Genomic DNA, 57,671 nt, shown 5'->3' with positions numbered 1-57,671 from the left:
CGGCAGGGCAATCAGGGCTACGAGCGAAATCCAGAATGCACCATAGGAGACAAAGGCGGTGAGCCCGAAGGTATTGCCTGAAGGGTATTCAAGCAGGCCTGCCAGAATCTGTGCCGCACCGCCCACCACCAGCCCCATGGCCAGAATGGCCGACCCCATGGGCAGAAGGCCGGAATTATGCAGGTTGAGCAGGATGGTGGTCAGGCCGAACCCGACAAGTCCGAGCGGGGCGGGGTTGGCTTTTTTGGGAGCAGAGTCACCTGAATGCGCCATGATATGTCTTCTTGATAATTGTTTCTATGACATATCTATAAAAGCTGAATGGCGTTCCAGTTCTTTAAAAACGGCTTTAAGCTGATAAAATTAAATTCATTGATACAGTTTTGTTGTTGAGGAACTTTCCCGCAATTGTATAGCCCCATGTAAAACTTAACGGAAAAATAAGGTCGTTTCGTTTTCGTATTTTTAACGGGGCATTAGGGTTACCGGAATGGCCGGGGGGGCGGGCTGGGTCATGGTGGGGTCCGCCGCGGCATGGATCGGGCCACGATGATGGAAAAAGCCCGGCACCGCCAGAATGATGCTGGCCGCCTGTTCTAAGCAGGACACAACGCGGTCGCGGTTGATGACCAGACCTTTTTCCTCGGTGGTTATGCTCTCGATCTGGTGGGCCGCATGCTGGAGTGCCTGTGCTGTGGCCGCCGGATTTTTGCGTAATGTGGAAAAAGCCTGCATGGCGGTTTCCAGTGCCTTGCGTGCCTGTGGGTTCAGCCCGGCATGGGTCACATTCCAGCGCAACCGCACGATAAGCCGCCCGAGCGAGAGCACGGTAAACGCTGCATCCGTGTAGCCCTGACGGTCCAGCCCGGTGGGGACAAAGGAAAGGCGCATCATCAGCCGTGAGATTTTCTGAAGCTGCATACCTTCCCATGCAACCCACTGCATGCCGCCGCGCGTGGGGGCATTGGCCAGATGCTGCACCGCGCGCACAAGGGACGAAACCAGCCGCGCCGCATCCAGCCGGTGGTCGGCAGGCAGGATAACCCGGAAAACAACCGCCAGCAGGGCGCAGGCGGCACACATGGTCATCCAGTTATTGGTCAGGTTCAGGTCATCATACACGATGGGATTATTGACCGAGAGCATCATGGTAAAGAACACCGCGTAGCCAAAAGCCGCCAGACTGTAACGGGGGTGGAACTGGAACCACACGCCCGGCAGCAGGAACAGGCAGAGCGCCAGCCAAAGCAGGGGGTATCCGTCTATGCGCGGCAGGGCCAGTGTGTGGCACAGGAAACCCATCGGCACGGCCAGCGCTGTGCCAGCCGCCATCATCGGGCTGGCCTTGGCGGCGGAAGGCGCTGTGGAGAGCAGGCTGGAGGCCGCCACAACATAAACAATCAGAAGCGGGCCGGTGCTCCAGTGGAAAACATACCATAACAGTCCGGCCAGCATGGCAATAAGCGTGCCGCGTGCGCCGTTGCGCAGGGCGGTAAACCAGTCGAGATAGGGCAGGATAACGGCCCCGGATTTAACGGGGGCGCGGCTTGTCAGGTTGTGCAGCGCCAGATCCATCTGAACCAGCGTATCGCGCGTGTTGTCGAGTGCGGCCAGCACGGCGGGGGGCTGGGGCTCATGGGAAAGCCGTTCAAGGGCATGCAGGGCTTCGCGCAGGCAGGCCGTGAGCGGGGCGGGGTCTTCCAGCCATGCCGGGTTTTCTGTCAGTTCCAGCAGCCTGCCCAGTGTATCGGCCATCTGGGCGTGAATATCGTGGGTTTCCTGCCCGGCTTCCTCAAGGGTTAACCAGTAGGGGTGGTAACTGACGATCAGACCCGTCAGGCGGCTGAGTGCCAGCCGCAGGTTGCGCACGCGGGCGAGCATATCGGGGTCGTCTGTTGCGGCGTATTCAATGGCGGGGGCCAGCCCGGCCATGTGTGCCAGCAGTTTGCTGCGGCTGTCATAAACGGGCTGCGGCAGGGCGCGGAAGCTTGTCAGGCTGGCGGTGCGTTCGGCGTTTTCAAGCTTATCAAGCGCATCGGCCGGAACAGTTGCTGTGCGGCTGCTTTCGGCTGAGTGGAACAGCCACGCATGGCGCACCGTATCGCGAAAAGCCCCGCCCAGCCCGGCCATGATACTGCCCGGTTTACGTGGCGAGGTAATCATGAACACGCAGGCCGTAACCACCACACCCACTGTCACTGCGGAAAGACGGCTCATGGCGGACAGGAAAATGCCCTCAGGCTCCGCAAAGGCGGGAGAGGCGATAATGACGATGGTATAACCCGTCAGTACTGCGGCATAGGCCCGGAAATAGCGCAGGAAGGTTGCAACCGCGCAGGCAATGCCCACAAACACCGCCAGCGCCATGAAGTAGAGCACGGGAGACTGCACAAAGGCGGCCATGATACCGACACTGATGGTCGCGCCAATCAGTGTGCCAATGATACGCCACAGACTTTTGGAAACCATGGCCCCCACGGTGGGGTTGGCCACGATCATGACCGTTGTCGCCGCACTGATGGGGGACTGAAGCTGGAACAGGAAGGCCAGAAACACCGCAATGCCAATGGATAGAAAAACCCGTCCTGCATAAGCGCTGGTGGCGACAAAGGTTTTCCAGCGGGTTTCGTTACCAAAGGGGGTCAGGCCCAGCAGGTGTAAAAGACCGGCGGACAGACTGGGCCAGTGGGCAGGCGCGGGCAGGCCGTGCGGGGTGGCCTGAGGGTCAGGGCGCATGGGGTGGCTCCTGCTCGGGGTGCTGGGCCTCGGCTTGCACGTTGGTGCCGGAGGGGGCGGTGGCCAATGTGTCCGGGTTGGCCAGCAGGGTGCTCAGGCCGGTTATCAGGGCGGCAATGCTTTCGGGTGGCAGGGCGGCACGGTTTTCATGTTCCAGCCCGGTTGCGATCTGGTGAAACAGGGCGCACTGGGCCTGCCCGGCCTGTGTCAGCACAAGACGTTTGGCCCGGCGGTCGTGCCTGTCCGGCTGGCGTGAAACCAGTCCTTGTTTTTCAAGCATGTCCAGCACGCGCACCAGTGCCGAGCAGTCTACATTCATGGCGCAGGCCAGATCGCTCTGGGTTGCGCCATCGGGCAGCATGGTCAGGTAAGCCAGCGGGCGCATCAGGGCCATGGTCATGCCGTGTGGTCGCAAGGCTCTGTCCAGCCGGGTGCGCCACAGGGTTGCCAGCCGCATGATACGCAGGGTCAGTTCCATGTCTGGAAAACGGGTCTCGTCCAGCGCGATACCGCCGCGCGTGTCAGTCATGTTGGCCCCAGAGTGTTAGCGTGGATATATTTGATATGGAAAATATTTAGTTATAATATATAGCCTGTGCAGGGCTCAGGTCAATCGGCCGCCCTTCATGGCCGTGTCCGCCGGTGGGGCAGGGCTCTGGCTGGGGTATTTTGTGGTGTTGGGCAGCCCTTGACCCGGGTAAAAACATCCGGGTCACGGGGCTGAGGCCGATGTATAAAAACGGCTGTAGTTGTTTCTCGCGGTCTGTTCCGTTCAAAGGCGGAAGCGGTTACGAATGATGGCCCCCGCTGTTTGAATGGACTTATAGCTGTTCAGGCCGTGGGAGCCGCCAGTTAGATGTGGAATAACGGCGAGTGGTGTTGGGCCATCGGCCAGCAGGATTTTTTTTCTGTGTCCGTTGATTTCAAAAGTCGTCTGCTCCAGTCTGACATACTGGCCGAAAACTACCTTTGCGAAGTCATCGGCATGGGTCAGGCCCACCCCGATAAATAGTCTGGGTGCACGGGCGACAACAATGCGGTGAAGGTTTCCAAAATAATCACGAAAAAAATCGTAAAAATCAGATTTGCTCTGAAAGCCCGTTTCTTCTATGGCCCTGTCGCTCCATGAGCCGGTATTATTGCTCTGCTGTGGAAAAAGATTACCCTTGAAGTAACCTTTACCATTGCGTTCGAATATTTTGTGCTCTCCGGCATAGCGCCGGGCATCCTGTGTGAAATTCGGCGTGACCGGCATTCCTTCGATAACGGCTATGAGCATCAGCGCTTTACGGTTGAATGGCCATTTTCTGATATCCCACTGGTAATGAACCGTGTTGTTGTGCCTGTCAGGGGTTATGGGTTCATCGTAGGTGTTGATCGCGTCGATTTTTTTATGAAAACCCGGCTCGATTCCGTACAACCATATGGAACGTTGTTCTGGCGAACCGGGGTCTCCAGAATCCCATCCGGGGAAAATAACATCGTGTCTGTCTGAAAAAAGCAAAGCTGTCGCTCCAAACAAAAACCGGGTTCAAAATGCGGATAGGCGGGCTTTTATGACATCTGTTGTGGTTCGTGAATTGTCAGATGCGGTCGCCAGTATCGTACGGCAAAATCACGATCCTGTTCATGCTCTGGAAAGTGTTTGCGACACTATAGTGAGCGACAGACAGGTGTGAATGGAGGGGCAGGGTTGTAATGCAGGGCTATCCTGTCAGCACGTTTTGAATCCCCATCCCGTGCGGGACGTGCTTTGTTTGGAGCAGGTTGTCAGGAAGGATGAAACATGCGGTCTTTTTCCCTGTTGCTGGTCAGGCATGCCCGCGTTCAGGTGCCTCAGGGGGTCTGTTACGGTCGCACGGATGTGGCGTTGCATCCCGGTTGGGAAAAAATTGTTTCCGGCCTGTCGGTACTGGCGCGTGGCGTCGGTGGGCGGGTTGTCCATACCTCGCCCGCACAGCGTTGCCTGAACATGGCCCGGCGGCTTGCCTCAGCCACGGGTATGGAACTGCGGGTTGATGACCGTCTGGCCGAGCTGGATTTTGGCCAGTGGGAGGGCAAATCATGGCAGGAGATAGGCCGCGCCGCATTGGATGAATGGGCCGCAAATCCTGAGCATTTTACGCCCCCCGGAGGGGAAAGCGGGCAGGTTTTGCGCCAGCGGGTGCGGGCGTTCTGGCGGGATCTGCGCGAGGTTGGCACAGCGGCCTGTGTTGTTTCTCATGGTGGCCCGCTGCGGGTGATGAGCGCACTGGCCGAAGGGCACGGCCCTGACCTGCTGCGCCCCTCCATGCCGCAGGGTTCGGCCCGGCTGTGGCAGGTGGAACGGGTGCTGGACACCCCTTACGCACACAGGCAGGCAGATACCACCGGTTGTGGCGAACCCGTGAGCGGCGTGTAAGCGAACGTAGGTATAAGCCGGTTAGCGGTCGATCCAGCGGCGGCGGGCAGCGTTGCGGCGCTCCCAGCCCCGGCGCTCCAGTTCGGGGGTGGAGGCTGGTTCACGCGCATAACCAACGCAGAGATAGGCCAGAAACTGCCAGTTCGGGTTGATGCTGAGGGTTGTGGTGGCTTCAGCCGGGTTCAGAATGGACACCCAGCCAACTCCCACGCCGTGGGCTGTGGCTGTCAGCCAGAATGTATGAATGGCCATGACAGCTGACCATGTGGTGGTTTCCGGCATGGTGGCGCGGCCAAGCCCACGCCCCTGTAACGGGGCTGTATCACAGAAAACAGCGATATGATGCGGCGCCTCATCCAACCCTGAGAGCTTGAGTGTGGCGTAGCGGTGTGCCTCCTCTCCGCTGCGGCCTTCAAGATCGTGGCTGTTGCAGCGGATGAAGTTCTGCCGGATGGCGGCGCGGCGTTCGGGTGTGTTCACGCGTACGAAGCGCCACGGCTCGCTCAGCCCAACCGAGGGGGCCAGACAGGTGGCGTGCAGCAGGGTTTCAAGCAGGCCTTCGGGGAGAGGCTGCGTGAGAAAATGCCTGACATCGCGCCGCCATGTCAGGAGAGTTTCCCAATCACGCTGCGCCGAGGCGGAAAAGACAGGTGCGGTCATGCCCTATCATGCGAGGTGGCGCGGCTTCCCGCAAGCCGGGGCTACGCAGAGTGTGCGTGCGGCGGGATGGAATGCGGGGCATGGCGTCAGAAAAAACCGGGTATCTGCGCCAGTGTGGCAAGGGTTGTCAGCACGACCGTGTCTGTCAGCACGGCGCATGCGCCCAGCACATCACCCGTATAGCCGCCCAGCATCCGCAGGGCGGTTCTGGCCACCAGCGCGGCGGTAAGGGCTGCGACAAGGAGTGCTCCCACCGTTTGCGCCAGACAGGCAGCAGGGTTTGGATGCAGGGCATAGCCCAGTAACATTGCCGCCAGCACACAGAGTGCGGCTCCCATCATGGCCAGCGCAAAAGGGCGGCGGGGCAGAGGGTGCAGCATGCGGGCCAGTCCATCGGGGCGGGCCGGGGGCAGGATCGCGGGTGGCACCAGCAGGGCTGCGCGCGCCAGACACGCCGCCATTAGGCAGCCGGGCAGGATCGCGGGTAGCGGCAGGCTGGCAAGGCTTGCTGCCCGTAGGCCAAAGGACAGGCACAGCGCCATGACACCATAGCTGCCAACGCGGCTGTCGCGCATGATTTCCAGCCTGCGGGCGGGGGTTGTGCCACCGCAGCCATCGGCCATGTCGGCCAGCCCGTCTTCATGCAGGCCGCCGCCCAGTATGGTTTGTGCTGTCAGGGCCAGACAGGCCGCAACCAGTGGGGGCATATGCGCCAGTTGCGCCAGAAGCAGAAGACCACCGCACAGCAGCCCCATGACCGCGCCGATCAGTGGCCAGCACCAGAGCGAGCGGGCCATGGGCCAGACAGAGGCGCTATGCCGGTATGCTGCGGGTAGCAGCCAGTTGATGGGCAGGCGGGTTAGCAGGCCAAGGCCGCAGGCAAGGTGCAGGCGCACCGTATCCAGCGGGGAGGGGGGACGGCTCAAAGCGTATCCGAGCGGGAAACGGCGGCCTCGGCAAAGGTGGCCATGCCGGTGTGGCAGGCCACGGCCCCCCGCAGGATGGCGACAGCCAGTGCCGCCCCTGAGCCTTCTCCCAGCCGCATGCCCAGACCGAGCAGGGGCTCCATATTCAGGAAGCTGGCCAGCCGGTGTGTCTGGCCATGCAGGGTGGCGCAGTGCGAAAGGCAGGTATGGGCCAGCCCTTCGGGGTGGAGCTGTGCCAGTGGGGCAACGGCCGCCAGACAGACAAAGCCATCAAGCAGCACGGGTATGCCCATGTGCCGCGCGGCCAGCGTGGCCCCGAACATGGCCGCCAGCTCAAACCCGCCCACACGGCGCGCTATTTCCAGCGGGCTGGACAGGGCCGCCCCATGATAGCGTAGCGCCTCCTGCACCACGGCGGCTTTCTGTGCCGTGCCATATTTATCCAGCCCTGTGCCAGCGCCTGCCCAATCGGTGCCGCTCCCCCCCGCTACGGCGGCGGCTATGGTGGAGGCAGCCGTGGTGTTGCCGATTCCCATTTCGCCAAGGCAGAGCAGGTCGCAGTCAGCGGGGACAGCGTTGTAGCCTGTGGCGACAGCCTGCACGAAGGCGTGCTCGCTCATGGCGGGCTGGGTGGTAAAATCCGCCGTGGAGCGCAGGCCGTTCACACACACGACTTCCAGCGCGGCATCCACCGTGCGCGCAAGCTGGTTAATGGCGGCCCCCCCACGCTCGAAGTTGCTGACCATCTGTGCCGTAACTTCCTGTGGCCATGGCGAGACACCCTGTGCCGTTACACCATGATTCCCCGCAAAGATAATGACTTGCACCCGCTCAAGCCGGGGGGTGCTCAGCCCCTGCCAGCCACCCAGCCAGCGTGTCAGCTCTTCAAGGCGGCCAAGGCTGCCGGGGGGTTTTGTCAGTTGGGCTTCGCGCAGGGCAATCCGTTCCTGCGCTGTGGAGTCGGGGCCGGGCAGGGTGGCGCACAGCCGGGCAATGGCGTGGAGCGATTCCGGCGCGGGCGGCCGTATGGGCAGGGCGCGCGGGCTTGACGGCGCAGGAGCGCTGGACAACGGATGGGAGGCTGGCAGCGGCGCGGACGGCATGGCGGAATGTCCTGTGCGGTGGCAAAAAGCGGCAGGGTGGCCTGTACCAATGTGGTGCGGGCTACCCTAAAACTGGGTGGGGGCTATACCCCCTGACAAGGCGGATTATCGCATGAGTGGCGTTGTGCTCAACCTTTCCGATACGGGGCTGGCCGGAACCTTGCTGGTTCTGGGGGGCGCGCGTTCAGGTAAAAGCCGCTTTGCAGAGGGGCAAGTGACCGCTTTGCCCGGCCCCCGGCTTTATATAGCAACGGGCCGCGCATGGGATGAAGAAATGCAGGCCCGCATTGCGCAGCACAAGGCGGAACGTGCCCATGCAGGCTGGCAGACGGTAGAGGAACCGCTTGATGTGCCGGGCGTTCTGGAGCGCCATACCCATATTCCTGTTCTGCTGGACTGCCTGACCCTGTGGCTGACCAATCTTTTGCTGGAAGAACAGGATGTGGAGGCTCAGAGTACGCGCCTGCTGCACAGCCTGTCCACGCGGGCGGCGCCCACGGTGCTGGTAGGTAACGAGGTGGGGTTGGGTATTGTCCCGGATAATGTGCTGGCCCGGCGCTTTCGTGATGAGGCGGGACGCCTGCACCAGCGGCTGGCGGCACAGGCCGGGCAGGTGGTGTTTGTGGCTGCGGGGCTGCCTATGGTGCTCAAGGGCCAAAAACCAGCCTGACAGCCCGCCCTCGTGGTGGAGCGGGGGTTTGAGGCGGCCCGGCCTGCTGTTACACTGAACGACAAAAGGCGGGCCTGTTCCCGCCCTATCTGCTTGAGAGGGCTTTATGGCTGAAACACTGGTAAACACACAGCTTCTGATCGGTGGGCAATGGCGTGACGCAACGGGTGGGCGCACGATTGCCGTGCTCAACCCCGCCACGACGGAAGTGATCGGTCATGTCGCCCATGCGGACAAGTCTGATCTGGAGCAGGCCGCCCTTGGCGCCGCCGCCGGTTTTGAGGCATGGCGCAGCATGAGTGCCTGGGAGCGCTTCGGGATCATGCGCAAGGCTGCGGGCCTGCTGCGTGAACGCGCGCAGGATATTGGCCGGATCATGACCCGTGAGCAGGGCAAGCCTCTGGCGCAGGCGGTTATCGAAATCATGGTCGCCGCTGATGTGATCGAATATTTCGGTGAGGAAGGCCGCCGTCTGAATGACGAGCTGGTGCCTGCCCGCGTGCCGAATGTGGAACAGCGCGTGCTCCGCCGCCCCGTGGGTGTGGTGGCAGCGTTTACGCCGTGGAACTTCCCCATTAATCAGATTGCCCGCAAGCTGGGTGCGGCTCTTGGGGCCGGGTGTGCGGTGATCGTCAAGGCGCCGGAAGATACCCCGGCATCTCCCGCCGAGCTGATCCGCTGTTTCTGCGATGCGGGCATTCCCGCTGGTGCGGTGTCGCTCGTTTATGGCGATCCGGCCGAGATTTCGGAATATCTGATCGCCCATCCGGTTGTGCGCAAGATTTCGTTCACGGGTTCCACGCCGGTTGGCAAGCATCTGGCTTCACTGGCAGGGGCGCAGATGAAGCCTGTCACCATGGAACTGGGCGGACATGGCCCTGTCATCATCTGCCCCGATGCGGATCTGGATCTGGCGGCCGAGCGTCTGGCGGGGGCGAAGTTCCGTAATGCCGGTCAGGTGTGCATTGCCCCGACCCGTTTCCTGCTGCACCGCGATATTGCCCCGGCGTTTCTTGAAAAGTTCAAGGCGCAGGTGAGTGCGCTCAAGATCGGCAGCGGTCTGCAGGAGGGTGTAACCATGGGGCCGCTCGTTAGCGAACGGCGTGTGAAAGCCCTGACCGAACTGGTGGAAGACGCCCGCCAGAAAGGCGCCGAGCTGTGGCAGCCTGATACCCCTCTGCCCAATACCGGCTTTTTCTTCCCGCCCACGCTGGTCTGCAAGCCCACTCTGGCCATGCGTCTGATGAACGAGGAGCCGTTCGGCCCCATCGTGATTGTGGATGAATATACCGAACTGGCGGATGCGGTGCGCGAGGCCAATCGCCTGCCGTATGGTCTGGCGGCTTATGTTTATACCCGCAACGAGCGTACTGAACGCCTGCTGGGCGAGGCGCTGGAAGCCGGTATGGTGGCGGTTAACCACCACGGTATTGGCGCTCCCGAAACCCCGTTCGGTGGCGTGAAGGATTCCGGCTACGGCACGGAAGGCGGGCCGGATGCCCTGAAGGCTCATACCATCATTAAACTGGTCAGCAGCCAGCACGTCGCACCGGCGTTCTGAGCCTGCTTAACCCCTTCGCCCAACGGGCGGAGGGGTTTTTTAGACCCAAGACTGTTAGCCCTGCCCGTTTGAGCAGGCAGGACAGTGTGGCAGAGCGGTGTTCAGCCCTGCGGGCGCTCTGCCCAGTGATGCGGTGTTTCAAGCAGCACGCGCGGGTTGGGCTGGGCATTGATGATCTGCTCGCTTTCCTGACCATCGGTGCTGACGGGGGTATCCCCTACCAGCGTAACGCGCTGGAGCAGGCGCGGGAAATCACCAAAATCCGCCACAGCCCGGTGCAGGGTCGCCCGGTTGTCCCACATGGCGACATCGCCGGTCTGCCAGTGCCATGTCAGCGTGTTTTCAGGCCGGGTGGCGTGGGACAGAAACAGCTCCAGCAGCGCACGGGAATCGGGCAGGTTGAAATCCGCCAGCCGCTTGATGAAATTACCCAGAATGAGGCTTTTTTCGCCTGTTTCAGGGTGTACACGCACCAGCGGATGCCGTGATTCGAACACGCGGGCGGCGAACACGTTGGCTGACCACTGAACAAACTCCCAATCGCGCTCGGCAACCAGATCCGTATGGTCATACCCATCGTTGGTATGGATAGCCCAGAGCCTGTCTGCCAGTTCCTGCAGGGGTTTGGGCAGGCCCTGATATGCGGTCACGGTGTTGGCCCACAGGGTTGCGCCGCCATACGGTGCGGGCTGGATGCAGCGCAGGATGGACGCCTTGGGATAGGACGACATGAACGTCATATCGGCGTGCCATGTATTGGCGGCCCGGCCCTTTCGCGCTTTCAGCTCGAAAATATGGTTGGTGCCTTTGGCGCTGGCAACGGTGGGGTGCGAGACCAGCGTGCCAAAACGCGCGCCAAGCTGTTCCTGTGCGGCGCTGTCGAGTGTTTGACGGCGGAAGAAGATAACCTTGTGCTCAAGCATCGCCCGGTAAATGAAGTCAATATCCTGCTCGGGCAGGTCGGGTGAGAGGGTGATGCCGTGAATTTCGGCACCGATATTCCCGCCCAGTCTGGTCAGGGTAGGCTGGGCGGGCGCTGCAAGCGGGCTGAGAGACATCAGAACGAATCCCTAAATAACGAATAAAAAGCGTTAATTTTGCCCGCATGGGGATACTGCATAAAAAATCAATAAAACTGTTTTTAAACAGGTAGTTATTGAACTTTTTGCGGCACCCGCAAGGCAGGTCAGGAGATCTGGTTCCGTATGGCGCTAAACCGTGCGGAGCGATTCACCCCTCTTAAATGTGAATATAATCAGGAATGAGAAAATAACAACATTGACTTTTAGTTATTTTATGACCGATAAAACGATTCGTTATCGGACTTATGGAAAAACACTTTTTTGTGGTGAAATTAGCGATGTCAGTCATGTCAGCAGGTATGCGACGAATTGTTTGGACCATGTCAGCGACATCGCTTGGTTGTGGTTTGGGGGGTGGGCTGAGCACCAGCCCGGCGCATGCGGCGGGCGCATCGCAACCAGCAGCCAGTGCGGAAGAAGTAACGGTAAGCGTGCGCCGCCGGAGTGAGCCATTGCAGAAAGTGCCTGTGGCAACCTCGGTTTATACCGCCAGTCAGGCTCGGCGGGATAACGTGCATGACCTGCAGGGAATTTTTGAGTTCATTCCCTCGGCCAATTTCCGTGCCAATGCGTCTTCCAAAGACCGTGCCGTGTTCATCCGTGGTATTGGCACCATTTCCACATCACCGGGCGTGGAACCATCGGTTTCCACCGTGATTGACGGCGTGGTAATGGCCCGGCCCGGCATGGCCACGACCGATATTGTGGGCTTGAGTCAGGTGGAAGTCATGCGCGGCCCACAAGGGACGCTGTTTGGCAAGAACGCCTCGGCTGGTGCCGTGAATATCACCACCAACAAGCCTACGAAGGATTTTCATGCCTATGCGGAGGGCGGATATTTCTCGGGTAACGAATACCGCCTGACAGGCGGTGTGTCTGGAACACTCGTGCCATCCAAGCTTGTGGCCAATGCCGATTTTCTGGTGGGTGGGTTTGATGGCAACGTTACCAATATTGCCAACAACACGATGGTTAACGGCTATGAACACCGTGGCGTGCGCTCGAAGTTTCTCTGGACCCCGGATGACGAAACCAGTGTAGCGCTTGCTCTGGATTATATGTACCAGAACGACCTTGTGCCGACAGGGGTTTATTCTTCCACCTCGCAGGTGGCGTTTCCTACGAATATCGTCTCCACTAATCCCGGTCTGGCGGCTACTCTGGGGGCGCAGGGCATTACGCCTTCGCGCAATAACACGCAGGTCAATAACAATGTGCAGAGCCGCTCGGTGGATCATACCGGCGGGGCAGCAGTTACGGTCGATCGGGATCTGGGGCGCGGTTACAAGCTGACTTCCATTTCCGCTTACCGGCGCTGGCAGAACATTCAGGATCAGGATTATGACGGTCTGGGTTCTACCCCTGCAGGTGTGACCGATGTGCGCGACCACGGGCAGCTTAACTTCTGGCAGGCTTCGGAAGAACTGCGCATTGCTTCGCCACGCGGGCATTTTTTCGATTATGTGGCGGGATTCTACTACCTTCACAGCGTAGATTCGGAAGTTTATAGCCGTAACGTGGTGACAGGGAGTGCTGCTAACCCTACTCCGGGACGGGGTGTATCCAATTACGGAATTTCCAACAACAACTACGCTATTTTTGCTGAAGGCAACCTAAACTTTACAAAGCGGTTCCGCGCTATTCTTGGTTTGCGCCTGCTGCGTGATGACCTGTCTTACAACATGGCGCGTAATTCCAGCGCTACGGCTGCTAATCCGGTTCTGGGCATTCGTCCGTCCTATGCCTCGAATGGTTCCACTTCGCAGAATGGCTATGTGGATCGCATCGGGCTTCAGTACGATATTACACCTGACATGCACGCCTATTTTACCTATTCGCATGGGTATAAGGGGCCTGCGTACAACACCTTCTTCAATATGCAGGGAACGGATTCCCAGGTGCTCAAGCCCGAGCAGAATAATACCTATGAAATCGGGCTGAAATCCCAGTTCTGGCACCGTCGGGTTACGGCCAACCTTGCTGCGTTCATTGAAGATTTTTCAAACTTTCAGGCCAATTTTCTCGATCAGGTCAGCGGTGGCGCCGTCTACCGCATGATCAATGCCGGGTCGGTTTCTTCCAAGGGCGTGGAAGGGGATATCTCGGCCCATGTGCTGCGCGACCTCACGCTGGGTGGCAACTTTACCTATAACTATGCCGTGGTGGATCAGTTCAACTGCCCTGCTAATGCGCCAGCTTCGTGCAATGTCAACGGCCAGCAACTGCCTTTTGCGCCGCGTTGGAAGTTTGTGCTCAATGCTGATTACACCCACGCGCTGAACGAACGTTACTCGTTCTCGGTCGATAGTGATTATACTTGGCAGAGCCGCACGCAGTTCGCGCTGACAGAAACCCCCGACACGGTGCAGAAAGCCTACGGGATCTGGAATATGAGCACGACCCTGCGGGATACCAAGCTCAAGCTGCAGCTCTCTCTGGTCATGCGCAACGCGATCAATACCCATTATGCCTCTTATATCAGCTATGGTGCGGTAGGCGGCACGGTGGACTCCATCCCGCGTGATTACGGGCGGTATGGTGGCTTTATCCTGCGTAAGGATTTCTGAGCCATGCTGCGCGCGCCACAAAAGGAAAGGGCTTTTCCCTGGGCGGCCATGCTGCTGCTGTGTCTGATTATCGTGGTTTCCACGGCGGATCGGCAGATCATCGCCCTGATCAAGCCCGTTCTGGACAAGACCTTTGGCTGGAGCGCGCAGGATTACGCCCGGATTTCCTTCTGGACGCAGGTAGCCTCGGCGTGCAGCCTGCTGGTATCGGGCTGGCTGGTGGACAGGCTGGGGTCGCGTAGGGTGCTGGGTGTCGCCCTTGCGGGCTGGAGCCTGATGACGATCCTGCATGCTGTCATCACATCGGTGCAGGAGTTTGTTCTGGTGCGCGCGACATTGGGCGCACTGGAAGGGGCCGGTATGCCCAGCCTGATGAAACTGATAGCCACCGGTGTGCCGCGTGCCGAACGGGCGCGCGTTATCGGGCTGGTGAATGCCGTGCCGAATGTGGCGGCTGTCATTACGCCGGTGCTGGTGGGGCTGTTGCTGCCCGTGATCGGCTGGAAAGTGATGGTGGTGGTGCTGGGTCTGACCGGTGTGGTGCTGGCGGGTTTCTGGTGGCGTGATCAGGCCGGGCCGTGGGGGGCTACTTCTTCCGATGCGCCGGATGAACTGGCGCAAAAAGTGGTGGAAAAAACACCCGCCAGCACAGCCAGCTTTACACAGGCTGGTGTGCGGCGTTTTGCCCTCGTGTTTTCGCTGTGCAAGGTGCTGTCGGATGCAACATGGTGGGTTTTGCTGTACTGGCTGCCCGATATCCTGCACACTCATCTGGGTCTGAGCCTGCGGGGCGTCGGAATTGCTTCTGGCGCGGTGTATCTTGGCGCGGGTCTGGGGGCGTTTGCGGGTGGGCTACTGCCCGGCCTGTTCCAGACAGCCCGGCGTTCGCGGGAGCGGGCGCGGCGTCTGGTTATGGGGCTGGCCGCACTCTGTGTTGTACCTATGCTGTTTGTTTATGATACAAAAACAGTTTTTGTCAGTCTGGGTATTTTTTCGCTCACCCTTATGGCGCATCAGGTTTTTGCAACCAATCTTTTTGCACTCATGACGGAATGGGTGCCCGGCCCGCTGGTTGGGCGGATTATGGGTATTGGCGCGTTCTGCGGCAATCTGGGGGGCGCGGGGCTGTTGTGGCTGACAGGCTGGCTGCCTATGCCGGTTGTGCTGGGGCTGTGCAGTCTGTCCTATCTGGTGGCGTGGGGGCTGTTGCGGGTATGGGCAAACCCTGATTGGCTTGAGCGTGTTTTTGGCCCCTCTGGCACGCACGGTAAGGATAGGCAGGGTGTGGCTGTTCATGGCCGGAGCGCTACGCATGCGCCGGTGGAAGGACTGCTTCAGGCAGCGGCTCATGGCGGCTGAAATAACGTGTTGTGTCGTCGTATTTTTTGTTTTCTGACAGGATTGTTTTATGGACTGGTTTCCTTCTCCCTCACGGTATGATGCAGCACCCTTCCGGCGCTGTGGCCTTTCCGGTCTCGACCTGCCCCCCATTTCTCTGGGGCTTTGGCATAATTTTGGCGAGACGGACGTGTTTGCCACCGCCCGTGCGGTTGTACGGCGGGCGTTTGACCGGGGTGTGACGCATTTTGATCTGGCCAATAACTACGGCACACCTTATGGCTCCGCCGAGCGGAATTTTGGCGAGATTCTGAGGCGCGATTTTCAATCCCATCGTGATGAACTGGTGATTACCACCAAGGCAGGGTGGGATATGTGGCCCGGCCCCTATGGTCAGGGGGGATCGCGTAAATATCTGCTGGCGTCACTGGATCAGAGCCTCAGACGTATGGGGCTTGATTATGTGGATATTTTCTATTCGCATCGTCCGACCCCCGATGTGCCGCTGGAAGAAACCATTGGCGCGCTGGTGCATGCTTACCGACAGGGCAAAGCGCTGTATGTGGGCATTTCGTCCTATGATGTAGCTGGCACACTGAAAGCGGCAGAAATTTTGCAGCGCGAAGGCGTGCCGCTGCTGGTGCATCAGCCGGTCTATTCGCTGCTTAACCGTGAGATCGAAAACGGCCTGCTGGATGCGCTGGAGAAAATCGGTGCAGGCTGCGTGGTGTTTTCACCGCTGGCGCAGGGTCTGCTGACGGATAAATACCTCAGTGGTGTACCCGATGAATCCCGTGCCGCCAAAAGCCGCTATCTGGATAAGTCCGTCATTACGCCCACACTCCTGACCGTGGTGCGCGAACTGAATGAGATTGCCCGCACCCGCGGTCAGAGCCTTGCCCAGATGGCCATTGCCTGGACTCTGCGCGATAGCCGGGTAACATCGTCCATTGCCGGTGCGCGTACCGTGGCCCAGCTTGATGAGACTCTCGATGCGCTCAAAAACGCGACGTTCAGCCCGGAAGAGCTGGCACGGATTGAGCAGAGCCTGTCCGCCCTGAAAGGGTGAGGTCATAACCGATTGGCCCCGGAATCAACCGGGGCCAATCGGTTATTCAGAACGAAGCCGCAAGGCTGACATTGAACGAGCGCCCCATGCCGGGCACCCCGATATGCTGGCCGGTGCTTTTCTCGGTTTCTACCAGAATACCGCCCAGAGGCGTGTAGTAACGCTGGTTGAAAATATTATCGATACCAGCACTCAGTGTCATCATACGCCATGTGTAGCTGCCGCTCAGATTGAGCAGGGCGTAACCCGGCGTGCGGGGTTCCAGCCGGATCTGATCCACTGTGGTTTTGGATTTGACCAGCTCAAGCTCCACCCGGCCTGTCCACGGGCCTATGGTTTCGTTCAGGGCGAGCGTGCCATGAAGCGGCATTTGCTGGTACAGGCCCGAATGGCTGACCATATCCTGCCCCCGCACCCAGCTTAGCGTACCTGTCAGTTCGCCCTTGCCGTAGGCAGGTGTATTCCACACCGTGTAATGGCCTGATGAGTTGATGCCATACATCTGGGCGTCATGGTTGACGAACTGCAGTACCGAGCCGTTCAGTTTGTTGCTGGAGTTACTCAAAGAGCGTTGCACCTGCACGTTTATGTAGTTGTGGGCGTAGGTGTAATAGGGCTGTATTTTCAGCTCCCACCGGTTTTCAGCCGATGGATCATGCCAGCGGAAAGTCATGCTGGCGGTGTGCCCCACCTCGGATTTGAGGTCGAGATTGCCGACATAGCCGTTGCCATCGCCAAACCAGCCGATCATGGTGGTGGCCATGCTGCCCATTCCCCACGCATAGCGTTCGTACAGGTTGGGTGCGCGGGATTTGCGGGCGTAGCCTGCCTCGATATCCAGGCTGTCGAGTGCGCGGTAACGCGCCATGGCCGTGACATCGAAATTGACATCCGTACGGCCGTGGTTACGGGCGTTGAAGGCGTTTGCTGCGTTAAGATCAAGATTGGGCATACCCATCATGCCCGCCATGCTGGAATATGGGGCGACATTCCCTGTATCCATCATCACCAGATCATTGCGCAGGCCGAGCAGGGTGGACAGGCGCTCTGTCCAGTGCGCTTCCCATTCAGCAAAATGCCCGAGCCTGTCACGGTGTCCGTGATTAATGGTGTGGAATGTGTCCGGCCCCATCATTATGCTGCCGGGTACGGGAGGCCACCAGTCGTTCAACCCTTCATGGTCGAAAGAACTGCCAAGGCGCAGCGTATGGGCCAGCCCGAGCGGGAGAGTGGCCTTGAGCGCATAGCCTGCCGTGCGGGAGTCATCATTCATGGGCATGTCGCCGGTTTTGTCAGGCAGCATGTTCATGGCATGGGTGACGCGCCGCCAGTAACCGCGTGCTTCAAGTGTGCCCCAGTTGAACGTGCCGACATATTTACCGTTTACCGCAGTAGAGCGGTTATTGGTCATGTCCATGAACTGGTTTGGAAACCCTTCGCGTGGGGCGTCCTGCTGGCTGAAGGTCAGAACAAACAGGTGGTTGCGCTTGTGTATGCCCAAGGTGACATCGTGCGTGTAGCGCAGATATTCCGTGGACAGGACACGGCCCAGACCGCCCCCGGCATCATAATCACCCGATTCATCGTAAGAGGCATTGTAGCGCAGGCTGAGTATGTCATTGGCAACCGTCAGGCTACCAGCGGCGGAATAGGCGCCGCCATTGCTGCGATAAGTGCCGCGTGCGCGCCCTGTCACCAGAATTTTTCCGTGGCGGGCAAAGCGAGGATCGGCCCGCTCCACGTTGATGGTGCCACCAAGGCTGTCACCCCCGTTGCTGACGGGGGTCAGACCGGCCGTGGCCGTGGCGGTCTGTACGCTGTCCGGGTCTATATAAGATAGAGCTGGGTTCATGTGGTTTGGGCATGCGGGGGCGATACGCACGCCATCTACTACGGTGGCTACGCGGTCATCCGCCATGCCGTTCAGAACCGGCAGGTTGGCCAGACGTCCCCCTCCATAGCTGGAAACGCCGGGCAGGTTGGCCAGCAGAGATGCGGCATCCGGGCTGGAAAGGCGTGACATCCGCTGGCTTGCCTGATCAGGGCTGGAGGCGGAAAGCGGGGCATCGGCCAGAGAGGGTTGATCCTGCGCACCCTCAGCCTGTGTGGTGGAAATATCCACGCGCGGCAGGGTTACGATGGTTCCGGCAAAAGCGGGCTGGATCATGCCTAAAAACGCAAAAACCCATGGGCCACCATAAACGATATGGCCGTAATGAAAGCGGGACATATGAAAAAGTCCTGAAACTGAAATCCTCGGAAGGCCACGCTCCGGCTTTCTGTCCGACAGAACAGGCACGGCATCTGTGCTTGTGTGGCGCTGTATGGCGCGCGGCACAGGGCGTGTTCTGGCTGTCGTGCAGGGTGGCCGGTGTTATCCCGTCCTTGCGGTCTGCCTGTTTCAGGGTGCGCGTAAGGGGGGCGTGGCCGGGTTACAGAAGCTCTGTAAGGATATCAGGAGGGCCGCAGGCTGGCGGCAGGCCAAGGCGGATAGCCGGGCAGTGCTGCGCACGGGGAGCCGGGAGGGCTGTGCGGTACCAGCCCAGCAGCAGAGTTGGCAGTGCGGTGGCGAAAGAGGGCACCGCTGCGGTAAGGGTCAGGAAAGAGCAGAGTGGGCAGCTACCGTTATCGTGGCTGTGCTCCGGGCAGTCTGAAGGCGGTGCCTGACCCGGTGGGGCCATACCCGCCTTATGGTAAAGGGCGGTTTGAGTATCAGCCGGTGCCGGGTGGGCATGATCTGCAACACCCATGTCCATGCCAGCCATGTTCGATGGCATTGCATGCTGGACTGTGGCGGCGCTCTGATGGGGCGCAATGTCGATCCCGACAACGCGCATCAGGGTTGCGCGAGGGAGTTCGTCAGGGAGCGAGAGCGTCTGTATGGCCTGCAGGCCCATAAAGCCACTGAGCGTCAGCAGCAGGAGCGGCCAAAGCAACAGCTTTCTGAGCATGGGGTGGCGGACAGACATTGGAAAATCCGGTTGCTACAACTGGGCCACAAACCTTGGGGCTGCAGCGCTCTGGTTGTGCGCCAGTTAGCAGGTCTCTGTCAAATAACCGTGTCTTATGGCATTCTTGCTACGGAAGGCAGGGTGAAACGGGATGGATAACGCAAGAACGATCCCCAGCGCAGATCTGTGGCTCTCCAGCACTGCACGACAACGCCTGATCCCGTCGGATGATTTAGCCGAAGGGCGTCAGGTTTCTTTTCGGGCTTATTGGCGGCCGGCCTGTGTTCTGGCGCTGGTGCTGGCGGTGCATGTGTTTGTTGCGGGGGGGCTGCTGCTCTGGCCGCATCAACATCTGGCAGGCGGCGTACACGCAACGGTTGCGATGGTTTTCGAGCCTCCCGCTCCCCCCACGCCGCTGCCGGATCAAACCACACCCCTTGAGGATGTTCCGCCGCATAGCATAGCCCCCCCATCCGTGCCGCAGGCGGAGAGCGATCTTCCTTCTATTTCTCTGCCGCGTAAGCTTTCTACACCTCAGTCGTCGGTGGCTGCGCCATCCATAGCGCCCGCCACGGCGCGAAGCATGGCGGCTGCGGCACCGGTTCTTGCAAAGCCGCCCGCTGTGGCGCAGCCCGAGGGGGCTGAAAAACTGTCCTGCTCGCCAGTACATGCCCGGTACCCGGCTATGGCCCGCCAGCTACAGGAAGAGGGTGAGGCATTGGTGCAGGTGGTTCTGGATGCAGCCGGTCAGGTTGTGGAGGCGCATTTGATCCGCAGCACGGGCTATGATGATCTGGATGAGCAGGCGGTTCTTACCGCGCGTTCCATGCGATGCACGCCTCCTGCCCATTCCCCCCTGACCGGGCGGATACCCGTGGGGTTTCATATCCAATAAAAAACTTGTGCACGGTGTGTTTTTCCCCTAGGAAGCGCCATGCCTCAGCTTGTCCCGTTCGTCTAGAGGCCTAGGACATCGCCCTCTCACGGCGACAACACGGGTTCGAATCCCGTACGGGACGCCATGGTTTTCAAAAGCTTTTGCTAAGCATTATCCCCCAAATATAACGCACACACGCGCAGAGTTTCTGTTTATGTTCCCTGCAGGCTGTGAAACAAAGTTGCTCAGGGCTATGACTGGTGCCTGAGTGTTGTTGATTGCCCCGCGCTTGCAGAAATACAGAAAAAATATCTAGATAATATTTATAAAAACAATAAAATTATTTATTAAAAATTGTATTTTTTTTGGTTTGTATATTTTTATAGTATTTTGATTTTTTCTGAAGAGAGTATTGAGGGTGTGTTTTTATAGATATAGAAATCGCACATCTTTTCTGGCTTCTGATTATTCTGTTTTGTATGGGTTAAAAAACGAAACTTAATAATTTTCATTGTCTTTTAAAAAATAACATTTTTTTATAATATTGCTTTTTACGGAGCATGAAAATTTCATTTTTTAACATAAAAATGGAATGCTAATTCATATTTTGGATAATTTGTAAAATATAATAAAAATTATGGTTATTACTTTGAAAATACACATCATATAATTTCTGTTAGTGTTGATATTGTAACGAATACGCCCTCTGGCGCACGGTACATGCAACATGGAGAAGAAAAATTGAGCTTCTTTAAGGAACCAGTGCAGAAATACCCAGTGCATAAGAGTGCGGAAGGGTATCATCTGGCGTTGGACAGACGGCAGATTCAAATGATTTCAATCGGCGGTGCAATTGGTACCGGGTTGTTTCTAGGGGCAGGTAGCCGCTTGCAGGCGGTCGGGCCTGCTTTGGCCGTGGTGTACCTTGTTTGTGGCGTGTTCGCATTTCTTATGCTGCGGGCGTTGGGCGAACTGGTTATGTACCGCCCGACCAGCGGCAGTTTTGTATCTTACGCACAGGAGTTTCTGGGGCCGCGCGCTTCTTATGTGGCCGGAGCATTGTCGTTTTTTAGCTGGGCCATGACAGGCATTGTCGATATTACCGCTGTGGCTCTGTACATGCATTACTGGGGTGTTTTTGCCGCCGTGCCACAATGGGTTATGGCGCTGATGGCCCTTGTGGTCATTACCACCATGAATCTTGTGGGGGTTAAGTGGTTCGGCGAGATGGAGTTCTGGTTCTCGCTTATCAAGGTTGCTGCGCTCATCGTGTTTTTTGCGGTGGGGTCGATTGTTCTGGGTATGCATACGCCTGTGGCGGGTGTAACGCCGGGTTTTTCTTTGGTTACTGAACATGGCGGGCTTTTTCCGCATGGGGTCATGCCAGCGCTCACGCTAATGCAGGGCGTGGTGTTTGCCTATTTTGGTATAGAGATGATCGGCACGGCGGCGGGGGAATGTCAGAACCCGCGTGATGTTGTGCCTGCAGCTATTAATAACGTGATCTGGCGTATCGCAATTTTTTATGTCGGCACGGTTACGCTGCTGGTGTTGCTGCTGCCGTGGTCTGCTTATCAGGCTGGTGTCAGCCCGTTTGTGACCTTCTTTTCCCGTCTGGGTGTGCCGGGCATGGGCGGAGTCATGAATCTTGTGGTGCTGACGGCGGCCCTGTCCAGTTTGAACTCGGGCCTGTATTCCACAGGGCGGGTGCTGCGGACTATGGCGCTCGATGGTGCGGCACCGCGTTACCTCGCCCGTATGAATGGGCAATCCGTGCCTTCGGCGGCCATTCTGACAACGGTTGCTATTTATCTGATGGGGGTGGGGCTGAACTACCTTCTACCGTCGCAGATTTTTGAAATCGTACTCAATATGGCATCGCTGGGTATTATCAGCACATGGTGCTTTATTCTGGTGTGTCAGATGAAGCTGCGGCAGGCCATTGCCGCCGGGCGGATTGCCCCGACCACCTTTGCTATGCCGGGCGCACCCTATACCACATGGGCCACGTTGGTTTTCTTTCTGGGTATCCTTGCCCTGATGGCGTTTGACTATCCGACAGGCACCTATTCCATCGCAGCCGTTCCTGTACTGGCTCTGCTGCTGGTGATGGGGTGGAAAATGATGGGGGGACGTTCCCTGCCGGTGGAACCTCAAACCGAGTTTTCAGCCATCCTGACAGATGCAGCGCCTACCCGATCAGAAGACGGTGCGGGTGGGGAGGGCACGCCATGAGCATGATTTCTGATAAGCCGCGTCGTGCAAAAATACTGTGTATGACAGGACTGATGGCGCTGTTCTGTGGCATTATGGGGGGCGGGCAGCAGGCCCGGGCAGAGCAGTGGTACACGGGCTCGCTTGTTTCTCCTTCAGGGCCGCTGTCAAAAAAAGGCATGTTCTTGCTGGAACCTTATATGTATTACGCGGTGCCATCGGGCATGATCGGCCCGCATAATGATGCCGTGCCTATGACGTCACCCCGCCAGCAGTCGGTTACCAGCCTGACCATTTACCGATACGCCATTACGGACACACTGAGTATCCAGACTGAGCCAACCATAAGCTATCGCTGGAAGCACGATGGGGGTACCAGTAGTGGATTGAAGCTGGGCGATGTGCCAGTGGATCTGATGTGGCGTTACCTGACAGCCGATCCTGCGCGCTATATCCCCACCCTGAACCTGATTACGGGTGTTTCCTTTCCCACGGGCGATTATTCCAGTCTGGGGCGTGCGCAGGATGGTGTGGGCAGCGGGGTTTATACCTATCGTGTGGCCTTGACCGAGCAGTCCACTTACACGCTGCCCAATAATCATGAACTGCGCCTGCGTGTGTGGGCAACATTCCGGCGGGCGCTGACAACAGCACATCTGCATGATGTGACCAGCTACGGCACAACGCAGGGTTTTCAGGGGCGGGCGCAGCCCGGCATGTATGGCGGGGCCGGTTTTTCGCTTGAATACGGGCTGAACCAGCGTTGGGTTCTGGCGCTGGATGTGGCGCGGGACTGGTCAAACGGCACAAAGCTGCGCGGCACTTACACCAATACGGGGCAAACTCTCTCGCAGACAGGCGCACCTTCGGGTGACTGGCAGATTGCTCCAGCCGTCGAATATAACTGGAGCCCCCGCTACGGTATTATTGCTGGCGTGTCCGTTTATTACGCCGGGCATAATACGGAGCGGGTTGTATCGCCCCAGTTTGCGTTTAATGCGCTTTACTAAAAGATTTTTCTCCTTCTAGTGCGGAGTGGGGGTGTTATCGCCCCCGCTATCCTGTTCGATCTCCTGTGCGGCAGTTTCCTCGCTCAGGGCAAAGCCGGCCAGCCCGCCCATGACAGCCGCCAACCCGGCATAGTCTGCAAGGCCGAGAGAGAGGTGTCCGGTCAGCAGGCTTTCTCCCAGCAGGGTAAAAGCGACTTCTCCAGCCTGCGTCGCATCAACAGCAGCGATCAGGTAGGGGTTTGAGGATGTATTGCGTGCATGAATAAACAGCGGTGTGGCGAGGCAGCCTGCCACCAGAGCGATCATGCCGGTGGTGGCAATCTGCTCCATGTCGGGTGCAGGGGGGTGCATGATCAGTGTCAGACCAATGAGAAATGGCAGAGCACCCAGTGTCATCAGTAGCACGGCGGCCAGTGGGTCTTGCAGGGGGCTGTAGAGTGGCGCCGTGTTATGGCGCAGGCGGTTGAGCAACTGATTGCCTACGGGATAGCAGAACGCTGCAACACTCAGTGGAATGACCCCGGCCAGCACCTGCTCCAGCGGCACGCCGCCCATCAGGCGGTTGATGTTCAGGCCGATGATTCCGGTAAAGATCAGCCCCAGAAAAACAAGGCCGCGCAGGGGCACTTTCTCTCCAAAGGCCCGCAGCACAAGCGGGGTGGCGATAATGGTACCCTGCCATGTAGCCGCCACAATCCAGCCCGGTGCGTGGTTCGCGGCAAAACAACAGCACGCATAGAACACGCCATAGCCAACGCCACCGGCCCCCAGCCAGAACCCAATCCGGCGCAGAAACAGCCTGCCCAGCTTGCCCAGATAGGTTGGGCCTTTTGTCAGCAGCAGCCAGAGCGTTAGCAGCAGGGCGGTTTCAATATAACGCAGGGTGGCGCTCCACACCCATGGCCCGCCGTGCAGGCTCATGGCGCGGTTCAGCACAAAGGTTGTGGAAAACAGCGCCGATGCCACCAACCCCTGGCAGATCAGATGGGGCGCACGCGCAGTGCCGTGTGTGGTGGTCTGTGCGGCATTGCTGCCTGTCGGTCTTGTAACGGACTGTCTTGTGTGAGAGGGAGAAACCGGATGACCGGAAGCAGGGAAATCTGGCATGTTTATACAGGTGGCTTCTGTAGTGGAAAACAGATAGAACTATACTGATAATGTATTGGAACGTGCTTTCGTTTTTTGTTGAAGTTTAAGTGTATTCATCGAAAGTTTTAAAAAAGTTCGGAATGATCGTGCGGATTTATATGGAAATGCGGAAGATTTGATCATGGCGGATGTGCTGGACAGAACCGACCGGAAGATTCTTCGCCTTTTGCAGGGCAACGGGCGTATTTCCAATGCGGACCTGGCTGAGGAGGTCAATATCAGCCCGGCTACGTGCCATCGCCGTCTGCAGCGTCTGTTTGACGAAGGCTACGTCACGAACGTGCGTGGCATGATCAATGCTGAAAAAATTGATCTAGGTACGCTGGTGCTGGTGGGAGTCGTGCTCGACCGTTCAACACCGGACAGCTTTGCGGAGTTCGAGGCTGCGGTCAGCCAGATTTCTTCCATTCTGGACTGCTATCTGGTGGCGGGGGATTTTGATTATTTCCTCAAGATTCGGGTGCGTGACATGGCGGATTTCAACCGCCTGCATGCGACCAAGCTCATTACCCTGCCGTCTGTCCGGCAAACACGCACCTTTTTCACCTTGAAAACCGTGGCGGACACGCGCGTCCTCGATTTTTAACGTTTCAACCCTAGCCTTCGCCTGTTGATGTGGGGGCCGGATCAGGGTTTATGGCCCACGGGATAATGTTTCTGGCGGGCAGTCTTGCGCAGATTTCAATCGGCCTTGCCGTTTGGTTTCTGCGTTTTTTATCATCCTATTAGGCTTATTATATGGGTATGGCAGCGTGCAGGCGCATGCTGTGCATGCGGCTGTTGTGCGGGCTGGCCTGAGCGGGTGCGGCACAGGCACTATGCGCCAAATAATATTGACAATCATTCTTAACTAATAGAAGGGTCACAAAATTTTTCATCGTGAGTCTGCATCATGAGCTTCCGTGCCCTTTGCCTGAACACGCTCTGTGTCTCTGCTTTACTGTCCGGGGTTGCGCCTACCCGGCTTCTTGCCCTTTCTGCTGCTCATGCGCAGGATCGTGCATCGTCGCCTGCTGTGGCGGCGCCGGATGCGGCCAAGTCCAAACAGGCGAAGGGGCAGGCTGCGCAGGCCTCTTCACCGGCTCAGGCTGTTAGCCAACCAAAGCAAGAGGATCTGGTGGTTACGGCTTCGCGCAATAACCGCATGTATGTTTCCAGTGGTGGCGATCTTGGTGCGCTGGGGCATAAGAAAGGGCTGGACGTGCCCTTTAATATCCGCAGCTATAATGAAAGCATGATTCTCAATCAGCAGTCCCAGACGCTGGGAGATGTGCTGCTGAATGACCCGACTGTCAGAACAACCACGGGTTACGGTAATTATGCCCAGCTTTTCCAAATTCGTGGCTTTACCCTGTATGGGGATGATATCGCCATTGATGGCCTGTACGGCGTAACGCCCCGCCAGCTTGTTTCGCCCCAGCTTTATGAATCAGTGCAGGTGCTCAACGGAGCCAGCGCGTTTCTGAACGGGGCGGCGCCCGGTGGCTCTGCTATTGGTGGTAATGTTAATCTTGTGCCCAAGCGGGCCGGGGCAAAGGACATAACCCGTGTTACGGGCGATTATACCAGTAGTGCCCAGGGTGGTGGCGCGGTTGACATCAGCCGCAGGTTCGGGCGCGATCGGGCTTATGGCTTTCGCTTCAATGCGGCGGGTATGGATGGCTCAACCCCGATTGATGGCGAACGCCGTGCCGATATCGCGCTGGGTGGTGCGTTTGACTGGCATAATGACGATACCCGTATCAACATGAACATGAACTACCAGAAACAGCAGGTTTTTGGTGGGCGCAGTGCCATTGTCGTATCTGGCCTGACAGCTGACATGCCGGCACCTTCGCTCATGTCACCTTCAAAAAACTGGGGACAGCGCTGGGCCTATTCGGATCTTTCCTACCTGTTCGGCACGATGGGTATCGAGCATGATTTTGGAAAGCATGTGACGGTTTATGGAAAATTCGGTGCCCAGAGCGGTAACGAAATGGGTAATTATGCCACAACCCTTCTCTCCAATTCACGCACAGGTGCGGGGGATGTCGGAGCGATGGCCACCGCTTATAACGTCATGAACGAATCCACTCAGGCGGGTGTGCGAGCCCACGTGACCACGGGTTTCATCAAGCATGAAATCAATGCCGGGGGTTCGGCCATCTGGGAAGAATCTGACAGCGCTTTTGCAATGAGTACACGAAGTGCATCCGGTAATCTGTATAATCCAATCCAGTTTAGCCCCAATGAAGACTATGCCCTTGGTAATATGAATGATCCGGGCCGGGTTTCATGGAACAAGCTGTACAGTCTGTTCCTGTCAGATACGATGACCTTCTGGCATGATCGCATTTCTTTGACCGGCGGTTTCCGGTATCAGAACATTCTCTCCAATTCTTATGGGTATGGTAGTGGAGAGCTGCAATCTACTTACAATTCAGACGCATTTTCTCCAGTTATTGGTCTGGTTATCCATCCGGTCAAACATGTTGCCCTGTATTTCAATCGTATTCAGGGGCTCTCTGCGGGGACAGTCGTTGGCGCGAGCTATGTGAATGCCGGGCAGGTGTTTGCGCCGTATCAGAGCACGCAGTACGAGGTAGGGGCCAAATACGATATTGGCCGTTTCTCTGCCGGGGTTGCGTTCTATCAGACCGCCATGCCCTCGGGCATGGTTGAGGCTTACGGTAATACCGGCCAAACGATCTATACCCAGAACGGACAGCAGAGAAACCGGGGTATGGAACTGACGTTTAATGGCGAAATCATACACGGTCTGCGCTTTAACGGTGGCTTGACCCTGATTGATGCCAAGCAGGTCAGTGGTGATACGAATGCGCATAACGGCAAAACCATTGTAGGGGTGCCTAACTATACCATTAACGGTAATCTTGAATACGACATGCCGTTTCTTAAGGGGCTGACTTTGATAGGGCGTGTCATCAGCACGGGCAAGCAGCAGTTTAACGTCTCTAACAGCGCGCACCTGCCTGCATGGTCACGGTTTGATCTGGGTGCGCGGTATACATTTCTTGTGCATGGCAAGGCGCTTACTACGCGCTTCGAGGTGGATAACGTTGGCAACCAGCGTTACTGGGCTTCCGTTTATCAGAGCAACTTGACCATGGGTGATCCCGAAACCTTTAAATTTTCGGTCACCGCTGATCTTTAAGGCCCATGGCCCGGCATGCTGTTTATTGCCGGGCCTGTTTCAGAACCCGCCTGAGCCATGCAGGAATTCGCGCAGGGCATGCAGGAATGTACGCACATTGGCGCTGGCATTGTGGCGGGGCGGCATGACAGCGTAAAGATCTGTTTTTTCTCCGTATAAATCGGGGAATATACGGATAAGCTTGCCACTTTCTATATCCTGAGACACATCGCATAGCAGTTTGTAGGCAATGCCCTGACCGGCCAGCGCCCAGTCATGAATGATTTCGCAACTGGTGGTGGACAGGCGGGACGGCACGGTGATGACATCGCGTTTCTCGTCATCGCCGATAGCCCAGCGGTTCAGCACGGTCATGGTTTTGTGGCGGCGCAGGCACAGACAGTCATGCTTGACCAGCTCCTGCGGCGTGCGCGGGAGTGTCGCGCGGGCAATATAGGCGGGCGATGCACAGAGCACGCGCCGGGTGGTGGCCAGCAGGGTTACGGTGGCCCCTTGTGTATCGGGCATGCCCAACCGCAGGATAACATCCAGGCAGTCGCTGAAATCGTGCAGGCCTTCGCCTGCCAGCGCCAGACTGATTTTGAGTTTGGGATAGCGTTCACTAAAGCGGGCGATAAAAGGGGCAATCTGCCTGCGGCCAAGCTCGACCGGGGCGCCAATACTGAGTGTTCCCTGCGGAACAGTATTTGCGATGGACAGATCGTTCTGAAGCTGATCAATATCAGCAATGATCTGCACGCCGCGTTCATACAGGACCCGGCCTGTCTCGCTGGGGCGGAAATGGCGTGTGGTGCGTACGATCAGGCTGGCGCCCAGACGTTCTTCCATGCGGGAGAGACGGCGCGAGACTACGGCTGGTGATGTGCCCATGCTTCGGGCCGTGGCGGAAATACTGCCTGCCTCGACCAGCACCGTAAAAAAGCGCAGGTCACTGATCTCGTCGTAAGCCATGAAATGCTCCATCTTTGCATCTTACGCAAAAGCGTTTTTCCGGTTTTGTGGCTACCGGTGCCATGCGTGTTCAAGACATAGTGAGCCAGCGCAAAGGCCATTCTGTGGCGCGCCCGTGTTCTGATGTTTCAACAACGATAGCGATGAAACACAGGCAAGGGAACGCGGCGGATAGCTGAACGCTAAGGCGAATAGAGCAGATAAGAACGATGCCGCCACATGTATGTCGGCACAGCACGTCCGCGGAGAGATCATGTCAAACCATAGTCAGACCATTACGCCCTCGACCAGTGCCCCCCTGACCGGTGCCGCGCTCAAAGCTGCCCTGGTGGGAACATGGGAACTCGTCTCCTATAAAGTGGAGGAGGAGGAAAGCGGCGCACTGATCGACGCGATGGGGGACCACCCGCGCGGTCGTGTGATCTTTACACCGGACGACTGGGTGGCTTTTAACCTTGAAGGCACGGGCCGCACGCCCGCCAGAACCGATGCGGATCGCGCTCGGCTGATGCAGACACTGGTGGCCTATATCGGGCGCTATCATATTGAAGACAACCAGTGGATCACGCAGGTGGAAACCGCATGGGCGCCCGAATGGGTGGGCACCCAGCAGCGGCGCACCGTGACCGTAAGCGGTAATACGGCCGATGTGATCACCCCTTGGCGGCTTATGCCCAACTGGGGTGGTGGCCAGATGTCGCGCAGCATCATCCGCTTCCGCCGGGCGCGTTAAAAAACGCACAAGCCGGGCGATCCCCGGCTCCCTGTTTGCAGACACCCCTTCCGACTGGATTCGGAAGGGGTGTTTTTGTTTGCAATCCGGCCCGGTGTGATCCGGGCAGGGTATCAGCAGGGTGTTTTGGGGGCGCGACATTTCCTTGTTTTTCAAGAAAATCAGGCGTGAGGGACGGTGCTAAGGGGGGTGTGGGGCGGGATTTTATTCTCTATTCAGAACGTTTTTTGTGGAAATTGGATGCCATTCTGGGCTAATGAGTAATACGATTTGTTGACACGGTATTACTAATTGAGCATATCCTTGGTGGCGCCAAGGCGAAAAGCAGGGGGTTGAAAGGGCCATCTGCTAGAGAAATTTCGCTCTTGGATTGCGCCGGGGAATGACATTGCGCCGCTGGGCCTGCTGGCACAGACGGTAGCGGACAGGACGGGAGAGCGGGCGATGTCACGCATGTCCGGATGGGCACTATACGGAAAGGTCGGCCGCAAAAGCCGCGTGGTGCTGGGTGGGCTTTCCATCCTGCTGCCGCTGCTGCTCTGGAGTGCGGTCAGTTATGTGCCGTTCATCTGGCACCCTCAGGTGCTGGTGACAGATCCTGGTGGCGAGGACTATCTGGAAGAGGGCATGCGCATGAAGCGTGCCGATTTCGAGCGCGCCGTGCAGGAAATGCACGCGGCTGGCCAGAAAGCCCCTGAAGGGGTGGCGGTCAATCCGGTATATCTGCCTTCACCCGGCGGTGTGTTTTCCGCTTTTGTGCAGGCTTTTGTTCAGCCTGATTCCCGTGGGCCGGAAAAATCCATCCTTCAGGCGTTCTGGCACAGTATCCAGATCATTTTCTGGGGTTTTGTCATTTCTTCGGTTATCGGGGTGCCGCTGGGTGTTCTGTGTGGGGCGCTGCCTGCCCTTTCGCGGCTGGTGGAACCCTCGGTGGACTTCCTGCGCTATCTGCCCGCACCGGCTTTTGGCGCCTTGATGGTGGCCATTCTGGGTATTTACGATGCACCCAAGATCGCCATTATCGTTATCGGTACGCTGTTTCAGCAGATTCTGGTTATTTCCAACACCACCCGCAAGCTCGACTTTGGTCTGATGGAAGCGGCCCGCACACTGGGCGCACGGGGCAAGCGGCTTATGTTCAGCGTGGTGGTGCCCGGTATTCTGCCCGATCTCTACCGCGACCAGCGTATTCTGCTGGGTTGGGCATGGACCTATCTGATCGTGGCGGAACTGATCGGCACCTCCTCGGGTATTACGTGGTTCATAACCCAGCAGGCGCGCTATCAGCACTTTGCCAATGTTTACGCCGCCATGGCGCTGATCGGGATCGTTGGTCTGGGTACGGATATGCTGCTCGGCTTTGCCGCGCGCTTTCTGTTCCGCTGGAAGCAGGAGACTGAGTGATGAGTGCAGGCAACGGTACGACAGTCGACTATCGCGTGCTGCCTTCTGATGTGGCGGAGCGTATGGCCCGCATCAAGGATCGCGATGTGGTGCTGCGGGTCGAAAATCTGGGCAAGATTTTTGCACAGCGCGGCCGCGAAACAGTTGCGCTGGAAGACATCAACATGAATGTCCACCGCCGCGAGTTTGTGTGTGTGGTTGGGCCTTCGGGTTGCGGTAAATCCACGCTGGTACGCATTCTGGCCGGGCTGGAGCAGGCGTCTTCGGGGCGGATTCTGGTGGATGACAAGCCGGTGGATGGCCCCGGCCCCGACCGGGGTATGGTTTTCCAGAAATACACGCTCTTTCCGTGGCGCACCGTGTGCCAGAACGTTATGTTCGGGCTGGAAATGGCCGGAATCAGCAAGGATGAAAGCCGACGGCAGGCCATGCAGTGGCTTCAGGCCATCGGGCTGGAGCGCTTTGCGGAATCCCTGCCGCACCAGCTTTCCGGCGGCATGCAGCAGCGCGTAGCCATTGCCCGTGCGCTGGCGGCCCAGCCGCGCGTGCTGTTGATGGATGAGCCCTTCAGCGCCCTCGATGCCCAGACCCGCGTGCGGATGCAGACCCACCTGATGGAGATCTGGCGCAAGATCGACATCACCATCGTGTTCATTACTCATGATCTCGATGAGGCCATTTATCTGGCAGACCGGATCTTGGTGCTCAAGGCGCATCCGGGCCGGGTGGAAGAAGTGATAGAAGTGCCGCTATCGCGCCCACGGCGGGCAGAACAGATGACCAGTGCTGAATTTCAGGCGACCAAGGCTCATCTGGAATCCCTCATTCACACACCAGCAGAAGAAACCCCCGACGAGTTTGAAGGAACGGAAGTGCCGCTTCTCACACTTGTTACGGATGTGGTGGAATAAAAGGGAGCAAGGCAGATGGCCCGCAAAAAAGCAGAAGAGCAGGTCAGCCGTATCAGTGTCTCGCTTCCGCCGCATATCCTGCGCGAACTGGATGGCATGGTGGCGGACAAGGGGTATGTCAGCCGTTCGCAGGCCATCCAGCATATTCTGCACGAAGCCCTGACAGATTGCCGTCAGGAAGATGATGAAGAAATCATGGCTGGTGTAATCGTGCTGTTTTACAACAACTCGACCACAGGCCTGCAGCAGAAGCTGGCCGATATGCAGTACGAGAATCTGGCCGAGGTCATAAGCTCCCTGCATGTCAACCTGATCCGGCGCCAGACGCTCGAAGTCATGCTGGTGCAGGGGCGAGTAGCCAAGCTGCGTGAAATTGCAAACAGGTTTTCAACTCTTCCGGGTGTCATATCCGGCCGTATGCACCTGATTGCTTCTCTTATTCCCCCATTGCACGAGGTCGGACGCGAAGCCTTGGTCGATGTGGGGACTGTATAAGTTCATGGTGGTGCCGTGGTGCAAAACCCGTTGTGGGCACGGCATTCTTTTCGGATAAAAAGGACAGAACCATGCAGATTGATCAGCAAAGTCCGGAATGGTACCGGGCCCGGTACAACCAGCTGCGTGACCGCGCTCTGGGTGAGGAACGTGCAGAGCGTTCCGGGCAGGGTTTTATCGCCATGGAAGACGCCGCTGTCCTGCACCGCGAAACCGTGCCGGGTGGTTGGTACTGGAGCACGTTCGTGCCGCGTGGTCAGGCGCTGCGTCTGATCAACACGGCGGGCAACAAGGGCGTGTCCGTCATGCTGTGGAATGCCGATGACCTGAGCGAACGTTTTAATGCAGGCGATACGCTCAAACTCCAGTGGACAACCCGGCTGAGCACGGGGCGTGTGCTGTTTTCGGATATGGGGCGTGTTCTGGCCTCCATTATTAACGATACCTGTGGCACGTCCGATACCATCATGGGGGGCAGCACGCCGTCTTCCAATGCACGTAATTTCGGTAATGCCGCCCTGCGCAATACCAGCAACAATATGCGTCTGATTGCAGGCAAGCATGGGCTGGATGTGCGCGATGTCCCTGCCTGTATCTCGTTCTTTTCGCATGTCAGCGTCGGGGCGGATGGTGGGCTGTCCTGGGTGGATGGCAGCGTACAACCCGGTGGTGTTGTGGATCTGCGCGCGGAAATGAACCTTCTGGTCGGTATTTCCAACTGCCCGCACCCCTTCAGCCCGGATACCAGCTTCGCACCCGGCCCCATTGATGTGGTGCGCTGGCAGGCTCCCGCTCCGGCGGCGGATGATCTGTGCCGCACGTTCTGTGAAGAAGCACAGCGCGGCTTCGAGAATACCGATCCCCTTTTCGCCTGATAACCGAAAGGCACGAAATCATGAGCACTGTTTCTTCTTCTGTCGTGCTGGATCAGCTTGTGCCTGCACGGGCTCCCTGGTCTGCGGTGGTGAAAAAGGGCCAGACCCTGCGCATCATTGATCTTGAAAGCCAGCAGGCTGTAGATGCGCTTTTTTATAATGCCCATACCTATTCCGAACGCTATAGCGCGCAGGAAACGCTGATCAGTCAGGGCTCTGCTTATATCGGCAAGGGCACCAAGCTCTATTCTAACGAAGGCCGTGTGCTGATGACGCTGGTAGAAGATACCTGCGGGCGGCACGATACGCTGGCGGGTGCCTGTAGCTGCGAGTCCAACACCGTGCGCTTCGGTCATGAAACCAAATACATGCACGCCTGCCGTGAAAATTTCCTGATTGAAGTGGGAAAATACGGCATGAGCAAGCGTGATATTGTCAGCAACGTCAATTTTTTCATGAACGTGCCTGTTCTGGAAAACGGCGAACTGGTGATTGACGATGGCCTGTCCGACCCCGGTGGGTATGTCGATCTGCTGGCTGAAATGGACACACTGGTGGTGCTGTCCAACTGCCCGCAGGTTAACAACCCCTGTAACGGCTTTGTACCCACGCCTATCCGCGTGATCATCAGCGACGCCGTTCCGGCCTGAAACTGCCGGGGTTCCGGCGTGTAAAGTTTGTTGGAAAGACCAGACATGTTCACGAAAGTTCTGATTGCAAACCGTGGTGAAACCGTCCGGCGTATCGGTCGTACCCTGCGCCGTATGGAAATCGGCTCGGTTGCTGTCTGCTCCGAAGCGGATCGTTTCGCCCCGCCCGTTCTTGAGGCAGATGAAGCCGTACTGATCGGGCCTGCGGCGGTTGCTCAGAGCTATCTGAACATGGATGCCATTTTGCAGGCCTGCCGCGATACCGGCGCGCAGGCTGTGCATCCGGGTTATGGTTTTTTGAGCGAACGCGCCGAGTTTGCCGAACGTCTTGCGGCTGAGGGTATCCGTTTTATTGGCCCACGGCCCGAACATATGCGGGCTTTTGGTCTGAAGCATACCGCTCGTGCTCTGGCGCAGGAAAACGGTGTGCCGCTGTTGCCGGGTACGGATATCCTGTCCACGGCGGATGATGCCGCGCGCGAGGCCGAACGGATCGGCTACCCGGTCATGCTCAAAAGCACGGCCGGTGGTGGCGGTATCGGTATGCAGGTCTGTCAGGACGAAGCCGCCCTGCGTGCCTGTTTTGAGGCGGTGTCGCGCCTGGGTGGGAACAATTTTGGCGATGCCCGCGTCTTTTTGGAAAAATTCATTGCCAGTGCGCGTCATATCGAAGTGCAGATTTTTGGTGATGGCCGTGGCGGTATCCTGACACTGGGTGAGCGCGACTGCTCCTTGCAGCGCCGCAACCAGAAGGTCATTGAAGAAACGCCGGGCCCGGGGCTGGATGATGCCACGCGGCAGGCTTTGCGGCGCGCGGCAAAAGCCCTGTGTAGCGCTGTGCAGTACGAATCAGCCGGAACGGTGGAGTTTATTTACGATACCCAGACCAGTCGTTTCTATTTCCTTGAGGTCAATACCCGCCTGCAGGTGGAGCATTGCGTTACGGAAGAAACGTTCGGTGTGGATCTGGTGGAATGGATGATCCGCCAGGCGGATGGTTCTTTCACCCTGCCTGAACAGGATAGCCTTTCCCCCGTGGGTGCGGCTGTGGAAGCGCGTATCTATGCGGAAAACCCTGCGGAAAACTTCCGTCCTTCCACGGGGCGGCTGACGCAGGTTTCTTTCCCTGCCGGGGTGCGGGTAGATGGCTGGGTTGAAACCGGCACGGAAATTACGCCGCATTACGATCCCATGCTGGCCAAGGTGATCGCCACCGGGGCTGATCGTGCGGAGGCGCTGCGCAACCTGCATAATGCGCTGTGCGCGACACGGCTGGATGGGTTGGAAAGCAATCTCGATTACCTGCGTGCCATTACCGCACATCCGCAGGTTATTGCGGGAGATGTTACAACCGGCTTCCTCAATGTTTTTCCCTATACGCCCAGCACTATGGAAGTGCTGGCGCCGGGCCTGCAATCGACCGTGCAGGACTGGCCGGGCCGCGTGGGGTACTGGGATGTGGGCGTGCCGCCCAATGGCCCGATGGATGACCGTAATTTTCGCTTCGCAAACCGGATTGTAGGGAACGAACAGGGTGTACCCGCTCTGGAACTGACGGTTTCCGGCCCGGTACTGCGCTTTAACGCCCCCGCCACCATTGCGCTTACAGGCGCATTCATGCCCGCGACACTGGATGGCGAGAGCGTGCCATACTGGCAGCCTGTGCCGGTAAAGGCCGGGCAGGTACTGGCTCTGGGGCAGATCAAGGGTGCCGGACACCGTACCTATCTGGCGGTTGCCGGGGGGCTTGATGCGCCGCAGTATCTGGGCTCAAGCTCCACCTTCATGCTGGGGCAGTTTGGCGGGCATGCCACAGGGCAGTTGCGTACGGGCGATGTGCTGCGTTTCCATGCCACCACGGCACAGGGGCAGGGCGAGCAGGTGCCGGAAAGCGAACGCCCGGTTCTGACCAGCGAGTGGGAAATCGGCGTGCTGTACGGCCCGCATGGTGCGCCGGAATTTTTCCAGCCTGACGATATTGCCGACCTCTTTTCCAGCACATACGAGGTGCATTTCAATAGTGCGCGTACCGGTGTGCGCCTGATCGGCCCCAAGCCGCGCTGGGCGCGGACAGATGGGGGCGAGGCCGGGCTGCACCCCTCTAATATTCATGACAATGCTTACGCGATTGGCGCCATCGACTTTACCGGCGACATGCCCATTCTACTCGGGCCGGACGGGCCGAGCCTCGGCGGGTTTGTCTGCCCGGCTGTGGTGGTGCGCGATGAGCTGTGGAAGCTGGGGCAGCTTCACCCCGGTGACAAGGTGCGTTTTTATCGGGTAACGCCCCCCACACTGTCGCTGCCGTTCCTGTCCGCGCCGGTCGGGGGGGATGACCCCGTGCTCCATCGTTCCGAAGGCAAGGTGCCGGTGGTGTACCGTCGTGCGGGTGAGCAATATCTGCTGTTGGAGTTTGGCGAGCCGGTGCTCGACATTCCCCTGCGCCTGCGTGTGCAGCTTATGCTTGAAGCCCTGCGGGCAAAGAACGTGCAGGGGATTGTTGATCTGACGCCGGGCATCCGCTCCCTGCAGGTGCATTACAATCCTGATGTGCTGCCCCTGCCTGTGCTGATGACCCTCCTGCACGAAATCGAACAGGCGCTGCCCGAGAATGATGATGATATCGAGGTGCCCAGCCGTATCGTAACCCTGCCGCTGTCATGGGATGATGAACAGGCGCGGCTGGCCATGCAGCGGTATCAGGAACTGGTGCGACCCAATGCGCCGTGGTGCCCCTCTAATATCGAATTTATCCGTCGTATCAACGGCCTTTCCTCGATTGAGGATGTGAAGGACATCATCTTCAACGCCTCATATCTGGTGATGGGTCTGGGCGATGTCTATCTGGGTGCGCCGGTGGCAACGCCGGTTGACCCCCGGCACCGGCTGGTGACAACCAAATACAACCCGGCCCGCACATGGACACCCGATAACGTGGTGGGCATTGGCGGTAGCTATATGTGCATTTACGGTATGGAAGGGCCGGGCGGTTATCAGCTCTTTGGCCGCACCATACAGGTATGGAACACATGGCGTAGCACGGATGCGTTTGAACCGGGCCGTCCGTGGCTGCTGCGCTTCTTTGACCAGATCCGCTTCTACCCCGTCTCTCATGATGAACTGATGGAAGCACGTGCGGCCTTCCCGCATGGACGGTTCCCTGTGCAGATCGAGGAGACGACCTTCAGCCTGAAGGAATATCGCGCATTCCTGAGCGAGCATGAGGAGGAAATCCGTATCGCCAAGGATCGCCAGCAGGCGGCCTATGAGGCAGAGCGGCAGGACTGGATCGTCAAGGGTCTGGACACGTTTGAAGAAGAAGCCTCCACCCCGCAGGCAGAAGAAAGCGCTCTGCCCGAAGGCCACGCCGCTGTGGACAGCCCCGTGCCGGGTAGTGTGTGGCAAATCCCCGTGGCCGTGGGCGACCGGGTGGCTGTGGGCGATGCGGTTGTCATCATTGAATCCATGAAGACGGAAATGAAAGTGGTTTCTCCCGTCGCGGGTGAGGTGGTGGAAATCCTGTGCCGCAAGGGCCGCGAAGTGCGCGGGGGTGAGCGCGTTATGGTGATCCGCACCGAAAACTAGAAAAAATCCGTGGCGTGGCTTGCCGCCGCGCCACGGTGGACAGGGAATCAGGAGAGGGCATCATGACTTTGCCAGCCATGCTACAGATTGATGAAATCCTTGCCGCGTACCGGTCTGGCATGCTGCGCCCGACCGCACTGGTAACAGAGGTGCTGGAGCGGGTGGACGCCTATGCCCTCAAGGACCCCGCCGTATGGATTGCCCGCGCAGAGCGTGACACCCTGCTGGCCCGGGCTGCATTTCTTGAAACCCAGCCGGTGGACAGTCTGCCGCTTTATGGCATTCCCTTTGCGGTCAAGGACAATATCGACGTGGCGGGCTACCCCACCACGGCGGCCTGTCCCGATTTTGCCTATGTGCCGCAGGCCAGTGCCGAAGTTGTTGCCCGGCTTGAGGCTGCTGGTGCCATCATGATTGGCAAAACCAATCTCGATCAGTTCGCGACCGGGCTTGTGGGTACGCGCTCTCCCTATGGTCAGCCGCATTGCGTGTTTGACGACCGCTATGTGTCGGGTGGTTCGAGTTCGGGTTCGGGTGTTGCGGTTGCGGCGGGCCTTGTCTCGTTCTCGCTGGGAACCGATACGGCGGGTTCGGGCCGGGTGCCTGCGGCCATTAACAACATTGTCGGGCTTAAACCCACACGCGGCGCACTGAGCACGACCGGCGTGGTACCGGCCTGTCTTTCGCTGGATTGTGTGTCCATTTTCGCAACCAGCGTTGCAGATGCGCTGAAAGTCGAAACGCAGGCGGCTGCGTGGGATAGTGCCGCACCGTATTCGCGCCCCATGCAACACCATGCCCTGCCGCAGCAGACATTTCGCTTTGGCGTGCTGGCGCATAAAGATCGCTTTTTCGATGGCGATACCCAGAACGCAGATCTGTATGAGCAGGCGATCAGCCGGTGCGAGGCGCTGGGCGGTGTTGCTGTGGAACTGGATTACACGCCCCTGCGCGAGACGGCGGAACTGCTATACGGCGGCGCCTTTGTGGTGGAGCGTCTGGCTGCCATAGAGCCGTTCTTTACCGCGCATGAAGCGGCAATGGACCCAACCGTGGCCGGTATCATCGGCTCGGCCCGGAACTATAGTGCCGCAGATGTCTTCCGTGCGGCGTATCGCCAGCATGAACTGCGGCAGGTGGCGGCGCAGATGTGGCAGCAGTTCGATGTCATGCTGCTGCCCACCATGCCAAGAATTGTCAGCCGTGCGGAAGTGGCCGCACAGCCGGTGGCAGCCAATAGCCTGCACGGGGTGTACACCAATTTCGTCAACCTGCTGGATATGTCGGCCTGTGCGGTGCCTGCGGCTTTTCGCGATGATGGCCTGCCTTTTGGCGTAACCTTTGTGGCCCCTGCTTTTGCTGATCATGATCTGGGCCTGCTGGCCGGGCGCTTCCATGCCGCCAGCCAGACCGGGGCCGGTCTGGCGCGTGTGGCTGTTGGTGCGGCGGATGAGGCGGCGCGCCCGGCAGCGGAAGGCACGCTGCGTCTTGCGGTTGTAGGCGCACATCTTAAAGGCCTGCCGCTGCATTATCAGCTTGAGCAGGAAAATGCCGTGCTGGTGCGTACCACCCGCACGGCTACGGATTACCGGCTATTTGCTCTGCCTGCTTCCACGCCGCCCAAGCCGGGCCTGTTCCGACAGCCCGGATTTGAGGGGCCGGGGCTGGAAGTGGAAATTTACGAACTGTCTGCGGCCGGGTTCGGGCGTTTTGTGGCCTCGGTGCCGCAACCTATGGCTATCGGGCGCATTTCCCTTGCGGATGGGCAGGAAGTGGACAGCTTTCTGTGCGCCGAGGCATTCGCCAGCAAAGGGCAGGACATTACGGCGCTGGGTGGCTGGAAAGCTTACCTGCAAACCAGGCAGGCTGGATAAGGCTGCACGGATGAGTTGACCCCTGGTGGCAGGGAAAATGCGGCCTGCATGCAGGCGGTGCTTTCCCTGCCGGGGCGAAGTGTTCCATGATGGTGTCAGGCCACTATGGAGGATGGTTTTCCCCCAACAGGTTCGTAAAGCCTGTAGTGGGGAAAGGTTTGTCTATATTGTTCCTTTTACGGAACAACATTGAAGGAGAGTCATGCAGATGAAGACCAAGACCGTAGGATCCAGGTTTCGCAACTTTCTCATGACCTGCTGCCTTGTCGCGGTAGGTGGCGTGGCGGGCAGTCTGGCACAGGCCGAGGCCGCGCCGCTCCAGGTTGGCTACAGCGACTGGCCGGGCTGGGTGGCCTGGCAGGTTGCACTGGATAAGGGATGGTTCAAGGAAGCGGGCGTGGATGTCTCCTTCCAGTGGTTCGATTATTCCGCATCACTCGATGCTTTCGCCTCCGGCAAGCTCGATGCCGTAACCGCGACCAATGGTGATGTGCTGGTAACCGGCTCCGGTGGCCATAAGGGTGTGATCGTGCTGGTAGGCGATTACTCGAACGGCAATGACATGATCATTGGCGCACCGGGTGTAACCAGCGTGAAAGACCTTAAAGGCAAGAAAGTTGGTGTTGAACGCGGGCTGGTGGATCACCTGCTGCTGCTCAATGCCCTGCAGGCCGCAGGCATGAAGGAAACCGACATTACGCTGGTTGATACCAAAACCAACGAAACGCCGCAGGTTCTGGCTTCGGGCGATGTGTCGGGCATTGGCGCATGGCAGCCCAGTGCCGGACAGGCTCTGCGGCAGGTGCCGGGTTCGCGGCCCATCTACACCTCGCATGATGCACCGGGCCTGATTTACGATGTGCTGGCGGTTGATCCGGCAAGCCTCAAGGCTCACCCGGAGGAATGGAAAAAGGTTGTGGGCGTGTGGAAGCGCGTGGTGGCCTTTATCGAAGACCCCAAGACCCAGCCTGAAGCGCTGGATATCATGTCCCGTCGTGTGGGGCTTGAACCCGCTGGCTACAAGAAGCTGCTCAAGGGCACGCATCTGCTCACGCTGGAAGACAACCAGAAGGTTTATGAGCGTAACGACACGCTGGCCTCCATTTATGGTTCGACCCAGAATGCCGATAACTTCAATGTAAAATACGAAGTTTACAAAACCCCTCAGAATATCGACACTTATATCGATGCGGCCATTATTCACGAACTGGCCAAATAAGCCTTCTCTTTCAGGCTGTGTGAGAAGGGGCGGGGTTCCATGAACCCCGCCCTTTTCTGTTAGGGCAAGCGCTCAGGGAGCAGCCCTGACCTGCCACACCACGCCCCCCACATCATCTGCGACAAGGAGCGCGCCCGCGCCATCCACTGTCAGGCCTACGGGGCGACCGTGTGCGTGGGTATCATCCGCGCTAAGAAAGCCACCCAGCACCTGCGTTGGCAGAGAAACCGGCTGGCCATTGGCAAAGGGAATATAAAGCACCTGATACCCGCTTTTGGGGCGTCGGTTCCACGAGCCATGCTGGGCAACGAACAGGCCATGCCGCCATGTTTCGGGGAGTGCTGTGGCATTGGCGGAAAAAGCCAGACCGAGGGACGCCGTGTGCGAGCCAAGAGCGTAGTCAGGCACGATGGCGCTGGCGACGAGGTCTGGCCGTTGCGGCTGCACGCGCGTATCCACATGCTGGCCATAATAGCTGTAGGGCCAGCCATAAAACCCACCGGGACGGACAGAGGTAATGTAGTCGGGCACAAGATCGCTACCGATTTCATCACGCTCGTTGACCGCAACCCAGAGTGCACCTGTCTGGGGTTCCCATCCCAGACCGTTGGGGTTGCGCAGGCCGGTAGCGTAAGGGGTCAGTTTGCCGGTTGCCAGTTCCAGTTGCATGATCCGGGCACGGCCTTCTTCAGCCTCCATGCCATGTTCGGCCACGTTGCTGTTGGAGCCGACCGTGACATAAAGAAACTGCCCATCCGGGCTGGCCAGCAGGTTTTTAGTCCAGTGATGGTTATAACCCGAAGGCAGGTCGGCTACTTTGGTGCCAGCATCATGGATAAAAAGCGCTCCAGATGTGTAGGGAAACGCCATAATGGCATCGGCATTGGCAACGTAGAGTGTCTGCCCGACCAGCGCCATGCCAAGGGGAGAGTGCAGGTGTTCAAGAAACACCGTGCGCGTATCCGCTACACCATCGCCGTCCGTATCGCGTAGCAGCATGATCCGGTCCGGGCTTTTTTCGCCAGCACCGGCCCAGCCCATGACAAAACGGGCTGCCCTGTTCTTGATTGTATCAATATCCGTTCCGGGCGAATTGGTTTCCGCCACCAGAATATCGCCATTGGGCAGGGTGTACAGCCAGCGCGGGTGATCCAGACCCGTGGCAAAAGCATGAACCGCCAGCCCTCGGGCGGGTTGTGGTGTCTGCTCTTTTGCCCAGCCGACAGGCGTTGCAACATTGATTGTTGGCACCAGCGTAGGGTTGGGGGATGGAAGCGTGGGGGTGGGGCCAAAGCTGCTGGCCAGAGGCAGGCGGGCCTGCTCTGGGCGGGCGACGACTTTCCAGCCAATAAGTGCTGCGGCACCGATCAGGGCGCTTGTGATCATCAGAGTGGCCAGTCTTGTGCGGGGTCTGGTGACCATCGCTTTCTCCTGTGGTTTTGGAGGGACGAAAAATCATTAATTAAACAATTAATAATTGACCTTTTCCCCCTGCGAAGCTGAATATCGAACGTAATCAGACAATACAGCACACAAAGCTGGGGGAACGGGAAAGAATGCAAAGCGGATATTTTTCCTGTGGCGATGTCCGGCTGGCGAGCGGGCAGATCCTGCAGGATGCACGGCTGGCCTGGCGTATGTGGGGCACACTGTCCGATACAGCCGATAACTGTATTCTGGTGCCTGCTTATTATGGTGGCAGCACTGCATCCTATGCCCCGCTGATCGGGCCGGGGAATGTGTTTGATACCGATCGCTACTGCGTGATTACGCCGGGGCTGCTGGGTGCGGGCGAATCCACATCGCCCAGCACGTATGGCGGTGGTGTTTTTCCGCTGGTGGATATGCGTGACAACGTGCGCTGCCAGCGCCGGATGCTACGCGAACAGTTCGGTATTGAAAGCCTGCCTCTGGTTGCTGGGTGGTCTTTGGGCGGTATGCAGGCGCTGTATTGGGCGGCTATGTATCCGCAGGATGTCAGGCGGGTTCTGGCAACCTGCGCCACGGCAAACTGCTGGCCACAGAACAGGGTTTTTCTGGAAGGCATGGAAAGCATCCTGACGGCGGATGCAGGCTATGCCGAGGGTACGTTTGCTGCGCCACCTGTTGCGACAGTCAAAGCCTTTGCCCGCAGTTATTGTGGCTGGGCCTATTCGCCTGATTTTTTCCGTACCCATGGGTACAGGGAGCTGGGCTACCATACGCTTGAAAGTTTCCTGCGTTATTGGGAGCAGGATCATCTGGAGCAGAATGCGGCGGATCTTCTGGCGGTGCTGCGGACATGGAAGTCTGCTTCCTTCCGGCACGGGCCGGGGGATGATGTGCTGGATCTGGCCGATATTACCGCCAAGGTGCTGCTTCTGCCTTCGGTTAATGATGCTTATTTCATTGAATCCGAAGTCAGGATGGAAGCCGCCTGGATTAGTCAGGCGGATGTCTGGCCTCTGGTTACCCGGTACGGGCATTGTGCAGGGGCGCCGGGGCGGTTTGCAGAGGCTACGGCCCCGCTGGCCCGTGCGGTCGCCAGCCTGCTGGATGGGGAATCGGACGGGGCGAAGGACTAAAAACACTTTAAAAACAGCATGTTGAAAATTTCTGCATACAGGTTGTCGTTTCTTATTGATTAAACGTTCAATTAATTGATATGCAGGAACCAGAAACGCCAGCCCGTGCCACAGCAGAGCGGCACAGCAACGGAGAGAAGATAATGACAAAGCAATGGATGGTGAATTCCAGCGGTCAGGACGTCAAAAGCCTGATGGCCGATATGTCCGAACGCGGTATCAAATACTGCATCGGTGCTTATGTCGATATTCATGGTGTGCAGAAAGGCAAGGTTGTACCTGTCGATCATCTGGCGCACATGGCGGCGGGGTCTGAACGCTACACTGGCTACGCGCTGGATGGTCTGGGCCAGAAGCCCAATGAAGACGAACTGGTTTCCATTCCCGATCTGTCCCATATCGTGCAACTGCCGTGGGAACCCGCTCTGGCATGGATCCCGGCCGACCTGTCCTTCAAAGGCAAGCCGTATCCGCTGAGCACGCGTGTCGCACTGAAAAACCAGATCGAAATCGCGCGCAGCATGGGCTTTGAGTTCAATCTCGGGATCGAATGTGAAGTTTTCCTGCTCAAGCCGCAGGCTGACGGGTCTCTGGTGCCGTCAGACTCTACGGATAATCTTGTAAAACCCTGTTATGACGTGCAGGGTTTTGTTAACAGCTTTAGCTGGCTGGACAAGGTGGCCTCCTGTATCAACGATCTGGGCTGGGATCTGTATTCCTTCGACCACGAAGATGCCAACGGCCAGTTCGAGTTCGACTTCAACTACGCCGATGCCCTGACCACCTGTGACCGGCTGACGTTCTTCCGCTTTATGGCCAAGCATTACGCCAAGGAAGAAGGGCTGATCGCCACCATGATGCCCAAGCCGTTTGCCGATAAAACCGGCAATGGTGCGCATTTCAACATGTCGCTGGCGGATGTCAAAACCGGGCAGAACCTGTTCCAGTGCAGCCCGGAGGAAGACCCCCGTGGTATCGGCCTGACCCAGCTTGGTTACTACTTCATTGGTGGTATTCTCAAGCACGGGCGCGCCCTGTGTGCGGCTTTTGCGCCTACGGTCAACAGCTACAAGCGTCTGGTACGGCGCGGGGCCATGAGCTACTTCTCATGGGCGCCGGTGTTCAACTCCTATGGTTCAAACAACCGGACAAACTCGGTGCGTGTGCCTGCGGGTGGTGGTCGCTGTGAATCCCGTAATGCCGATGGTGCGGTCAATCCGTATCTGGCGGCAGCGCTGGTGCTGGCGGCCGGGCTGGAAGGTATCCGCGAAAAGCTCGACCCCGGTGCGCCGAATGAAGATAACCTGTACGAAATTTCCGAACAGGAACGTGCGGAACGCGGGATCGAGTTCCTGCCGCAGACCCTGCAGGAAGCTGTGGCGGCGTTTGATGAAGACCCGTTTGTGGAAAGCGTTCTGGGGGCTGGCCTCAAGGCAGAATTCGTCCGCTACAAGCTGGAAGAATGGAACAGCTACCACCTGAGCATCTCACCGTGGGAAATCGAGCGTTACGCTTCGATGTTCTGAGCCGTTGTTTCAGGCTGGGCGCTGCCAGACAGCGCCCAATGCGCGGCGCGTGCCACAGGGTACGCGCCGTTTTTTTTGTTTGGCCCCTGTAAAACCTTCAGGCTTTGAGATGGCTGAGAATAATGTCCACCAGATCGTTGATGGATTGCCTGTAATCAAAATCGGGAAACATGAAGGAGCGGAACAGGCAGCCATCCAGAAAGGTGGAGATAAAGGTGGAAATCTGGCGCGGTTCCACCGTGCGGAACTCTCCGCTTTGCATGCCTGCTACGATTGCGTGGTCGAGTATTTCGAATTCTTTTTGGTAAAAGCGCTGGATGGCCTGATCCAGCCTGTCTTCGCGCTCATGGGTTGTGGCGTAGTCCAGACTGACTTTGGCCAGCTTTTGCAGCATGATGTAGTGGGTGGCGTGTATCTGTATCCAGCCCGTAATGGTATCGGTTGGGGTCTGGTTGTTCCGGCTTTCTTCTTCAAACGTTCTGAGCGCTTCCTGCGTGGCTTTTTCCACTGTCTTCAGGAATAGGTCGGACTTGTTGTTGAAGTAATAATAGATCAGGCCGGAATTGATGCCCGTTGAGCGGGATATATCCTTGATTGTAACGGATGAATAATTGTTTTTGGCGAACAGATCGAGGGATTCTGTTGTTAGCAGAGCCATGGATTCTTCGGGTGCGCGGCGTTTGCGCCGTGCTGATGTCGCGGGGGTATTCTGCCCGGTTGTCTTGCTCACCATGTCTGCCGTGTCCTGATTTGTGCGTGCCGAACATTTTATCAGATGTGGCTTTCTCCTTGAGCGCTGGCGCAAGCCACGTCAAGGTTATGGCCCCTGACAGATCAGTGTTTAGCGAAAACCAGCCTGAAGAAAAACCATGGCTACGGACTATACGGGTTGGAATGACTTCGCTCTGTATACGATCAATGGTGTGGAGGATCGGTAGCGGGGGCGAGGTAAGGGTATGGCCTTACCTCGCAGCGCTCATCAGAACTCGGCTGAAAAGGTGAAGTGGTAGATACGCGGCAGACCTGCATAAAGGCTCTCTGCTGAACCACTGGTAGCACCCGGCGAGCCGGTATAGACGGAAGCCCAATACCGTTCGTTTGTAGCATTGCTTACGCCGAAACGAACAACCCACGGGAAGTGGTGAACATGGAAAGCATAGCGTGTACCAAGGTCTAGAGTGGTGTACGAGCCGGTATGCAGCGTATTTGTCATGTCGGCAGCACGGTTGCCCATGTAATGGACATTGGCATTGAAAGCCCAGCCAGAGGCGAAGGCTCCCAGCGAAGATGGCAGGCGGTAATCAAGAAGCAGATTGGCTTGTAGCGGGGCTACACCAACGATTTCCTTGCCATTGGCCGAAACGGTTTTTGTGCCGTTTGTGCCTGGTACAGCGGCTGTCACGTTGCTGTTAAGCAATTCGGCATCCAGCCATGTCATGCCTGCCAGAACAGACAGGTTGGGCAATATCTCGCCTGAAATCTGTGCTTCCACACCGTAATTGCGTTGTGTGCCAGCATAAGCATAAAGAAGCGAACCGGAGGCCCCGGAACAGGCTTTTGTCGCGCAAATGCTCGCCGCATAAGGTGATGTCATGCGAAACCCAGCTACATTGAACTGCATTTTCCCATATCGGATTTTGTATCCTACTTCATATTCCTGAGAGTGGGCGATCGGTAGGGTCGTATAAGGATTGGCAGCAGAGGCATTGGAGCTTGGGCCAGCCTGTACCGAGTCAGCATAAGTGAAATAAATGGTCTGGTTTTCAGTCGGCTTGTACATAACGCTTGCGGTAGGGCTGAATGCCGCAGAAACAGAGCTGCTCACAAAAGCCCCCGGTATCGTGTAGTTGGCCCCTTTGGGAGCCGATGTCTTCCGGCTTTCCTGATTGATCCAGCTCCATGACAGAGTGCCCATGACTGACCAGTGCTTGTTGATTTTGATTGTATCGCCCACAATCAGAGACTGGCTAGTGATGCTGGCGGATTTGAAACGTCCGCTGAAATAGGGTTGTGACCCGACATGATCATGCGCGCCATCCAGGTATCCCCCTCCAGATGCGCCTGAGTATGTGGTCCAACTGGTCGGGTTATAATTGCCCATCATGTAGCCATTGGTGCCAATGACCAGATCATGTGTCAGTGGGCCAGTATGAACACGACCGTTCAAATAGGCCATGTTACTGCCAACTCTGAAATCGTTGGCGGTTTTCGCTGCTGATGGTGTTTCTGTATACTTCCCGTTGTTGTTTATGATCGTGTTAGAGGAAGGGAAGGAAGAGCGTATGGCATCCTGATACAGACCGCCAAGAGTAATACTCCAGTTTTTGTTGAACTGGTGTTTGATTTTGGCGAGGAAGGTATTGGTTTCCATATTGAAGCCACTCCACGGCGCACCGATGGAATTGCTGAGGTCTGGTGCCGTGGGGATTTGGGAAACCTGTGTGCTGGCATTGATACCAAAGGCTGGCGCGGTTCCGCGTTCAGCATAGGTATAATGGCTGGCGTCGAGTTCGATAACGGTTTTGTCGTCCAGATGGATGTCAAAATCCGCACTGACCATTTCACGGCGGATCCAGCTATTTTCGGTATAGGCTGTGCCATCAGCGTGGAGCATGTTCAGGCGGTAACCAAACCAGCCTTTTTTACCGATACGGCCTGAAATATCACCATTGACCGTAGGGGTGCCGATGGAATCCACCCCAACGGACAGACGTTCGGTGCGGCGGTCTGTCGGGCGTTTGAGGGTATATTCAAACACACCGGCCGGGTTCTGTGGCCCATACATGGCACCAGCCAGACCGTTTAGAACCTGCAGGTTATCGACCCATTCCGCCGGGTAAGGCGTGGTGGAGACAACATTCAGCCCGTCCAGACGCGAGTTGGCCACCACGTCAGCCTCGAACCCGCGTGACTGCGGGCGGGATGTATTCGGGTCGCCACGGATTTCAAGCTGCACGGAGGGCAGATATTGCGCCATATCGTTGATGTTGCGCAGTTGCTGGTTGACCACCACATCGTGCGGCACCCCCATGACAGAGTAGGGGGTATCGAGCGTATCCCGGTTTCCCAGTGGTCCGAGATAGACAATCTTGTTCATGTATTTGGCGCCCGTGCCATCGGCGGCATGGCGACCATGAACATTGATGGTCTCGCCATTTGAACCGTCGAGAATACCGGCAATAGGGGCTGTGGTCGGGGTGTCCGCAGAGCTGTTGTGTGTGGCTGAGGTTTTGGCGGCTGGTTGTGTGTCTTTGGCAGGCTGCGCGCTGGGTGTGGCGGCCTGTACTGTTGTTGCAAACAGAAAACTACTGATAGCGGCAGAGGCAAACAGAAGCTGGTGGCGGCTGGGCATGGACATGGTGGGTTTCGCCTCGTGCAAGGGAATGGTGCGCGTCTTCTGCCGGGAGGGGGGGTATCTGTCTATATCTTCGTGTGCATAAACCTATATACAGGCGAATATGGATGCCGAGTGGTGCAGGAATCACACAGTTGTGTGGTTTTCCTGAATGACCCACAGCATGGCGTTTTATCAGGGTGTCATTGGTGCCGCATGGGCATGGAGTGCCAGAGCCGCCGCAGTGGCAACATCGTGCCGGAGGGCAACAATGGAGTGCCCGCCACGTGGGTGTACGCGATTGCTCAGGATCAGGACAAAGCTGCGTGTATCCGGCACGCACCATAGGGATGTGCCTGTAAATCCTGTATGACCAAATGAATTTTCTGGAAAATAGTCGCCTCGTGGGGTCGAGTAATGGGTGGCAATATCCCATCCCAATCCACGCAGGTCTGTTTTGCCCGGTGGCTGCTGTGGCGTGGACATAAGGCGGAGTGTGCGCGTCTGCAACGGAAAAGGACTTGGCAGGCCCGCACGTTTGTCTAACATTGCTTGTGTGTAATGAATCATGTCCTGTGCGCAGGAAAAGAGTCCGGCATGTCCGGCAACGCCTCCCATGCGGCGGGCGGTCGGGTCATGCACAACGCCTTGCAGCATATGATCGTTTTCATCGTACTGTGTGGGCGCTATGGCGGGTGGTGCCTCCGGCTTGGGCAGGAAGGTTGTGTGGTGCAGACCCAGAGGGGTAAAAATATTGCGCTCGGCATAGGTGGCAAGAGAAAGCCCGCTCAGCCTTTCAACAATCAGCCCGAGTGCGATGTAATTGATGTCACTATAGACAAACCGCTCCCCCGGTGGGTTGGTCGGGCGCGTGTCCATGACAAGACGCACGGCCTGTGTCTGTCCGTGCCATGGGGTGTCCAGTGGCAGATCAGGAGGCAGGCCAGAATAATGGGTGAGCAGGAGCCGCAGGGTGATGTCTTGTTTGCCCTGAGCCTCAAAGCCCGGCAGGTAGCGCCAGACCGGCGTATCCAGTGCCAGCAGGCCACGCTCCTGTAACTGCATGATGGCAGGAGCCGTGACCAGCACCTTGGTAAGAGAGGCCATATCGAACCGGGTAGACCAGAGCATGGGGGCCGGGGTGGGGAGCAGCGCACTGTTGCCAAACACGCCGCGCCACATCACCTGCCCCTGACCTCCAATGGTAGCGACCGCACCGGGAACCAGCCCTGTCGTAACGGCGTTTTCAAGCAGGTGCTCAACTGCGGAAAAACGTGTGGCCGGAGGGGCCGCCTGTGCTGGCGCGTGGAGCCACCACGCACCTGTGCCGCCGAGTATCATCGCATTTCGTACAAAAGCCCTGCGCGTATGGGGCAGGGTGGGCAGGCGGGTAACGTGCATGCGAACTCCGGTGGGGTAGGCCGTTATGGGCAGAAGCCGGGCGAGGTTATCTGTACGGGTTACGAAAAAAACAGACACTGGTAAGGCTGTTGCATTCTAGCTTTGTCAGAACGGAAGCGTGCAGGGTTGTTCTGATCCAGAACATGACACGGAGCATGCGTTCATGCGTAGAGTTATTTCCCGACTGTGTATGGTTGCCGGTTTGGCTCCCCTGCTGTTGCAGGCACAGCTTAGGGCGGCGGAGGTGCCGTTTAAAGCACTGTATGTTTTTGGCGACAGCTACAGTGATAATGGGGCTGCCCGTGCTGTTTCAACCGAAGCGGTTAAGGCGAAAATGCCACAGGCCACGGTTCTGCCAGCCGAAGAGAGTGCGGGTCTGTACTGGAACGGCCGCTGGAGTAATGGCCCAACGGCAGTGGAAGATCTGGCGCATGCGCTGGGCGCCACCATGACCAATGTAGCCGTGGGGGGTGCGCGGTGCGGGAGTGGTAATTATTACACATGGCTTGATGGATGGCGTGATACCGGGCTGCGCGGGCAGGTACTGTCCTTTGTTGCACAGGGGCGCAAGCTGGATGCCAGTGCTCTGTATGTTCTGGGCGCGTCAGCGAATGATTTCTTTTTGCATACTGATATGGCCTCGCCTAAAGCGCTGGCTGATATTGCCCAGAGCTGCGCGCAGGATATGAAAGATGCAGTTCAGATATTGCATGATCATGGTGCGCGGAATTTTCTTATTCTTGGGGCCTATAATTTGGCCCGTGTGCCTGCCGTGGCACAGGAGCCGCATGCCGCGGCGCAGGCTCGCCTGTTCGAGGCGGATTATGACCGTAAAACCCGACAGGCGCTGGCTTCGGTTGCGACGGAAACCGGGGTGAATCTGATCTGGTTTCCGTGGAGTGCTGTTACAGAAACCTTGCTAGCCAATGCACAGGCTAACCATTTGACGGATACGGTGCATCCCTGCCAGCCAACCTTGCCTGCGCCCGGTAAAGCCTGTGCTACGCCAGATGCGGCATTTTGGTGGGATGAATACCACCCGACAAAACAGGCCCACGCATTGATTGCACAGCAGATGCTTGAGGTTGTTCGTAAAAACATCTCTGAGAAATAACTTGTTATAAAATAACAAAGTATTGGAAACGCTCGGCATTATTTTTCCGTGCGTTTCCATCTGTGTGCCGGGTGGATCAGCATGGTTGGGTTTGCTGATTGATACGGCAAGAGATCAATAACAATATTTTTTTGTTCTTGGGAATTTGTTTTTAGATTTAAAAAATAAAAATAACGGCATGCGATTATATTTGAAAATAATAAATAAATTTACCAGTTAATTTCTCTCGTTATTTGATTCTTATTTATAAATAAGTACTATAAAATATGGAGATATATGGTTGAAATTGTGTTTTTTATCTGTTAGCTTTGTTGTCAGACACCAAGAATCATTGTGTCAATATTTTCGTGGCGTGTGGCCTTTGCCCGCGTGTCTATCCAAATGATCCCAAGCGCTCTCGTAGGGGTCATGCACGGCGCAGCCTTTTTCCTTTTTCAGGGCCATTGATGCCCTGCAGGCTGCTGTCAGGTTTCAGGGAGATTGTGTCTTGTCAGAGACTTCCTCCGGCCCGTCGCGCGGACTGGCCGGCCTGCTTGGTATTCCTCAGCCTCTTTTCTTTGGTTTTGTTGGCCTGCTGCTCTTTATGGTGGGTGATGGCGTTGAGGCTGGCTATCTCGACACCTATATGCTGCACCATGGGCATACACAGGGTGATGTGAACCTGATGTTCACCACCTATGGTGTTACAGTCATGATTTCCGCCTGGCTGGCGGGGCCATTATCCGATCTTTATGGGCCGCGGCGCACCATGTGGGCGGGATTGCTGCTCTGGGCCGTTCTGGAAGTCGGGTTTCTTGCCTTCGGCCTCGGGCCGGATAATCTCTCCCTGACTTTGCTGTTCTATACCCTGCGTGGCTTTGCTTATCCCCTGTTTGCCTATGGGTTTTTAGTGTGGATTGCTGCGGCAACACCTGCGCGTATGCTGGGCTCGGCTGCTGGCTGGTTCTGGTTTTCGTTTTCGGCGGGGCTGCCTACGCTTGGTTCGCAGTTTGCGCGCTACACCATTCCTGCCATTGGCGAACTGGCTACGTTCTGGAGTTCTCTGGGGCTGGTGATTGCCGGTGGCCTTATCGCGCTGCTGTTTGTGCGTGAGCCTACGGGTAGCCGTCCTCTTGCGCGTGGCAATGTGGACCGCAAGGCTATCTTTTTTGGCTCGATCAGCATTATGTGGCGCGAACCAAAAACACTGGTGGCCGGGCTTATCCGTACCGTCAACACGTCCTCTGAATATGCATTTCTGGCGATCATGCCGGCATTTTTTGTGGATCAGCTTCATTATTCGCAAGGCCAGTGGCTGGACCTTCTGTCCATCATCTTCCTTGGGAATATTCTCTTCAACCTTGTCGCGGGTATGCTGGCTGATCGTCTTGGCCACCGTTTTGTGGTTGCCGTCGGTGGTTGCCTTGGTTGCTGTGTAACCATTCCGCTGTTTTACTATGTGCCGCTCTGGTATCCGGGTAACTTCACGCTGGCGGTTCTGGCAGGTTTTGTTTACGGCGGAACGGTTGCGGCTTTTGTGCCTATGTCGGGCCTTATGCCGCTGATCTGCCCTAAGGAAAAAGCGGCTGCCCTGTCCATTCTGGGCCTTGGTGCGGGGGCCAGCACATGGTTTGGCCCTGCTGTGGTGGGCGTGTGCGAGTCAACCTTCGGGTTTGGCATGGAAGGCGTGATCTGGACTTTTGTCGCGCTTTATTTCGTGTCGGCCATTCTCACGATCTGCCTGCGGATTTCGCCTGAAGCGCATCGGCATACCCAGATGATGGAGCGCCGTAACCGCGCGGTGGAAGACGCGCAGGCCTGCACGGCCTGATAGCTCTGTCTGTTTTCATCCCTCATGCGGTTTAATGCGCACGAGGGATGAAAGCTGCGCTGGATCAATCAGCGGGTAATCCGGCGGGCAGAGGCCGTATCGGACAGGTAGCGGCCGGTTTGTTCCAGATCAAACTGCTTGACCAGTTTTTCCAGTTCTCCGGCCTGCATGGCCAGCGTATGGCTTGCTGCGGCACTTTCTTCCGCGACAGCCGCATTCTGCTGCGTTGTCTGTTCCATACTGCTCACGGCGACATTCAACTGCGAGATGCTACTGGCCTGATCATGGGCCGCGCCCGCAATGTTCGAAATCAGGTCTCCAATTGTATTCACCTGTGCGACGATACGGTGCAGCACATCGCCGGTTTCCACCACGGATGAGACACCAGCCTTAACCTGCTCGCCAGAGCTGGAGATAAGGGCTGAAATCTCCTTGACGGCTTCGGCAGATTGGTGCGCCAGATTACGGACTTCTCCAGCGACAACCGCGAAACCGCGCCCGGTTTCCCCCGCACGCGCGGCTTCTACACTGGCATTGAGTGCGAGAATGTTGGTCTGGAAGGCAAGGTTATTGATCATGTCAACAATTTTTGCGATAGACTGTGAGGACTGATCAATGCGGGTCATGGCCTCTATCGCATTGTTCACCACGTCTTCTGCATGTTCGGCATCAGAGCGGGATGTTGTGACCACTGTATGGACGGTCTGGGTTTCTTCGGTTGTTTTTTGCACGCGCTGGGTAATCTGCATCAGGGCTGCGGATGTTTGCTCCAGTGTGGCAGCCTGCTGCTCTGTCCTACGGGAGAGGTTGTCGGCAGCAGTAGCCAGTTCAGCCGTAGAATTGCCAATACTGTAGGCCGAGCCGGAGACGGAAAGCAGTGCCTGCCCCAGTTGCTTGACGGACAGGTTGAAGTTCTCGCGCAGGGGCTCGAGTTCGGCTGCAAAGGTGGTCTGGATACGAACAGTCAGGTCGCCTGCTGCCACTTTTTGCAAACCATTGGCCAGACTGTCTGTGGCCAGCTTCAACTGGCGAGCGGCTTCTTCTGTCCGCTCTTGTGCGGCCTGACGTTCGGCTTCCTGCTGGCGGCGTGTCTGTTCGGCTTCCTGTTCCAGCCGGGCCTTGTCGATGGCGGCCTGTCGGAAAACCTCCACGGCGCCTGCCATGGTGCCAATTTCATCATGCCGGTTGGTGCCAGGTACGTTGATGCTGGTATTGCCACCCGCCAGCGTCCGCATGATGGTGGTTAACCGGACAACGGGGGTGGCGATGGAGCGTACCAGCCCCATGCCGACAAGCGCAGAGATCAGGGTGGTCAGGCTCCCGCCGATGGCAAGGGTCAGTCCGCCGATATGGAATGCGGCATTTGCAGCCTGTGTACGCTGTAAGACAACCGCGTCTTCCTGCTGATCCAGCCTGCCGATAATTTTGCGAATATCCGTCAGCCGGGCGGTGCTAGCGATTTCCGTGCGTGTCTGGTTCAGCAGGGCCGGATTGGACATGGCGGCAACGGTTTGCGCCATCTCGCTGTTGAAGGTTTCAATAGCCTGTTTGAGAGGTGTGAGTTCGTTCCTGACGGTTTCGGGCGGCAGGGTGGCTTCCAGTGTGGCAAGGCGTGGCGGTACGGAGGCCTTATAGCCATCAATGCGGCCAATAAACTGTTTGTTGGCGCTCGCCACATAACCGCGCATCGCGTTCTGGCTTTCAACCAGCGTATTCAGCAGATCATTGACCATGTTGATGGTCTGATGTGCCTGATCGCTTTCCAGCTTGGCATTGCGGATTTGCCCAAGTGAAGTAAACACGACAACGGAAAATAGAAAAACAGTTGCCACAACAAGAGAAAAAGAAACCACTATTTTCCCTGATATACGAATGTTCTTGAGCATTTAAATCCCGGATGCAGCGGATTAAGACCAGAACTGAAGGTATATAGGGCAGGAATCTTAAGTAAAGTGGTCAGTCCCGCCTCGGCTCGGTATTGTGCGCAGTCACTATCGCAAAGCCCTTGGGCCTGCTCTTGAGGCGAAGGGAGGAGTGCGCCTGATTTCGCTTAGCCGTGCGGTGGGCAAACATAAAGAGCGGGTATTTTTAGGAATTGGCGGAGAGAGAGGGATAAAAAAAGGCCCGAACCGCAACGTATTGATTTTACAATGGATTTTCACACAAAATATTGATTTTTCCACTGTGTTACACAGGTATGTGTCACATGCATCAAGTGTATAAGTCAACCATTTCTTGCACTTTGAACCGTTCATGCCTTAGCTCTTTGGCATCGATAGGGGGAAATCATGACTCCAAGACATATAGAGACAAGTCACCCGTCACAGAATGACGCAAAAGACCACGGTCATGATATGTGGCTTAAAGATATATCCCTTAATGACCTTATGGCTCGTTTTGACCCAGAGAATCATAAGCATGTGTTACTATTGGATGACGAACCAGTGGGAAAGGAAGCCATTTAATCGCTCCCGAAATTTTTTCTCAGATATTCCCCGGCTTAACTGAGGTCATGCACTTCCTGAAGGCGTTCCAGCAAAGCCAGAACAACAGAGACATCTTCCGCACTAACAGCAGGCTTCCCATTAGTAGCAACTAGGGCTTACCCTGCGTTTCTGTCCTATTTACTTTTCTCCAGAATAACCACTCTCCGGCTTTCATGTCTTACTTCTGGCTCTGCGTTCACAGCTTACCTCACGTCAACAGATACCTCCTTGCCCCCTATGTTTCGTATTTTCTTCTATATATTCCCGTCCTTGTTGAGCAGACATTTCATCAATATGATAAGGAGCAAGGGAAGTTATCACTTTATTAAGTTACAACCTGACTAGGTTTACGTTAAGTGAGACATAAATTTCTCTATTATTATTTTTGTTTCACTTGAAAATTTTTCAAATTCATCTTTTATATCTCTAATTTTTATTTCAGCCCTTAGAGACTTACTAAATGTTCCACCGCCAATATTATCTACTGTCCATCCATAATTAGTTAAATCTATTTTTGCTTCATTTATTAAATCACTTAACCGACCACCAAAATTTTTTCTATCTTGCCCATCATCTCTTTGCCTCAAAAATTCAAGGTGAATTAATTGACCACGAGGAATATAGCGTAAAATAAAATCAATTTGACGAGGTGTTCTTATTTTTCCAGTCATTGTTTTTTCATTCCAATCATACTCAAAACCGGAAACAATAAAAATCTGCTCCACAAGAAAATCTTGATCTACGTTACTCCAATTATTTCCTTGAACGGTCAAAATGGATTGAATATTAGACAAAACCTCTTTTAAATCTGGTCGCTTCATCATGTCACGTTGTGTCATGTGAAAAATCATTCTACTAATTCGATTTGATATTAAAGTATTTCTTATAGAGGCCGATGTTTTTGAAAGTACATATTCATACCACTTTTCTACAGAGGACCCGCCTTCAGGAGGGTTTTCTTCTGACAAAAGAAAAAACAACAACATCCCAAGCATAAATACATCAGTTTTCGCTGTGCGGGGAAGTTCTGAATTTTTATAGTTTCTTTGCTCTGGGGCATAATAACCCACTTCATCTGCCTTAATAGATTTTGTGTTCCCTGAACTAAATTTATGCCAAGACATATCAAAATTAATTAGTTTAAGTGATATCTGCTCAAAATCTTTATCATCACACCAAGTCCAGTAATTTTCAAAAATGATATTTCCAGGCTTAATATCACGATGCAACACAGAGGCTTCAGAATTATGGCATTTTAATATAGCTTCACAGATTTTCTTAAATAAAATCAGCCCATTTTGACGCATAAACTCCCTTTGAGACTGGGATAACTCCAATAAAGACGCCCCATTAATGTTTTCCATCCCCAACGATAGAGGAACATTTGTATGAAAAATGTATCTTGGAGCTACGTTTATGCCCCCTTTTGTCAAAGAATAAAGAGATTCCACCCCTCTCATAAAACTATCATACTCTACATTTTCATTAGCAGCCTGATAAGTTAATGTTTTGATTGCAATGCCATCATAATCTTTACTTGAAAACCATACATTTGCAGAGGAAGAACTATGAATTCGCGAAATTATTTTATATCCGTTTACAAAATCAAACGGATGACTTTCCGTTACCAGTGATGCAAGTGTGAGAGCACTCTCATAATCTTTCAAAAAAGATTTGAACCGAGGGCTGTTACGTCCGTATTGATTTTTAAGAAATTCAAATCTTGCATTTAACTGAGACCTACAATCCTGAAAAAAATCCATTAAATGATTAAGAAAATATGAATTATCTGGAAAATCATCCCCAGATTTTTCTTCTAATTTTGGAAGTGTCACTCCAACATCACTCGATTTATATTTATCAATATCATCTAAAATAGAGCATATCGACAAGGTATGCACAGCCTCGTCATTAATTATATCAGGTGTATAGTTTATAATTCGCACACTATTATCTTGCGTAAACCTAAATGCAACTCCATCTTTCCTATCCGTAATCCAATAATGATTTCTCAACAATTTATCATTCTTCAACTCCACAAGAAATTGTGATATGGAATCATCAATTATATTTATCCCTAAAAATATAATAGTATAATTAGAAAATAGATATCTTATGAACGCTTTATAATTCCCAGAATGAAATTTTGAAAATAAATTTTCGCGCTCATCTCCATTCATGACCCAAGTGCTTCTTTGATCATATTTCCCATGTAAATTAACAACCATGGGATAGTTTCTATCTAAATAATTCTTACTATCTAAAACATTAAATCCGTTATACTCAAAAAAATCGGCTGTATCATTATGTTTTTCATATGCTCGTGACGCAAGCCCATCAATATTTAATGTGAATATTTGATTTATGTATTTCATACGCCATAATGTTTCATACACAACAGGCACTTCTATTTGACTTAATTTTTCATGAGAAAATACCTCGTTAAGATAATCCTCATAAGCAGTATTCCAATTTTTCTCTACTAATGAAAAAAATGTCCAGAAATCACCCCTTGATAAGGCATCTTCTACATCATGAAAAATATCTAAAAAATCGCCTACTAAACTTTCTGAGGGTGTAACTTTATTCAAATACTCAAAAAGTCCTTGTGCCAATATATTCCAAATAGGAACACCCACCTCACAACTACATCCTGCTCCTGAAAAAATAATTATTCTTTTAGTATTTTCAGAATATTCTTTTTTTAAAAGTTCTAAATTTTCCTGTTCTTTTTCATATGACATGACAATACCTAAACCACCCAATTGTTGTTAGAAATATTTACTTTGAACTGATTTAAACAATTTCTTTTAAGTGATCGTATTCCAAATTTGATGTTTCTGATATGAGCCACTACATCACACTTTCGTTAAAACCATACACTTTCTGACAAGAGTGATCGCTTTCTTCTTCATTCTGTCAGGAGGTTCAATTCCCATACCCTGGAGACGTTCCAGCAAAGCCAGAACAGCAGAAGCATCCTCTGCACTGACAGCAGGTTTTCCATTGGTAGCGACCAGGGCTTTCCCCTCATTTCTATCCTGTTTGATTTTCTCCAGAATAGCCACTGTCAGCCATTCTCCGGCTTTCATGCCCTGCTTCTGGCTCTGTGTAATGACAGCTTGCCGGACATCAGCAGAAATCCCCCTGATGCCCCATGTTTTCGTAGTGTCTTCCATATGTTTCCTTCCCTGTTGAACAGACCTGTCCAACCAGTATGACAGGAACACAGGCAAGGAAGACTGGACATTGCAAAGAATGGCTCAAC

Annotated in this window: 43 protein-coding genes and 1 tRNA gene (1 of these 44 running past the window's edge); 25 read left to right on the top strand and 19 right to left on the bottom strand. The window is 56.1% G+C overall.

Going from position 1 to position 57,671, the window contains the following annotated elements; genetic code table 11:
* The 4 genes from J2D75_RS10880 to J2D75_RS10865 form a co-directional block, all read right to left on the bottom strand.
* Nucleotides 1–273, bottom strand: the 5' end (the start) of a protein-coding gene (locus J2D75_RS10880) for an acetate uptake transporter (RefSeq protein ID WP_207854850.1). It extends 342 nt beyond the left edge of the window; 273 of the gene's 615 nt are visible here — the first part of the coding sequence; the start codon lies at nucleotides 271–273; its stop codon lies beyond the left edge, outside the window.
* A gap of 192 nt (nucleotides 274–465) precedes the next feature.
* The gene (locus tag J2D75_RS10875; protein WP_207854849.1) at nucleotides 466–2,736 is read right to left on the bottom strand and encodes an FUSC family protein; all 2,271 of its coding nucleotides are present in this window, start codon (nucleotides 2,734–2,736) and stop codon (nucleotides 466–468) included.
* Entirely contained in the window at nucleotides 2,726–3,265 is a 540-nt protein-coding gene (locus J2D75_RS10870; protein ID WP_207854848.1) for a MarR family winged helix-turn-helix transcriptional regulator, read from the bottom strand. The genes J2D75_RS10875 and J2D75_RS10870 overlap by 11 nt, the downstream gene beginning before the upstream one ends.
* Nucleotides 3,266–3,508: 243 nt before the next feature.
* A complete protein-coding gene (locus J2D75_RS10865) occupies nucleotides 3,509–4,240 on the bottom strand; it encodes a hypothetical protein (protein ID WP_207854847.1) in 732 nt (243 codons plus the stop codon).
* A 282-nt stretch (nucleotides 4,241–4,522) separates the two neighbouring features.
* Between J2D75_RS10865 and J2D75_RS10860 the strand changes: the two genes are divergently transcribed.
* Nucleotides 4,523–5,137: a histidine phosphatase family protein gene (locus tag J2D75_RS10860; RefSeq protein WP_207854846.1), complete on the top strand. Its 615-nt coding sequence runs from the start codon at nucleotides 4,523–4,525 to the stop codon at nucleotides 5,135–5,137.
* Nucleotides 5,138–5,158: 21 nt separating this feature from the next.
* Here J2D75_RS10860 and bluB read toward each other — a convergent pair whose 3' ends face one another.
* From bluB to cobT, 3 genes are all read right to left on the bottom strand, one after another.
* Nucleotides 5,159–5,797: a 5,6-dimethylbenzimidazole synthase gene (gene bluB / locus J2D75_RS10855; protein WP_207854845.1), complete on the bottom strand. Its 639-nt coding sequence runs from the start codon at nucleotides 5,795–5,797 to the stop codon at nucleotides 5,159–5,161.
* Between the two features lie 86 nt (nucleotides 5,798–5,883).
* Entirely contained in the window at nucleotides 5,884–6,723 is an 840-nt protein-coding gene (gene cobS / locus J2D75_RS10850; protein WP_207854844.1) for an adenosylcobinamide-GDP ribazoletransferase, read from the bottom strand.
* Nucleotides 6,720–7,826 carry a nicotinate-nucleotide--dimethylbenzimidazole phosphoribosyltransferase gene (gene cobT, locus J2D75_RS10845; protein WP_207854843.1) on the bottom strand — a complete coding sequence of 369 codons (1,107 nt, stop codon included), beginning with the start codon at nucleotides 7,824–7,826 and terminating at the stop codon, nucleotides 6,720–6,722. The genes cobS and cobT overlap by 4 nt, the downstream gene beginning before the upstream one ends.
* Before the next feature lie 112 nt (nucleotides 7,827–7,938).
* On the opposite strand from cobT, the gene cobU reads away from it, so the two are divergent.
* Nucleotides 7,939–8,496 (top strand): bifunctional adenosylcobinamide kinase/adenosylcobinamide-phosphate guanylyltransferase, encoded by a 558-nt coding sequence (gene cobU, locus J2D75_RS10840; protein WP_207854842.1) that lies wholly within the window; start codon nucleotides 7,939–7,941, stop codon nucleotides 8,494–8,496.
* Nucleotides 8,497–8,602: 106 nt separating this feature from the next.
* Nucleotides 8,603–10,057, top strand: a complete 1,455-nt coding sequence (locus J2D75_RS10835; protein WP_207854841.1) for an NAD-dependent succinate-semialdehyde dehydrogenase — start codon at nucleotides 8,603–8,605, stop codon at nucleotides 10,055–10,057.
* Between the two features lie 101 nt (nucleotides 10,058–10,158).
* Here J2D75_RS10835 and J2D75_RS10830 read toward each other — a convergent pair whose 3' ends face one another.
* Nucleotides 10,159–11,115: a TauD/TfdA dioxygenase family protein gene (locus J2D75_RS10830; RefSeq protein ID WP_207854840.1), complete on the bottom strand. Its 957-nt coding sequence runs from the start codon at nucleotides 11,113–11,115 to the stop codon at nucleotides 10,159–10,161.
* 344 nt (nucleotides 11,116–11,459) lie between these two features.
* Between J2D75_RS10830 and J2D75_RS10825 the strand changes: the two genes are divergently transcribed.
* The 3 genes from J2D75_RS10825 to mgrA are packed head-to-tail and all read left to right on the top strand — an operon-like array spanning nucleotide 11,460 to nucleotide 16,113.
* A complete protein-coding gene (locus tag J2D75_RS10825; protein WP_243428694.1) occupies nucleotides 11,460–13,706 on the top strand; it encodes a TonB-dependent receptor in 2,247 nt (748 codons plus the stop codon).
* 3 nt (nucleotides 13,707–13,709) lie between these two features.
* The gene (locus tag J2D75_RS10820; RefSeq protein WP_207854838.1) at nucleotides 13,710–15,065 is read left to right on the top strand and encodes an MFS transporter; all 1,356 of its coding nucleotides are present in this window, start codon (nucleotides 13,710–13,712) and stop codon (nucleotides 15,063–15,065) included.
* Between the two features lie 49 nt (nucleotides 15,066–15,114).
* Nucleotides 15,115–16,113, top strand: coding sequence for an L-glyceraldehyde 3-phosphate reductase (mgrA, locus tag J2D75_RS10815; protein WP_207854837.1), 999 nt, complete (start codon nucleotides 15,115–15,117; stop codon nucleotides 16,111–16,113).
* A gap of 46 nt (nucleotides 16,114–16,159) precedes the next feature.
* Here mgrA and J2D75_RS10810 read toward each other — a convergent pair whose 3' ends face one another.
* Together J2D75_RS10810 and J2D75_RS10805 are read right to left on the bottom strand one after the other, a co-directional pair.
* Nucleotides 16,160–18,280: a TonB-dependent receptor gene (locus J2D75_RS10810; RefSeq protein WP_243428702.1), complete on the bottom strand. Its 2,121-nt coding sequence runs from the start codon at nucleotides 18,278–18,280 to the stop codon at nucleotides 16,160–16,162.
* Between the two features lie 265 nt (nucleotides 18,281–18,545).
* Entirely contained in the window at nucleotides 18,546–19,082 is a 537-nt protein-coding gene (locus tag J2D75_RS10805; RefSeq protein ID WP_207854835.1) for a hypothetical protein, read from the bottom strand.
* Between the two features lie 133 nt (nucleotides 19,083–19,215).
* Between J2D75_RS10805 and J2D75_RS10800 the strand changes: the two genes are divergently transcribed.
* The 4 genes from J2D75_RS10800 (at nucleotide 19,216) to J2D75_RS10785 (ending at nucleotide 23,165) form a co-directional block, all read left to right on the top strand.
* On the top strand, nucleotides 19,216–19,959 hold the full coding sequence (locus tag J2D75_RS10800; protein ID WP_207854834.1) for an energy transducer TonB: 744 nt from the start codon (nucleotides 19,216–19,218) through the stop codon (nucleotides 19,957–19,959).
* 51 nt (nucleotides 19,960–20,010) lie between these two features.
* Nucleotides 20,011–20,086 (top strand) — tRNA-Glu (locus J2D75_RS10795).
* A gap of 575 nt (nucleotides 20,087–20,661) precedes the next feature.
* Nucleotides 20,662–22,176 (top strand): amino acid permease, encoded by a 1,515-nt coding sequence (locus tag J2D75_RS10790; protein ID WP_207854833.1) that lies wholly within the window; start codon nucleotides 20,662–20,664, stop codon nucleotides 22,174–22,176.
* Between the two features lie 41 nt (nucleotides 22,177–22,217).
* Nucleotides 22,218–23,165: a hypothetical protein gene (locus J2D75_RS10785; RefSeq protein WP_408736764.1), complete on the top strand. Its 948-nt coding sequence runs from the start codon at nucleotides 22,218–22,220 to the stop codon at nucleotides 23,163–23,165.
* Nucleotides 23,166–23,180: 15 nt separating this feature from the next.
* Here J2D75_RS10785 and J2D75_RS10780 read toward each other — a convergent pair whose 3' ends face one another.
* Nucleotides 23,181–24,272 (bottom strand): multidrug resistance efflux transporter family protein, encoded by a 1,092-nt coding sequence (locus J2D75_RS10780; RefSeq protein ID WP_207854832.1) that lies wholly within the window; start codon nucleotides 24,270–24,272, stop codon nucleotides 23,181–23,183.
* A 163-nt stretch (nucleotides 24,273–24,435) separates the two neighbouring features.
* On the opposite strand from J2D75_RS10780, the gene J2D75_RS10775 reads away from it, so the two are divergent.
* Both J2D75_RS10775 and J2D75_RS10770 read left to right on the top strand, forming a co-directional pair.
* Nucleotides 24,436–24,900 (top strand): Lrp/AsnC family transcriptional regulator, encoded by a 465-nt coding sequence (locus J2D75_RS10775; RefSeq protein WP_207854831.1) that lies wholly within the window; start codon nucleotides 24,436–24,438, stop codon nucleotides 24,898–24,900.
* 306 nt (nucleotides 24,901–25,206) lie between these two features.
* The gene (locus J2D75_RS10770; protein WP_207854830.1) at nucleotides 25,207–27,471 is read left to right on the top strand and encodes a TonB-dependent receptor; all 2,265 of its coding nucleotides are present in this window, start codon (nucleotides 25,207–25,209) and stop codon (nucleotides 27,469–27,471) included.
* Between the two features lie 39 nt (nucleotides 27,472–27,510).
* Here the strand turns inward: J2D75_RS10770 and J2D75_RS10765 are convergent, their stop codons facing one another.
* Nucleotides 27,511–28,422: a LysR family transcriptional regulator gene (locus J2D75_RS10765; RefSeq protein ID WP_207854829.1), complete on the bottom strand. Its 912-nt coding sequence runs from the start codon at nucleotides 28,420–28,422 to the stop codon at nucleotides 27,511–27,513.
* Nucleotides 28,423–28,675: 253 nt separating this feature from the next.
* Between J2D75_RS10765 and J2D75_RS10760 the strand changes: the two genes are divergently transcribed.
* The 9 genes from J2D75_RS10760 to J2D75_RS10720 all read left to right on the top strand — a co-directional run bounded on the left by J2D75_RS10760 (nucleotide 28,676) and on the right by J2D75_RS10720 (nucleotide 40,168).
* Nucleotides 28,676–29,155 (top strand): lipocalin-like domain-containing protein, encoded by a 480-nt coding sequence (locus J2D75_RS10760; RefSeq protein ID WP_243428693.1) that lies wholly within the window; start codon nucleotides 28,676–28,678, stop codon nucleotides 29,153–29,155.
* Between the two features lie 444 nt (nucleotides 29,156–29,599).
* Nucleotides 29,600–30,559, top strand: coding sequence for an ABC transporter permease (locus J2D75_RS10755; protein WP_207854827.1), 960 nt, complete (start codon nucleotides 29,600–29,602; stop codon nucleotides 30,557–30,559).
* Nucleotides 30,559–31,470: an ABC transporter ATP-binding protein gene (locus tag J2D75_RS10750; RefSeq protein ID WP_207854826.1), complete on the top strand. Its 912-nt coding sequence runs from the start codon at nucleotides 30,559–30,561 to the stop codon at nucleotides 31,468–31,470. Before J2D75_RS10755 ends, J2D75_RS10750 begins: the two co-directional genes overlap by 1 nt.
* A 15-nt stretch (nucleotides 31,471–31,485) precedes the next feature.
* Nucleotides 31,486–31,965 carry a CopG family ribbon-helix-helix protein gene (locus J2D75_RS10745; protein ID WP_207854825.1) on the top strand — a complete coding sequence of 160 codons (480 nt, stop codon included), beginning with the start codon at nucleotides 31,486–31,488 and terminating at the stop codon, nucleotides 31,963–31,965.
* Nucleotides 31,966–32,036: 71 nt separating this feature from the next.
* Entirely contained in the window at nucleotides 32,037–32,840 is an 804-nt protein-coding gene (locus J2D75_RS10740) for an urea amidolyase associated protein UAAP1 (RefSeq protein ID WP_207854824.1), read from the top strand.
* A 20-nt stretch (nucleotides 32,841–32,860) separates the two neighbouring features.
* Entirely contained in the window at nucleotides 32,861–33,490 is a 630-nt protein-coding gene (locus J2D75_RS10735; protein WP_207854823.1) for an urea amidolyase associated protein UAAP2, read from the top strand.
* A 45-nt stretch (nucleotides 33,491–33,535) separates the two neighbouring features.
* Nucleotides 33,536–37,075 (top strand): 5-oxoprolinase/urea amidolyase family protein, encoded by a 3,540-nt coding sequence (locus tag J2D75_RS10730; RefSeq protein WP_207854822.1) that lies wholly within the window; start codon nucleotides 33,536–33,538, stop codon nucleotides 37,073–37,075.
* 62 nt (nucleotides 37,076–37,137) lie between these two features.
* Nucleotides 37,138–38,949 (top strand): allophanate hydrolase, encoded by a 1,812-nt coding sequence (gene atzF / locus J2D75_RS10725; RefSeq protein WP_207854821.1) that lies wholly within the window; start codon nucleotides 37,138–37,140, stop codon nucleotides 38,947–38,949.
* 250 nt (nucleotides 38,950–39,199) lie between these two features.
* Nucleotides 39,200–40,168: an ABC transporter substrate-binding protein gene (locus tag J2D75_RS10720; RefSeq protein WP_243428700.1), complete on the top strand. Its 969-nt coding sequence runs from the start codon at nucleotides 39,200–39,202 to the stop codon at nucleotides 40,166–40,168.
* Between the two features lie 72 nt (nucleotides 40,169–40,240).
* On the opposite strand, the gene J2D75_RS10715 is transcribed toward J2D75_RS10720, so the two are convergent.
* A complete protein-coding gene (locus J2D75_RS10715; protein WP_456304231.1) occupies nucleotides 40,241–41,590 on the bottom strand; it encodes a PQQ-dependent sugar dehydrogenase in 1,350 nt (449 codons plus the stop codon).
* Between the two features lie 134 nt (nucleotides 41,591–41,724).
* On the opposite strand from J2D75_RS10715, the gene J2D75_RS10710 reads away from it, so the two are divergent.
* Nucleotides 41,725–42,732 (top strand): alpha/beta fold hydrolase, encoded by a 1,008-nt coding sequence (locus J2D75_RS10710; RefSeq protein ID WP_207854819.1) that lies wholly within the window; start codon nucleotides 41,725–41,727, stop codon nucleotides 42,730–42,732.
* Between the two features lie 143 nt (nucleotides 42,733–42,875).
* Entirely contained in the window at nucleotides 42,876–44,258 is a 1,383-nt protein-coding gene (gene glnT / locus J2D75_RS10705) for a type III glutamate--ammonia ligase (protein ID WP_207854818.1), read from the top strand.
* Between the two features lie 97 nt (nucleotides 44,259–44,355).
* On the opposite strand, the gene J2D75_RS10700 is transcribed toward glnT, so the two are convergent.
* From J2D75_RS10700 to J2D75_RS10690, 3 genes are all read right to left on the bottom strand, one after another.
* On the bottom strand, nucleotides 44,356–44,991 hold the full coding sequence (locus J2D75_RS10700) for a TetR/AcrR family transcriptional regulator (RefSeq protein WP_207854817.1): 636 nt from the start codon (nucleotides 44,989–44,991) through the stop codon (nucleotides 44,356–44,358).
* 246 nt (nucleotides 44,992–45,237) lie between these two features.
* The gene (locus tag J2D75_RS10695) at nucleotides 45,238–47,610 is read right to left on the bottom strand and encodes a TonB-dependent siderophore receptor (RefSeq protein WP_207854873.1); all 2,373 of its coding nucleotides are present in this window, start codon (nucleotides 47,608–47,610) and stop codon (nucleotides 45,238–45,240) included.
* Between the two features lie 177 nt (nucleotides 47,611–47,787).
* Nucleotides 47,788–48,993, bottom strand: coding sequence for a serine hydrolase domain-containing protein (locus tag J2D75_RS10690; protein ID WP_207854816.1), 1,206 nt, complete (start codon nucleotides 48,991–48,993; stop codon nucleotides 47,788–47,790).
* A 163-nt stretch (nucleotides 48,994–49,156) separates the two neighbouring features.
* On the opposite strand from J2D75_RS10690, the gene J2D75_RS10685 reads away from it, so the two are divergent.
* A complete protein-coding gene (locus J2D75_RS10685; protein ID WP_207854815.1) occupies nucleotides 49,157–50,107 on the top strand; it encodes an SGNH/GDSL hydrolase family protein in 951 nt (316 codons plus the stop codon).
* A gap of 487 nt (nucleotides 50,108–50,594) precedes the next feature.
* Entirely contained in the window at nucleotides 50,595–51,917 is a 1,323-nt protein-coding gene (locus J2D75_RS10680; protein WP_207854814.1) for an MFS transporter, read from the top strand.
* 68 nt (nucleotides 51,918–51,985) lie between these two features.
* On the opposite strand, the gene J2D75_RS10675 is transcribed toward J2D75_RS10680, so the two are convergent.
* From J2D75_RS10675 to J2D75_RS10665, 3 genes are all read right to left on the bottom strand, one after another.
* Nucleotides 51,986–53,770, bottom strand: coding sequence for a methyl-accepting chemotaxis protein (locus J2D75_RS10675; RefSeq protein WP_207854813.1), 1,785 nt, complete (start codon nucleotides 53,768–53,770; stop codon nucleotides 51,986–51,988).
* 980 nt (nucleotides 53,771–54,750) lie between these two features.
* Entirely contained in the window at nucleotides 54,751–57,147 is a 2,397-nt protein-coding gene (locus J2D75_RS10670) for a protein kinase domain-containing protein (RefSeq protein ID WP_207854812.1), read from the bottom strand.
* Nucleotides 57,148–57,261: 114 nt separating this feature from the next.
* Nucleotides 57,262–57,582: a hypothetical protein gene (locus tag J2D75_RS10665; RefSeq protein WP_207854811.1), complete on the bottom strand. Its 321-nt coding sequence runs from the start codon at nucleotides 57,580–57,582 to the stop codon at nucleotides 57,262–57,264.
* Nucleotides 57,583–57,671: the final 89 nt, after the last annotated feature.

The organism is Acetobacter suratthaniensis, assembly GCF_017377745.1.
Taxonomy (GTDB): Bacteria; Pseudomonadota; Alphaproteobacteria; order Acetobacterales; family Acetobacteraceae; genus Acetobacter; species Acetobacter suratthaniensis.
The sequence above is the reverse complement of the archived record's forward strand: the minus strand, read 5'-3'. Positions and strand labels throughout refer to the sequence as shown.

Bases quoted from the DNA above. Each gene is read 5' to 3' on its own strand.
- J2D75_RS10670 (WP_207854812.1), bottom strand. From the start codon at position 57,147: ATGTCATATGAAAAAGAACAGGAAAATTTAGAACTTTTAAAAAAAGAA.
- J2D75_RS10740 (WP_207854824.1), top strand. From the start codon at position 32,037: ATGCAGATTGATCAGCAAAGTCCGGAATGGTACCGGGCCCGGTACAAC.
- J2D75_RS10735 (WP_207854823.1), top strand. From the start codon at position 32,861: ATGAGCACTGTTTCTTCTTCTGTCGTGCTGGATCAGCTTGTGCCTGCA.
- J2D75_RS10745 (WP_207854825.1), top strand. From the start codon at position 31,486: ATGGCCCGCAAAAAAGCAGAAGAGCAGGTCAGCCGTATCAGTGTCTCG.
- J2D75_RS10860 (WP_207854846.1), top strand. From the start codon at position 4,523: ATGCGGTCTTTTTCCCTGTTGCTGGTCAGGCATGCCCGCGTTCAGGTG.
- J2D75_RS10765 (WP_207854829.1), bottom strand. From the start codon at position 28,422: ATGGCTTACGACGAGATCAGTGACCTGCGCTTTTTTACGGTGCTGGTC.
- J2D75_RS10835 (WP_207854841.1), top strand. From the start codon at position 8,603: ATGGCTGAAACACTGGTAAACACACAGCTTCTGATCGGTGGGCAATGG.
- J2D75_RS10665 (WP_207854811.1), bottom strand. From the start codon at position 57,582: ATGGAAGACACTACGAAAACATGGGGCATCAGGGGGATTTCTGCTGAT.
- cobU (WP_207854842.1), top strand. From the start codon at position 7,939: ATGAGTGGCGTTGTGCTCAACCTTTCCGATACGGGGCTGGCCGGAACC.
- J2D75_RS10810 (WP_243428702.1), bottom strand. From the start codon at position 18,280: ATGATCCAGCCCGCTTTTGCCGGAACCATCGTAACCCTGCCGCGCGTG.
- J2D75_RS10730 (WP_207854822.1), top strand. From the start codon at position 33,536: ATGTTCACGAAAGTTCTGATTGCAAACCGTGGTGAAACCGTCCGGCGT.
- J2D75_RS10825 (WP_243428694.1), top strand. From the start codon at position 11,460: ATGTCAGCGACATCGCTTGGTTGTGGTTTGGGGGGTGGGCTGAGCACC.
- J2D75_RS10715 (WP_456304231.1), bottom strand. From the start codon at position 41,590: ATGGTCACCAGACCCCGCACAAGACTGGCCACTCTGATGATCACAAGC.
- J2D75_RS10830 (WP_207854840.1), bottom strand. From the start codon at position 11,115: ATGTCTCTCAGCCCGCTTGCAGCGCCCGCCCAGCCTACCCTGACCAGA.
- J2D75_RS10760 (WP_243428693.1), top strand. From the start codon at position 28,676: ATGTCAAACCATAGTCAGACCATTACGCCCTCGACCAGTGCCCCCCTG.
- J2D75_RS10720 (WP_243428700.1), top strand. From the start codon at position 39,200: ATGACCTGCTGCCTTGTCGCGGTAGGTGGCGTGGCGGGCAGTCTGGCA.
- J2D75_RS10870 (WP_207854848.1), bottom strand. From the start codon at position 3,265: ATGACTGACACGCGCGGCGGTATCGCGCTGGACGAGACCCGTTTTCCA.
- atzF (WP_207854821.1), top strand. From the start codon at position 37,138: ATGACTTTGCCAGCCATGCTACAGATTGATGAAATCCTTGCCGCGTAC.
- J2D75_RS10710 (WP_207854819.1), top strand. From the start codon at position 41,725: ATGCAAAGCGGATATTTTTCCTGTGGCGATGTCCGGCTGGCGAGCGGG.
- J2D75_RS10875 (WP_207854849.1), bottom strand. From the start codon at position 2,736: ATGCGCCCTGACCCTCAGGCCACCCCGCACGGCCTGCCCGCGCCTGCC.
- J2D75_RS10805 (WP_207854835.1), bottom strand. From the start codon at position 19,082: ATGTCTGTCCGCCACCCCATGCTCAGAAAGCTGTTGCTTTGGCCGCTC.
- J2D75_RS10775 (WP_207854831.1), top strand. From the start codon at position 24,436: ATGGCGGATGTGCTGGACAGAACCGACCGGAAGATTCTTCGCCTTTTG.
- J2D75_RS10700 (WP_207854817.1), bottom strand. From the start codon at position 44,991: ATGGTGAGCAAGACAACCGGGCAGAATACCCCCGCGACATCAGCACGG.
- cobT (WP_207854843.1), bottom strand. From the start codon at position 7,826: ATGCCGTCCGCGCCGCTGCCAGCCTCCCATCCGTTGTCCAGCGCTCCT.
- J2D75_RS10800 (WP_207854834.1), top strand. From the start codon at position 19,216: ATGGATAACGCAAGAACGATCCCCAGCGCAGATCTGTGGCTCTCCAGC.
- bluB (WP_207854845.1), bottom strand. From the start codon at position 5,797: ATGACCGCACCTGTCTTTTCCGCCTCGGCGCAGCGTGATTGGGAAACT.
- J2D75_RS10690 (WP_207854816.1), bottom strand. From the start codon at position 48,993: ATGCACGTTACCCGCCTGCCCACCCTGCCCCATACGCGCAGGGCTTTT.
- glnT (WP_207854818.1), top strand. From the start codon at position 42,876: ATGACAAAGCAATGGATGGTGAATTCCAGCGGTCAGGACGTCAAAAGC.
- J2D75_RS10790 (WP_207854833.1), top strand. From the start codon at position 20,662: ATGCAACATGGAGAAGAAAAATTGAGCTTCTTTAAGGAACCAGTGCAG.
- mgrA (WP_207854837.1), top strand. From the start codon at position 15,115: ATGGACTGGTTTCCTTCTCCCTCACGGTATGATGCAGCACCCTTCCGG.
- J2D75_RS10770 (WP_207854830.1), top strand. From the start codon at position 25,207: ATGAGCTTCCGTGCCCTTTGCCTGAACACGCTCTGTGTCTCTGCTTTA.
- J2D75_RS10750 (WP_207854826.1), top strand. From the start codon at position 30,559: ATGAGTGCAGGCAACGGTACGACAGTCGACTATCGCGTGCTGCCTTCT.
- J2D75_RS10820 (WP_207854838.1), top strand. From the start codon at position 13,710: ATGCTGCGCGCGCCACAAAAGGAAAGGGCTTTTCCCTGGGCGGCCATG.
- J2D75_RS10780 (WP_207854832.1), bottom strand. From the start codon at position 24,272: ATGCCAGATTTCCCTGCTTCCGGTCATCCGGTTTCTCCCTCTCACACA.
- J2D75_RS10695 (WP_207854873.1), bottom strand. From the start codon at position 47,610: ATGCCCAGCCGCCACCAGCTTCTGTTTGCCTCTGCCGCTATCAGTAGT.
- J2D75_RS10785 (WP_408736764.1), top strand. From the start codon at position 22,218: ATGACAGGACTGATGGCGCTGTTCTGTGGCATTATGGGGGGCGGGCAG.
- J2D75_RS10685 (WP_207854815.1), top strand. From the start codon at position 49,157: ATGCGTAGAGTTATTTCCCGACTGTGTATGGTTGCCGGTTTGGCTCCC.
- J2D75_RS10755 (WP_207854827.1), top strand. From the start codon at position 29,600: ATGTCACGCATGTCCGGATGGGCACTATACGGAAAGGTCGGCCGCAAA.